Origin of the sequence: Kitasatospora sp. NPDC056731, from assembly GCF_040687675.1 — a bacterium.
Lineage (GTDB): Bacteria > Actinomycetota > Actinomycetes > Streptomycetales > Streptomycetaceae > Kitasatospora.
In genome coordinates, this window is the sequence record NZ_JBFBNR010000010.1 from 170,772 (window position 1) to 228,442 (window position 57,671).

46 protein-coding genes, 4 tRNA genes and 1 pseudogene (2 of these 51 cut by a window edge) are annotated in these 57,671 nt (G+C 72.5%); 27 read left to right on the forward strand and 24 right to left on the reverse strand.

The features are described from left to right. On the reverse strand, positions 1–826 hold the 5' portion of the coding sequence (locus AB0R04_RS13140) for a Shedu anti-phage system protein SduA domain-containing protein (protein WP_363370594.1). Its footprint begins 380 nt before the window's first position; 826 of the gene's 1,206 nt are visible here — the first part of the coding sequence; its start codon is at positions 824–826; its stop codon lies off the left edge, out of view. 338 nt (positions 827–1,164) lie between these two features. Here AB0R04_RS13140 and AB0R04_RS13145 point away from each other — a divergent pair, with 338 nt between their 5' ends. Continuing rightward, entirely contained in the window at positions 1,165–2,295 is a 1,131-nt protein-coding gene (locus tag AB0R04_RS13145) for a hypothetical protein (RefSeq protein ID WP_063348647.1), read from the forward strand. 257 nt (positions 2,296–2,552) lie between these two features. Continuing rightward, a complete protein-coding gene (locus AB0R04_RS13150) occupies positions 2,553–3,041 on the forward strand; it encodes a hypothetical protein (protein ID WP_363370596.1) in 489 nt (162 codons plus the stop codon). Positions 3,042–3,154: 113 nt separating this feature from the next. Here the strand turns inward: AB0R04_RS13150 and AB0R04_RS13155 are convergent, their stop codons facing one another. Beyond that, on the reverse strand, positions 3,155–4,114 hold the full coding sequence (locus AB0R04_RS13155; protein ID WP_363370598.1) for an aldo/keto reductase: 960 nt from the start codon (positions 4,112–4,114) through the stop codon (positions 3,155–3,157). A gap of 182 nt (positions 4,115–4,296) precedes the next feature. On the opposite strand from AB0R04_RS13155, the gene AB0R04_RS13160 reads away from it, so the two are divergent. Then, positions 4,297–4,713 (forward strand): VOC family protein, encoded by a 417-nt coding sequence (locus tag AB0R04_RS13160; RefSeq protein WP_063348644.1) that lies wholly within the window; start codon positions 4,297–4,299, stop codon positions 4,711–4,713. 1 nt (position 4,714) lies between these two features. On the opposite strand, the gene AB0R04_RS13165 is transcribed toward AB0R04_RS13160, so the two are convergent. Beyond that, positions 4,715–5,422: a helix-turn-helix domain-containing protein gene (locus AB0R04_RS13165; RefSeq protein ID WP_363370600.1), complete on the reverse strand. Its 708-nt coding sequence runs from the start codon at positions 5,420–5,422 to the stop codon at positions 4,715–4,717. 213 nt (positions 5,423–5,635) lie between these two features. Further along, a complete protein-coding gene (locus AB0R04_RS13170) occupies positions 5,636–7,174 on the reverse strand; it encodes an MFS transporter (RefSeq protein WP_363370602.1) in 1,539 nt (512 codons plus the stop codon). A gap of 233 nt (positions 7,175–7,407) precedes the next feature. On the opposite strand from AB0R04_RS13170, the gene AB0R04_RS13175 reads away from it, so the two are divergent. Further along, complete coding sequence (locus AB0R04_RS13175; RefSeq protein ID WP_363370604.1) at positions 7,408–8,160, forward strand: TetR/AcrR family transcriptional regulator C-terminal domain-containing protein; 753 nt, start codon at positions 7,408–7,410, stop codon at positions 8,158–8,160. A gap of 155 nt (positions 8,161–8,315) precedes the next feature. Here AB0R04_RS13175 and AB0R04_RS13180 read toward each other — a convergent pair whose 3' ends face one another. The 5 genes from AB0R04_RS13180 to AB0R04_RS13200 all read right to left on the reverse strand — a co-directional run bounded on the left by AB0R04_RS13180 (position 8,316) and on the right by AB0R04_RS13200 (position 16,285). Continuing rightward, the gene (locus AB0R04_RS13180) at positions 8,316–10,718 is read right to left on the reverse strand and encodes a terpene synthase family protein (protein WP_363370605.1); all 2,403 of its coding nucleotides are present in this window, start codon (positions 10,716–10,718) and stop codon (positions 8,316–8,318) included. Positions 10,719–10,928: 210 nt separating this feature from the next. Further along, positions 10,929–12,176 carry a hypothetical protein gene (locus AB0R04_RS13185; protein ID WP_363370607.1) on the reverse strand — a complete coding sequence of 416 codons (1,248 nt, stop codon included), beginning with the start codon at positions 12,174–12,176 and terminating at the stop codon, positions 10,929–10,931. Continuing rightward, positions 12,173–14,146: a hypothetical protein gene (locus AB0R04_RS13190; RefSeq protein WP_363370609.1), complete on the reverse strand. Its 1,974-nt coding sequence runs from the start codon at positions 14,144–14,146 to the stop codon at positions 12,173–12,175. The genes AB0R04_RS13185 and AB0R04_RS13190 overlap by 4 nt, the downstream gene beginning before the upstream one ends. Beyond that, positions 14,143–14,925, reverse strand: a complete 783-nt coding sequence (locus tag AB0R04_RS13195) for a toll/interleukin-1 receptor domain-containing protein (RefSeq protein WP_363370611.1) — start codon at positions 14,923–14,925, stop codon at positions 14,143–14,145. The genes AB0R04_RS13190 and AB0R04_RS13195 overlap by 4 nt, the downstream gene beginning before the upstream one ends. A gap of 67 nt (positions 14,926–14,992) precedes the next feature. After that, positions 14,993–16,285: a helix-turn-helix domain-containing protein gene (locus AB0R04_RS13200; RefSeq protein WP_363370613.1), complete on the reverse strand. Its 1,293-nt coding sequence runs from the start codon at positions 16,283–16,285 to the stop codon at positions 14,993–14,995. 486 nt (positions 16,286–16,771) lie between these two features. Here AB0R04_RS13200 and AB0R04_RS13205 point away from each other — a divergent pair, with 486 nt between their 5' ends. Further along, the gene (locus AB0R04_RS13205) at positions 16,772–17,407 is read left to right on the forward strand and encodes an HhH-GPD-type base excision DNA repair protein (protein WP_063348640.1); all 636 of its coding nucleotides are present in this window, start codon (positions 16,772–16,774) and stop codon (positions 17,405–17,407) included. A 137-nt stretch (positions 17,408–17,544) separates the two neighbouring features. Here the strand turns inward: AB0R04_RS13205 and AB0R04_RS13210 are convergent, their stop codons facing one another. Further along, on the reverse strand, positions 17,545–19,077 hold the full coding sequence (locus AB0R04_RS13210) for an MFS transporter (protein ID WP_363370615.1): 1,533 nt from the start codon (positions 19,075–19,077) through the stop codon (positions 17,545–17,547). Between the two features lie 123 nt (positions 19,078–19,200). Here AB0R04_RS13210 and AB0R04_RS13215 point away from each other — a divergent pair, with 123 nt between their 5' ends. Beyond that, entirely contained in the window at positions 19,201–20,166 is a 966-nt protein-coding gene (locus AB0R04_RS13215; protein ID WP_363370701.1) for a YafY family protein, read from the forward strand. 31 nt (positions 20,167–20,197) lie between these two features. Here AB0R04_RS13215 and AB0R04_RS13220 read toward each other — a convergent pair whose 3' ends face one another. Together AB0R04_RS13220 and AB0R04_RS13225 are read right to left on the reverse strand one after the other, a co-directional pair. Continuing rightward, complete coding sequence (locus AB0R04_RS13220) at positions 20,198–21,079, reverse strand: hypothetical protein (protein ID WP_363370617.1); 882 nt, start codon at positions 21,077–21,079, stop codon at positions 20,198–20,200. Between the two features lie 5 nt (positions 21,080–21,084). Further along, positions 21,085–21,603: a YbhB/YbcL family Raf kinase inhibitor-like protein gene (locus AB0R04_RS13225; RefSeq protein ID WP_363370619.1), complete on the reverse strand. Its 519-nt coding sequence runs from the start codon at positions 21,601–21,603 to the stop codon at positions 21,085–21,087. A 269-nt stretch (positions 21,604–21,872) separates the two neighbouring features. Between AB0R04_RS13225 and AB0R04_RS13230 the strand changes: the two genes are divergently transcribed. Then, complete coding sequence (locus tag AB0R04_RS13230; protein WP_363370621.1) at positions 21,873–23,039, forward strand: hypothetical protein; 1,167 nt, start codon at positions 21,873–21,875, stop codon at positions 23,037–23,039. A 26-nt stretch (positions 23,040–23,065) separates the two neighbouring features. Here the strand turns inward: AB0R04_RS13230 and AB0R04_RS13235 are convergent, their stop codons facing one another. Next, a complete protein-coding gene (locus AB0R04_RS13235; RefSeq protein WP_363370623.1) occupies positions 23,066–24,631 on the reverse strand; it encodes a helicase HerA-like domain-containing protein in 1,566 nt (521 codons plus the stop codon). A gap of 202 nt (positions 24,632–24,833) precedes the next feature. Between AB0R04_RS13235 and AB0R04_RS13240 the strand changes: the two genes are divergently transcribed. Then, a complete protein-coding gene (locus AB0R04_RS13240; protein ID WP_063348635.1) occupies positions 24,834–25,130 on the forward strand; it encodes a type II toxin-antitoxin system VapB family antitoxin in 297 nt (98 codons plus the stop codon). 253 nt (positions 25,131–25,383) lie between these two features. Next, on the forward strand, positions 25,384–26,064 hold the full coding sequence (locus tag AB0R04_RS13245; protein ID WP_363370703.1) for a LytR C-terminal domain-containing protein: 681 nt from the start codon (positions 25,384–25,386) through the stop codon (positions 26,062–26,064). Between the two features lie 74 nt (positions 26,065–26,138). Here the strand turns inward: AB0R04_RS13245 and upp are convergent, their stop codons facing one another. Further along, entirely contained in the window at positions 26,139–26,774 is a 636-nt protein-coding gene (gene upp, locus AB0R04_RS13250) for a uracil phosphoribosyltransferase (protein WP_063348633.1), read from the reverse strand. A gap of 164 nt (positions 26,775–26,938) precedes the next feature. Here upp and AB0R04_RS13255 point away from each other — a divergent pair, with 164 nt between their 5' ends. The 8 genes from AB0R04_RS13255 to AB0R04_RS13290 all read left to right on the forward strand — a co-directional run bounded on the left by AB0R04_RS13255 (position 26,939) and on the right by AB0R04_RS13290 (position 31,947). Beyond that, positions 26,939–27,175, forward strand: a complete 237-nt coding sequence (locus tag AB0R04_RS13255) for a hypothetical protein (protein ID WP_063348632.1) — start codon at positions 26,939–26,941, stop codon at positions 27,173–27,175. Positions 27,176–27,478: 303 nt separating this feature from the next. Beyond that, the gene (locus tag AB0R04_RS13260; protein WP_063351275.1) at positions 27,479–28,015 is read left to right on the forward strand and encodes a tRNA adenosine deaminase-associated protein; all 537 of its coding nucleotides are present in this window, start codon (positions 27,479–27,481) and stop codon (positions 28,013–28,015) included. A 63-nt stretch (positions 28,016–28,078) separates the two neighbouring features. Next, on the forward strand, positions 28,079–28,606 hold the full coding sequence (gene tadA, locus AB0R04_RS13265) for a tRNA adenosine(34) deaminase TadA (RefSeq protein WP_063348631.1): 528 nt from the start codon (positions 28,079–28,081) through the stop codon (positions 28,604–28,606). Between the two features lie 92 nt (positions 28,607–28,698). Next, positions 28,699–28,785, forward strand: a tRNA-Ser gene (locus AB0R04_RS13270). Between the two features lie 452 nt (positions 28,786–29,237). Continuing rightward, positions 29,238–29,402: a hypothetical protein gene (locus AB0R04_RS13275; protein ID WP_167745863.1), complete on the forward strand. Its 165-nt coding sequence runs from the start codon at positions 29,238–29,240 to the stop codon at positions 29,400–29,402. A gap of 92 nt (positions 29,403–29,494) precedes the next feature. Beyond that, complete coding sequence (locus AB0R04_RS13280; protein WP_063348630.1) at positions 29,495–29,788, forward strand: Dabb family protein; 294 nt, start codon at positions 29,495–29,497, stop codon at positions 29,786–29,788. A 338-nt stretch (positions 29,789–30,126) separates the two neighbouring features. Continuing rightward, on the forward strand, positions 30,127–30,909 hold the full coding sequence (locus AB0R04_RS13285; protein ID WP_244293642.1) for an RNA polymerase sigma factor SigF: 783 nt from the start codon (positions 30,127–30,129) through the stop codon (positions 30,907–30,909). Between the two features lie 144 nt (positions 30,910–31,053). Beyond that, positions 31,054–31,947 carry an RNA polymerase sigma factor SigF gene (locus tag AB0R04_RS13290; protein WP_363370626.1) on the forward strand — a complete coding sequence of 298 codons (894 nt, stop codon included), beginning with the start codon at positions 31,054–31,056 and terminating at the stop codon, positions 31,945–31,947. A gap of 45 nt (positions 31,948–31,992) precedes the next feature. Here AB0R04_RS13290 and AB0R04_RS13295 read toward each other — a convergent pair whose 3' ends face one another. Then, on the reverse strand, positions 31,993–32,175 hold the full coding sequence (locus AB0R04_RS13295) for a hypothetical protein (protein WP_363370628.1): 183 nt from the start codon (positions 32,173–32,175) through the stop codon (positions 31,993–31,995). A gap of 581 nt (positions 32,176–32,756) precedes the next feature. On the opposite strand from AB0R04_RS13295, the gene AB0R04_RS13300 reads away from it, so the two are divergent. The 8 genes and pseudogenes from AB0R04_RS13300 to AB0R04_RS13335 all read left to right on the forward strand — a co-directional run bounded on the left by AB0R04_RS13300 (position 32,757) and on the right by AB0R04_RS13335 (position 43,167). Continuing rightward, on the forward strand, positions 32,757–35,108 hold the full coding sequence (locus tag AB0R04_RS13300) for a hypothetical protein (RefSeq protein ID WP_363370630.1): 2,352 nt from the start codon (positions 32,757–32,759) through the stop codon (positions 35,106–35,108). 114 nt (positions 35,109–35,222) lie between these two features. Further along, positions 35,223–36,737 carry a GT4 family glycosyltransferase PelF gene (gene pelF / locus AB0R04_RS13305; RefSeq protein ID WP_079135759.1) on the forward strand — a complete coding sequence of 505 codons (1,515 nt, stop codon included), beginning with the start codon at positions 35,223–35,225 and terminating at the stop codon, positions 36,735–36,737. Positions 36,738–36,878: 141 nt separating this feature from the next. Then, positions 36,879–38,396: a hypothetical protein gene (locus AB0R04_RS13310; RefSeq protein WP_063348625.1), complete on the forward strand. Its 1,518-nt coding sequence runs from the start codon at positions 36,879–36,881 to the stop codon at positions 38,394–38,396. A 204-nt stretch (positions 38,397–38,600) separates the two neighbouring features. Then, positions 38,601–39,593, forward strand: a complete 993-nt coding sequence (locus AB0R04_RS13315; protein WP_063348624.1) for a GDP-mannose 4,6-dehydratase — start codon at positions 38,601–38,603, stop codon at positions 39,591–39,593. 74 nt (positions 39,594–39,667) lie between these two features. Further along, positions 39,668–40,369: pseudogene (locus AB0R04_RS13320) on the forward strand (sugar phosphate nucleotidyltransferase); the annotation flags it as partial. 125 nt (positions 40,370–40,494) lie between these two features. After that, complete coding sequence (locus AB0R04_RS13325) at positions 40,495–41,412, forward strand: NAD(P)-dependent oxidoreductase (protein WP_363370633.1); 918 nt, start codon at positions 40,495–40,497, stop codon at positions 41,410–41,412. Then, positions 41,409–42,104, forward strand: coding sequence for a spherulation-specific family 4 protein (locus tag AB0R04_RS13330; RefSeq protein ID WP_063348622.1), 696 nt, complete (start codon positions 41,409–41,411; stop codon positions 42,102–42,104). Before AB0R04_RS13325 ends, AB0R04_RS13330 begins: the two co-directional genes overlap by 4 nt. Positions 42,105–42,126: 22 nt before the next feature. After that, complete coding sequence (locus tag AB0R04_RS13335; protein ID WP_363370635.1) at positions 42,127–43,167, forward strand: endo alpha-1,4 polygalactosaminidase; 1,041 nt, start codon at positions 42,127–42,129, stop codon at positions 43,165–43,167. Between the two features lie 75 nt (positions 43,168–43,242). Here the strand turns inward: AB0R04_RS13335 and AB0R04_RS13340 are convergent, their stop codons facing one another. Next, on the reverse strand, positions 43,243–43,452 hold the full coding sequence (locus AB0R04_RS13340; RefSeq protein WP_063348621.1) for a hypothetical protein: 210 nt from the start codon (positions 43,450–43,452) through the stop codon (positions 43,243–43,245). A 154-nt stretch (positions 43,453–43,606) separates the two neighbouring features. On the opposite strand from AB0R04_RS13340, the gene AB0R04_RS13345 reads away from it, so the two are divergent. Next, the gene (locus tag AB0R04_RS13345) at positions 43,607–44,572 is read left to right on the forward strand and encodes an aldo/keto reductase (RefSeq protein ID WP_363370638.1); all 966 of its coding nucleotides are present in this window, start codon (positions 43,607–43,609) and stop codon (positions 44,570–44,572) included. Between the two features lie 530 nt (positions 44,573–45,102). Here the strand turns inward: AB0R04_RS13345 and AB0R04_RS13350 are convergent. The 6 genes from AB0R04_RS13350 to AB0R04_RS13375 form a co-directional block, all read right to left on the reverse strand. Next, positions 45,103–46,137 (reverse strand): C40 family peptidase, encoded by a 1,035-nt coding sequence (locus AB0R04_RS13350; RefSeq protein ID WP_363370640.1) that lies wholly within the window; start codon positions 46,135–46,137, stop codon positions 45,103–45,105. After that, positions 46,134–47,345, reverse strand: coding sequence for an SPFH domain-containing protein (locus AB0R04_RS13355; protein WP_363370642.1), 1,212 nt, complete (start codon positions 47,343–47,345; stop codon positions 46,134–46,136). The genes AB0R04_RS13350 and AB0R04_RS13355 overlap by 4 nt, the downstream gene beginning before the upstream one ends. Positions 47,346–47,602: 257 nt before the next feature. Next, positions 47,603–50,650: an Ig-like domain-containing protein gene (locus tag AB0R04_RS13360; RefSeq protein ID WP_363370644.1), complete on the reverse strand. Its 3,048-nt coding sequence runs from the start codon at positions 50,648–50,650 to the stop codon at positions 47,603–47,605. 278 nt (positions 50,651–50,928) lie between these two features. Then, a tRNA-Arg gene (locus tag AB0R04_RS13365) sits at positions 50,929–51,004 on the reverse strand. 31 nt (positions 51,005–51,035) lie between these two features. Beyond that, positions 51,036–51,111: transfer RNA gene (locus AB0R04_RS13370), tRNA-Arg, on the reverse strand. A gap of 223 nt (positions 51,112–51,334) precedes the next feature. Beyond that, positions 51,335–51,425, reverse strand: a tRNA-Ser gene (locus AB0R04_RS13375). A 178-nt stretch (positions 51,426–51,603) separates the two neighbouring features. Between AB0R04_RS13375 and AB0R04_RS13380 the strand changes: the two genes are divergently transcribed. Continuing rightward, on the forward strand, positions 51,604–55,083 hold the full coding sequence (locus AB0R04_RS13380) for a PAS domain-containing protein (RefSeq protein WP_363370645.1): 3,480 nt from the start codon (positions 51,604–51,606) through the stop codon (positions 55,081–55,083). 136 nt (positions 55,084–55,219) lie between these two features. Here AB0R04_RS13380 and AB0R04_RS13385 read toward each other — a convergent pair whose 3' ends face one another. After that, entirely contained in the window at positions 55,220–56,881 is a 1,662-nt protein-coding gene (locus AB0R04_RS13385; protein ID WP_363370647.1) for a long-chain fatty acid--CoA ligase, read from the reverse strand. A gap of 147 nt (positions 56,882–57,028) precedes the next feature. Beyond that, a protein-coding gene (locus tag AB0R04_RS13390; protein WP_363370649.1) for a glycoside hydrolase domain-containing protein crosses the window boundary here: on the reverse strand, positions 57,029–57,671 show its 3' portion. 215 nt of this gene lie beyond the right edge of the window; only the last 643 of its 858 coding nucleotides appear in the window; its start codon lies off the right edge, out of view; it ends in the stop codon at positions 57,029–57,031.

A 57,671-nucleotide genomic window follows, 5' to 3' on the forward strand; every position in this document is an offset into this window, starting at 1 on the left:
CGTGCAGAGAACCATCGGCACGCAGGAGCGGGATGTCCAGGATGGTATCCGGGGTGTACTGGCGGCGCGCCAGCTCACCCACATAAGCCCCGCCGAAGATCCACGCCTGATTCTTCAGGCAGGCATGAAGCGCGCTCTCGGAACTGGCCGGATCGTCCACCGCAGCCCTCAAGGCCGCGAGGCCGGCCCGCCTGGCCTTGAGCTCAAGGAACTGGGCCAACAGCCCCGCGTCAGCATCCGCCAGGACATCACCCAGCAACCGGGCGGACTCCGCAGAGACCGGACGCGGCAGACTTCGCAGGACCAACTCAAGGTGGCCGTACTGCTGGAGTCGCCGCACCTCCCGCGTGGACAGCCGGACCCCACCCTCGCCAGCCTCGACTCCCAGATGGTCAGCGGACTGGGCAATGCCCCGGAAGAAGTCACGGGCATCTGCGGCTGTCGCGTCCGGATTGTCACGGCAGAGCACGTCAAGCGCGGCAACCGCCCGGTCGGCACCAAGAGCAGCCATCCTCCGATGAAACTCCTCACCACGCTGCTGAGCGTCCTCGTCGTAGTACCCCTCCACAACTTCGAGGAACAGCTCTCCGTCGGCGTAGCCGGCGAATCGTTGGAAGCGCTGGGCAAGCCCGAAGTCACCACAGAGGATGGCCCCTTGGGCCACATCGTTCAGGGCGTCCACCAACGGCCGACCCTTGCCGTACGTGCGGTCCGTCCCCATGATGCGCAACACCGTGTCGATTCGCTGCTGGACGACCGCGTGCTCGGTGAGCCCCTTTGCTGCCTCGACCATGCGCAGGAGCGAGAAGCTGGATCTGAATCCCATCGGGCCAGCCTAAGGTCGGGTACTGACAGCACAGCCTTGCCAGCTGATTGGTCAGAGGTCGCCTACCAACAAACTGCCAGGTGCCGCTGAACCAGGGCGCGTCGCATTGAAGGACATTGCTCTGGCGGTGGAGGACGATGTTGCCGTCGGGCTGCATGACCGCGTGCGCACCCCAGTTGGCCCAGGCTCCGGAGCTCCAGAGTTCGAATCTCGTATCCTCCGCCGGCAGAAGGCCCGGACCGTTTCGACGGTCCGGGCCTTCGTCGTTTCGCGGTGCGGGCACACCGCTGGGTGAACTCCGCGTGCTGGGTGGTTCGGCTGCGGCATAACTTTGAGTCATGAGACTTCACTCTTCGCGCACGAGATTCTGGGGGCGGGTCGGCGTGGTCGCCGCCGCCGTGGTGGTGTTCGGCGCCACGGCGGTGGGTGGCGCCGTCGGCCGGGCGCCGTTCCTCGGGCCGCTGAACACCGTGTCACCGGTCGCCTCGACCGTGCCCGCGAACGGGGACCAGAACCCGTACGGCACGTTCGTGGTCCAGCACAGCGTGGGCAAGCTGCGCCGCGGCAACGTCCTCATCAGCAACTTCAACAACGGGCAGAACCTGCAGGGCACCGGGACCACCCTGGTCCAGGTCAGCCCGGACGGCACCGTCGGCGAGTTCGCCCGGATCGACCCGGCGAAGCTGCCCGGGCCCTGCCCCGGCGGGGTCGGGCTCTCGACCGCGCTGACCGTTCTGCCGGGCGGCTGGGTCGTGGTCGGCAGCACGCCCACCACCGACGGCACCTCCGCCACCGTCCAGGCCGGCTGCCTGCTCGTCCTGGACAGCAACGGGACGGTCCGCGAGACGATCGTCGGCGACGGCATCAACGGCCCGTGGGACATGACGGCCGCCAGCTTCGACGACCGCGACGAACTGTTCGTGACCAATGTGCTGAACGGCACGGTCGCGGGCGGCGGGGCCGAGGTCGACCAGGGCACCGTCCTGCGGATCACCCTGTGCCGGCAGGGCGACGCACCGCCGCAGCGGCTCGCGACCACCCGGATCGGCTCGGGCTTCGGCCAGCGGACCGACCAGGCCGCCCTGGTGATCGGCCCGACCGGCGTCGGGCTGGGCCACGACGACACGCTCTACGTGGCGGACACCCTCGCCAACCGGATCACCGCGATCCCCGACGCCGTCCACCGCACCACCGACGCGGGCACCGGCACCACCGTCAGCACCGGCGGCCACCTCAACGGGCCGCTCGGCCTGGCCGTCGCCCCGGGCGGCGACGTCCTCACGGTGAACTCCGGCGACGGCAACCTCGTCGAGACCACCCCCGCCGGCGACCAGGTCGCCGTCCGCACGCTCGACAGCAGTGGCACCCCGCCCGGCGCCGGCGCCCTGTTCGGGCTCGCGGTCGACCTCGACCACGACGCCGTGTACTTCGTCGACGACGCCGCCAACTTCCTGAACGTCCTCCACTGACCGCAACGCGCGGCGACAGCCGGAAGGCCCGGACCGCTAGAAACCACCTCACGCGGTCCGGGCCTTCGTCGGCTCCACGGCCCCGACCGGTCGGCCGGTACCGGAAGTGACTTCCGCCCTCCCGAGCTGCGCCGCGAGAGGAACTAATCGATCCTTAGTCTCGGAATTAGTCCAGGTTAGTACCTGGACACCTGGACACATGACGTGCAAGTATCTGTCCTGCCGCCAGACGGGCGACACGTCGGAGGGGAAGAAACATGACGCAGGACAGCCAGCAGTTCATCTCGGTGCCGGTGCCGGCTCAGTACGTCACGCAGGTGTACGCGTTCCTCGCGGAGCTCTCGGGGGCCGCTGCGGGGGCCGCGGTGGCGGCGGCCGAGGGGGGGCCGCAGGAGGACGGCGAGTGGCCGTTCGTCGAGTGGACCGTGCAGGATCTGCGCCGGCTGACGGCCGATCCGCTGGACTCGGTGCAGGCGGTGACCGGGGTGCTCGACATCCTGGCGAAGCAGCCCGGCGAGCGGGTGAGTTACACGTCCCTGGTCGAGCTGCTCGACGTGGACCGGAAGCGGCTGCGCGGCGTGCTGTCCGCGTTCACCCGGGTCGTGCACAAGCACTACGGCCGACGGAACTGGCCGATGAGCTGGGTGGAGGCGCTCAGTGACGGGGCCGAGTTCAAGTCGGAGTTCTTCTACACGGTGAGCGAGACCACCGCCAACCGGTGGCGGGCGGTCCGCGCGCAGGGCTGACCGCGCCCGGGGCTGACGGCGCACAGCCGGTTCGAGGCGGGCGGCGCGGGCGGCGCGGGCGGCCAAGGAGGGTTGGTTGCGGCCCGGCCGCCCGGCCGTGCGGGACGCCGCGGTCAGGCCGCGGTGTCCAGCCGCCGGCGCTGGTCCTCGTCGAGCACCAGGTCCAGGGCGGCCAGGCTCTCGCCCAGCTGGGCGACGGAGCTGGCGCCCACGACCGGGATCGTCGGCACCGGGTGGCCCAGCAGCCAGGCGAGCACCACCTGGTTGACGGTGGCCCCGGTCTCCTTCGCCACCTCGGCCAGGGCGGCCAACTGGGCCTGCACCACCGGCCACTGGTACTTCTCGGACAGCGGTCGGTCGGGCCGGCAGTACGCGCCGCCGAGCAGCGGGGAGTACGCCAGCAGCAGCAGCTCCGGCCGCTGCGCGACGTACGACAGCAGTTCCTCGTCGGCGTGCTTCTGGATACCGAAGTCCGCGTCCGGCCGTGGCCGGAGGTAGCTGTGGCGCTGCTGGACGCACCGGTAGCCGGGCCAACCCCGCTGCTCGGCAAGCTCGTTGGCGGCATCCAGGTCCGCGGCACTGTGGTTGCTGCAGCCGAGCCGGCCGACCTTTCCGTCGGCCACCAGCTCGGCAAAGGCGCCGAGGGTCTCCTCGACCGGGGTGGACGGGTCCGTCACGTGGGCGTAGTAGACGTCCATGCGGTCGGTGCCGAGCCGGCGCAGGCTGCCCTCGGCCGCGTTGCGCAGCGCAGCGGCGGACAGCCCCTCCATGTGTTCGGGGAAGGGGAGTTCGGGCACCGGGCGGGCTCCCGCCTTGGTGGCGAGGACCAGTTCGTCGCGGTTGCGCCGGCGGGCGATCCAGCGGCCGAGCAGTTCCTCGCTCTCGTACCCCGTCCCGCCGGGGGCCCAGAAGGCGTAGTTGTTCGAGGTGTCGACGAAGGTCCCGCCGGCCTCGGTGAACCGGTCCAGGATCGCCGTCGCGGTCTGCTCGTCCACGGTGGTGCCGAAGGTCATGGCGCCGAGGCACAGCGCGCTGGCCTTCGGTCCGTCAACTCCTAGGCTGCGGTACAGCATCAGTCATCCCTCCCAGGGGTCGGTAATGGTGGTGCGGGCCGCGATCGGGGCGTGGCGCGCCGCGATCCGGTCACCAGAATCATTACCCCGGCCGCGCCCGACTCGGCCAATGCGCGGACCAGCCGGGAGGCCGTCCGATTCGTTCAAGACGGGGCGTCCGGGCGCCGCCTACCGTGACGGGCATGAACAGCACACCAGCACCGCAGTTCGCCGTCGTGGGCCTCGCCGTCTCGGACCTGGCCGCCTCGATCGCCTTCTACCGGCGGCTCGGACTCGCGTTCCCCGACGGGGCCGAGCAGGAGCCGCACGTCGAGGCCGTGCTGCCGGGCGGGCTGCGCCTGGCCCTCGACCCCGAGTCCACCATCCGCTCGTTCCACCCGGACTGGCGTCCGCCGACGGGCGGCGGCCGGACGGCACTGGCGTTCCGGTGCGCCGACCCCGCCCAGGTGGACGCGGTCTACGAGGACCTGGTCGGCGCCGGGTACCACGGCGAGTTGAAGCCGTGGGACGCCTTCTGGGGCCAGCGGTACGCCGTGGTGCACGACCCGGACGGCAACGGCGTCGACCTGTTCGCGCCGCTGCCGGGCGCCGCGGACTGAGTCAACGGGGCAGCAGGGCGGTCGCCGGCATTCCCGCCAACTCCCGGACGTCGCGCGCCAGATGGGCCTGGTCGGCGTAGCCCGTCCGGGCCGCCGTCTCGGCGAGGGGCACGCCGGAGCGGGCCAGCGCGAGGGCGCGCTGCAAGCGGAGGATCCGGGCCAGGGTCTTGGGACCGTAGCCGAAGGCGGTCAGTGAGCGGCGGTGCAGTTGCCGCGCGCCGAGGCCGACCGCCTCGGCGGTCGCCGCGACCGAACGGCCGGCCGCCAGGGCATCGGCGACCGCCCGGACGAGCGGGTCCACCGGCCGCGCGTCGGCCGCCAGGCGCAACACCAACTCCTCCAGGGCCACGGCAGGGTCGGGCGCCGCGTCGATGCGCCCGGTGCGGCGGCGCACCTCGGTTCCGGGCCGGAGGTCGGCCAGGTCGACCCGCCGGTCGCGCAGTTCGTGTGCGGGCACGCCCAGCAGGGCGGGGGCGGCGCCGGGCGGGAGGCGGACGCCCGCCCACGGGCCGCGCAGCCCCGGTCCGAGCTGGAAGGCGCGGGTGTCCGGCCCGGCGACGAGGAGTCGGCCCTCGGTCCAGAGCAGGTCCATGCAGCCGTCGGGCAGGACGAGCCCGGCCGCGCCGCCGCCCGTGCTCCCGACGGCCCGGCGCCTCCACACGACCGCTCCCGGCAGCCTCGACGCCCGCTCCGCGTACTCGGGGGACATGGGGCCCAGGCTACGCGCCGCCGCCGGGCGCCGCCGGGGGCCGGCGACACGTCGGCGGCACGCCCACGGCCCCGGCCGCGCGAGGCGGACGGGGCCGAGACGGACAGGACAGGGCCGAACAGGACAGGGAGGGCAGGGCAGGGCCAGGCAGGGTAGGGCAGGGCAGGGCAGGGCAGGGCAGGGCAGGGCAGGGCAGGGCAGGGCAGGGCAGGCTCAGCCCACCCGCTGGACGACCTCCGCCTCCGCCTCCACCTCCGCCGCCGCGCCCTCCACCGGGCCCGCCGCCAGAGCGGTCTTCCGGCCGTCCCGCATCAGCACCAGGGTCAGCCCCGCGGCCGCCAGGACGGAGATCCCGCCCGCCGTGAAGGTGACGGAGGCCGCGGTGTTGAACGCGTCGCGCGCGGCGGCGGCCAGTCCGCCGTCCCCGGTGCTCGCGGCGAGGGCGAGCGCGTCCGTGATCGCGTGCTTCCCGGCGGCGGGCGTGTCGGTGGGCATCGAGCCGGTGAAGGTGCTGGACAGGACGGCGCCGAGGATGGCCACGCCCAGCGCGGAACCGGACTGCTGGATGGTGTCGTTGAGCGCGGAGCCGACGCCGGCGTGCTCGCCGGGGATCGCGCCCATCAGCGCGTTGGACGCGGCCGGCATCGCGAGGCCGGAGCCGGCGCCCAGCACCAGCATGGCCAGGGCGACCTTGGCGAAGCCGTCGCCGACCGAGAGCGTGGCCAGCAGCCCGAACCCGGCCGCGATGATCAGCATGCCGGCCGAGGTCGTCACCCGCGGGGCGACCTTCTTGCTGAGCACGGCGCCGACGGCGTTGAACACCAGCGAGGCGACGGCCAGCGGGAGGAACGCCAGGCCGGTGTCGGTGGCCGAGAACTTCAGCACGAACTGCAGGTACTGGGTGAGGACCAGCATCAGGCCGCCGGTGGCGAAGGTCAGCAGGACGAGCGAGAAGCTGGCCCCGGTGAACACCCGGTTGCGGAACAGCTTGAGCGGGACCATCGGCGAGTCGGTCCGGACCTGGCGGACGGCGAACCCGGTCAGCGCGAGCACCCCGACGACGAGCGTGCCGAGCGTGCCGGGGCTGGTGATGCCGTCCCGGGGCAGCACGGTGATCGACCAGACCAGCGCGGTCATCCCGGTCATCGAGAGCACCATGCCGGGCAGGTCGGGCCGACGCCACGGCCCCCTGGACTCCGGCATCAGCACGACCGCCGCGATGACGGCGACCACTGCGACCGGCACGTTGAGCAGGAAGACCGCGCCCCACCAGAAGTGCGCGATCAGCGCACCGCCGAGCACCGGCCCGCCGATCATGCCGATCATGGCCACCGCGCTCCACGCGGCGATCGCCTTGGGCCGTTCCTCGTCGTCGAAGACGGTGATCAGGATGGAGAGCGTGCTCGGCATGACCAGGGCTCCGCCCACGCCCATCAGCACGCGTCCGGCGATGAGCTGGCCGGGGCTGTCGGCGACGGCCGCGACCAGGGAGGCGGCGCCGAACACCACCAGCCCGATGATCATCATCTTCCGCCGGCCGAACCGGTCGGAGAGGCTGCCCGAGGTGAGCAGCAGCCCGGCGAAGACCAGGATGTACGAGTCGATGATCCACTGGATGTCCTCGGCCCCGGCCCCGAGGTCCGCCGCGATCTGCGGGATGGACACCGTGAGCACCATGTTGTCGACCACCAGCACCAGGCTGCTGAGACAGAGCACGACCAGGATGAGCCAGCGGCGCGGATGTCGGTCCACCGCGGTCCCCCTTCGAAGTGAGCGCGCCGGCCGTAGCCGGACGGAAGTCGTCGCGGGTGCACCGCGGCCCGTCCCCACGGCCGCGGTACACCCCGCTCCGCACACCGTGCGGACACCACACACTGTACGGAGACCGCACAGCGTTCGCAAAGCCGTACGGTGTGCGGCGCGGCTTATGCTGAACGGAGCAGCCGAGCCGAGCACAGGCGGGCGAAGACCGAGAGGAGGGCCGGATGCCGGCCAGGTCGAAGGACGCGCCCGGGACACCGTGGAGCCGCCCCGAGCGCCCCCGGCGCGAGCAGCCGGCGCTCAGCCGGGCCCAGATCGTCGCGGAGGCACTCGCCATCCTGGACAGCGACGGCATCGAAGCCCTGAGCATGCGCAAGCTCGGCGCCCGCCTCAACGCCGGCGCCACCTCGATGTACACCCACGTCGCCAACAAGGACGAACTGCTCGCCCTGGCCGTCGACGAGGTGTTCGGCAAGATCTGGATCCCGGCGGTCACCGACACGAACCCGGCGGTCTGGCGCGCCACCGTCGCCGAGTGCGCAGGCAGCGTGCGCCAGGTCATCCTGCGCCACCCGTGGATGGTGTCGGTGATCGGCGACCTGGGGCTCGTCTACTTCGGGCCGAACTGGATGCGCCTCTCCGAGGCCCTGCTCACCTTCCTGGAGGCGGCCGGCTTCACCCCGATGGAGGCCAGCGACGCGATGCGGGCCCTGCTCGGCTATGTCATCGGGACGGCCAGCGTGGAGGCCTCCTGGCTGAGCGCACTGGCCCGGCACGGCCGGGAGGAGCAGGGCTGGATGGACGAACTCCTGCCCGCCATCATCGAGGCCACCCGGGACTTCCCGCGCCTGCACCGCCTCTACACCACCGACGCCAACGGGGTGACCGACGGCTCCCGCGACAGCGGCTTCACCAACGGCGTCCGGCTGATCCTGGACGGCATCGAGGCCACTCGGCAGGCCCGGCCTGCCGGTTGACGGAGCGTCACTTCCGGCTTGGCGCCCGGGCCCCGACGTAGCCCGGCCCCGGACCGACCGCGCCGCCCGCACCACCGACCGGGCCGCCGGGGCGGGCGGCCAGTGGTGCGGGCGGCCAGTGGTGCGGGCGGCCGGTGGTGCGCAGCACCCTCCGGTCAGCCCAGGGCCGCCACCCCGGCGGCCGGAGCCGCGCCGGCCAGCGGCGGGCGCAGCGAGGCTGTGCCCAGGCCGGTCGGGCCGAGCGGCACGGCGGCGGGCGCGGGCAGTTCCTCGACCGCCGCCCCCGCCTTGAGCTCCCGCTCCGCGCCGAAGTGCCGCAGCAGGTCCTCCTCGCGGTACCGGCGGCAGTCCCGGTGCCAGACCAGGATGCCCGCGAGCCAGTGCTCCAGCTCCTTCACGTACCCGTCCAGCAGCTCCCGCGCTTCCGGCTCCAGCGCGAAGTCGTCGTACAGGACGGGGAGTTCCTTCGCCGCGACGTGCTGGAACTGGTCCAGCCGGGAGTGCATCAGGTCGTCGACGATCCGGACCGCCGACGGGTAGTCGCAGTTGAAGAAGTTCTGCACCACCAGGACGGCGTTGTGCACCTCGCCCTCGTACTCGACCTCCTTCTGGTACGAGAACAGGTCGTTCATCATGCACGCGTAGTCCGCGGCCGAGTTCTCCAGCGAACGCATCGAGCCGTGCTCGTGCACCCCAGGCGGCACGGCCTTCCCGTGGGCGAGCCGGCTCAGGCTCATGGTGAGGTCGGAGCCGAAGGTGGCGCGGCGCATCTCCAGGTAGTCCACCGGGTCCGGAATCCGGTTCTGCACCTGGTTGTTGAGCTCCCAGATCCAGCTCGCGGTCATGTCCTCGACGGTCTGGCGGAACATCCGCCGGGCGTCCGCCGTCATCGGGCCGGCGGTGCGCTCCCAGATGTCGGCGAGGCCGCGTTCCAGGGCATTGGCGGGCTCGGGCGCGGGGCTGCCGTCCACCGGCATGAACAGCGGGAGCCGCTCGTTGGCGAGCTTGGCGCCGGCCAGGTCGCGGGTGCGTCCGAAGACCGCCGGGTAGTAGTCGTCGGCCCAGGTTCCCCAGGCCAACCAGGCGGAGGAGACGTCGAGTTGGTCGGCGGTGGCGTTCGGGTGGATGCCGGCCGCGCAGAGCGGGAGGTCGTAGTCCCGCATGGACGCGGCGTCCCAGATGCCGGATCCGGGGATGCCGGGCTGCTCCGCCAGCAGGCCCATCCGCTCGGCCCACTCGATCACCCGCTCCCGCGCGCCGCCCAGGTGCGGGTTCAGGGTGGCCTCGAACGGCAGCTTGAACTCGGGCAGTTGGGACGGCCCGACGGGCTGGTACGGCAGGTGGCCGTGCGACCGGGCCCGCCGGACGGCCGGTCCGACACCGCCCGGGCCGGCCGGACTGACCGGACCGACCGCAGGTCCACCGCCGCCCATCGCCCCGCTGCGCAGGATGTCCAGCGCCGAGGTGCCCACCCCGCCGATCGCGAACGGGTCCCACCAGTTGCCGGCACCGGGCAGCGCGCCGCCCGTTCCCGCCGCGACGCGGCCGCCCGAACCGGCCGCCGCACCACCGCCGTTCATGTACCGGCTGGAACGCATGTGCCACTCGTGGCCGCCGGACTGCCAGTCCTGGAGGCCCTTGACGTACGCCAGCACCCGGGCGCGACCCTCGGGGGCGAGCCCGGTCTCGGCGAACAGCACGGGCAGTTCGGTGAACACGGTGTTCTCGAACTGCTGGAGCCGCGAGGTGAGCAGGTCGTTGACCGCCTCGGCGGCCTCCTGGGTGGAGCACTCCAGGAACTTCTCCAGCACCAGGATGCCGTTGCTCAGCTCGCCCTCGTCCTCCACCTCCCGTTGGTAGGAGAAGATGTCGTTGCGCAGGTGCACGCCGTCCGAGAAGGCGTCCATCAGCACCCGCAGCGCGCGCGAGCCGGAGACCTCCTTCGGGACCTCGGCGCCGGCCGCGTACTCGACCAGTTGGGCGGACCAGGGCGCACCGCCCACCTTGCGGCGCATCTCGATGTACTCGACCGGGTTGGAGATCCGGCCGGCGTTGATGTTGGCAAGCTCCCAGAGCGACTCGTTGAGCAGGTTGCGGGTGCTCTCGGCGAAGCGGATCCGCCAGTCCTCGCCCATCACCGGCACGGTGCGCCGCCACAGGTCGGCCAGGCCCGCCTCGACCGGGTTCTCCGGCTCCGGCATCGGGGTGGCCGGGTCGGCCGGCATGAACAGCGGCAGCCGGTCGAGGTGCGCCTTGCCGGCCTCGCGGTCGTTGCTGCGCTTGAACATGTCGAGGAAGTGGTCGTCGAAGAAGAAGACCCACACGTACCAGTCGGTGACCAGCGAGAGCGCCTCGGCGGAGGCGTCGGGGTGGGTGTAGGCGCAGAGCAGGCCGTAGTCGTGGGCGTCCAGGTCGGCCTGATCCCAGATGCCGGAGCCCTCCAGCATGCCCATCTCCCGTGCCCAGACGGAGGAATGGGCCCGTGCCTCGTCCAGATGGGGGTTGAGGCGTGCCGGGTGCGGCAGGTAGAAGGACGGCAGTTCGAACGGCTGGGTCACGGCGGGCGAGCCTTTCTGGACGCGTCGATTGCACCAAGAATGGCCCGCCGGCAGGGCGCCGCACCGGCGCAACGGAAACAGTCATACAAGATGACCTACTTGCTCGAACCCCCCGCCCGAACTTCCGCCCGAATACGCGGTCCCGACTGGATCGCACGCACGGGTCGCACGCTCGCCGACCTCCGGTCCCGCTGCGCCGCCCCCTCATCCTCAACCCTCGTCCCAGTCCTCGGATCCATGCCCGGTCCCGTGCGAAGTGCCGCTCGCAACGAATCCGTTCAACCCGCTGTCGACCTTGCCCCAGGAACCAAACGGGCCGTCACTACGGTCCTCCGCCGGGCGTTGCTGACCTGGAACCGCCCCTGCGCCTCCGTCACCGTCCCCACGCAGACTCTCCCGGATCAGCGACGCCTGATTCGGACGGCCCATCGCATCGGTGAACTCCGCCACTCGGTGCGCGTAGAGCCTCCGCTCGGGGGAGTCCTTCATCAGATCGACGTCATCCAGCAGCTGGTTCAGCGGCCCGACCACCCGCGGCCCCGTTCCGGACCCGTTCGGCCCCTCCGGCCCAGGAGTCCTCGGAGACCACGGCGCGGCCCAGTCTTCCCCCTCATCGCCCCCGCGAGGCCACCTGGGCGTCACATCGTCCTGGAAGGGACCCGCCTCATCGACCGGCCGCGGAACCAGGTGCTCGTACAACTCATCCACAGCCTCGTTGTTGGCCGCCGCCGACAGTTGCGCGAGCGGACCGATCATGTCGACGGCCTGTACGACCTCGTCGTCATGCCGCGCCAGCCACCACACCACCGCGCTGCCAGGCGATTTCAGGACGTCCTCGCCGAGGTAAGCCCGCTTGCTCTGCTCGTACCGTCGCTCGTGCTCCCAGACCTCCTCCGTCTTCCGCACCTCGGACAGCTTCCCCAGCCGGCTGCGGTCATCCTCCGGAAGGCTGAGCGAAACCCGTCCACCCATGACCTCCACCAGGGCCGAGGGGTCCTGGCCCTGAATCCCGAGCACACCGTTCAGCTGGTGCCGGACCAGGTCGAGCCGCCCCGGATCCTCGTTCTCAGTCACCTCCCGCGCGCGGGAGAGCACGGTCTCGATCGCCAGACTGGCGGGACTGGCGTGCACCAGGCCGGTCATGTTCGGGATCGGGCGCCACCAGACCGTCACCGAGAAGATGAAGTCGTAGTCTGGGACCCGGCTGGGCAGCGCCACCCGGTCCACCCGGGTCTCCTCATACGGGGGCTCGTCCGACTCCGAATCGGCATCCGTCCCCACCTCAGCCTCCGACTCCGGGGCTCGTGCCATGGCCAGCAGGGCCGCCAACACCGCAGCCACCACCGCTGGCACCGCCCAGAGCCAGACCGGCCACCGTGCCGACAGACCGAGAACCACGGTGACTGTCCCGGCCGCGAGGGCCAACCCGACGAGCGCCGCCTTCCCAGCGCCCTTCACCAGCCTCTCCCCTCGGTCGATTCGGCCGAGGACAGGTCCAGCGGCTCGATGCCCTGCGCGCGGTCGATCTTCCAATGGAAGCGCGCCGCCACGTCGGCTCGGCTTACAGGTGTCAGTGCCTCATCCGACGTGGCTGCCCAGTCGTACGCCAGAAGGTAGTAGCGGCTGAGCACGGCGATCCGCCGGTCAGCGGTGTGAAGACGGTCAGCGGCATCAATCAGGATCTCCATCAGCTGCTCACCCCCGTCCTCCGCCGGCCGGGCGGCCGAGAGCCATGCCTCGACCCCCGACGCCCACAACTCCGTTGGTGCCACCGCAAGGACCGCCGCCCAACCCCGCGCGAGCACTTCCTTCGACGCCTCGACGGGCGGTGGCTCCACCAACGCCAGAAAGATCTCGGCGTCCGGCTGCCAGGGCTCCGACCGCTCCAGGCCCTCGCACACCCGGCCCAGCAACCTCGGATACAACCGTCTGTCCGTGCGGGCCAGTTCGAGCAGGGCCTCCCGGGCATAGTGCGAGCTGTTCACCTCCTCCCTCCGGGCAAGATGGTGCAGCCGGACGAGTGCCTGATCGGGGTAGTGAGGAGCCATGACGTCGACACAGATCTGTGCGAGCCCCCGCACCAGGCCGGGATGGATTTCCGGGTCGATCGACCAGCCGTAAATTCTCATCCGGAAGTCCGAGCCCCAACGCTCGTCCATGAGCCCCTGCCTCAGCACCACCAGCGCCTCCGGAAGCAACCCGGTCCCCTCCATCCACGCTTCCACGAGGTCCGTCAGCGAACGGAAGTCACCGACGTTCAACACCTGTTCGGCGAAGCGGCCGACCAGACGCTGCCGCTCGGCCGGATCCAGCCACTCCGTCGCTCTGACCGCATCATCGACCCAGGTCCGGAACGTCTGGCGCAGGTCCGGGTAGTACAGCCAGAAATGCGCGCGAACGGCTGACCCGTACGCCAGTGCCTTGAAGCGAATCCGCCCCTCGCTCACCTCCACTCCCAGCTCACTCAGGCGTTGGTTCAGATCGGTGCGGTCGAGCCGGGGACGCTCGTCCTCCGGGTAGTCGACCCTCGACAACAGCCGTTCGGATAAGCGGAACACCGAATCGACCGGCGCCCCGTCCAGCATCGCTGCGGTGAACAGCAGCGCCCGCTGGCGCCCGTCGTTCAGGCTGGCGATCTGCACGGCCGCCTCCCTGCCGCGCTCCCGGAGGGCCACAAGAGCCAGGCTGGCCCACGTATCGAATTCACCGCCTTGCGAGCGGGCCTGGATCACCAGTTCGGACAGCTGCTGCAACTCCCGCATGGGAGAGCTCCCCAGAAGCTCTCCCAGAACCGACCTGTCCAGCATCGAGCGCGACACCTCGATATCCGCCCGGCGCAGGTGCCGTTGCAGTACCGCACCGCCGTTCGGACGACCGATCGACACCACCAGTTGGCGGAACTCCGACCGCAGGAGATGGTCGTGTTCCGGAGGCAGGACCACGGCTAGCCAGCCGCAGCAGCGCTCCACCCGGCCCCAGTACGTCTTCAACAGTGCCTGCGCGTCGAAGAACTTCTCCTCTGACACGTCCGACAGGTCGAAGAGAACGCGCTCGCCCATTGCCAGCTCGGTCGGCTCATCCCGCAGACCGTCCAGGGAGATCTCACGGAACGGGTCGCCAGCCTTACCCGCCCGGTGCAGCAGCACGACAGCGGCGGTCCGGCGTCCAGCTCCGGAGGGGCCGGACACGAGGACGGACGAGCCGGGCGTCTTCAGCTTCTCGATCGCGCTTCCGTAGCCGGACGGAGCGATGAATCGCTGGCCCAACCAGCGCCTGTGTTCGAGCGCCACCCGCAGCGGATCGCCGCCGCCGCGGATCAGTCGCTCCCCAGAGTCGTAGCGGTAGTAGAAGTTGTATTGGGCGCCACTCCCCGTGTGCGTCTGCCCCTGGACGTTGTGGATCCGTGTCCCGTCCTCGTGGTAGGTCACCACCGCCGCTCCCTGCGGTCACGGCGGTCGCCGAACTCCTGGTTGATGTTTCCGCGTTCGAGGTAGTTGCCGCCGTCACCGTGGAACTCGACGCTGCCGTGGCGGATGGTGTTGTGCTGGTCTCCGCCCCCGGTGTGCACCTGGCCGCTCGCGTTGTTGATGAACGTCCCCACGTCGCCGCCGACGTTCCCGACGCCTCCGCTCTGCTCGTGCCGGTAGTCCTGAGCCTGTACCACGCTTCCGTCAGTCCGGCCCACCTGGTTGCGGGTGCTTTCGGCACTACTGGCGTTCGCGATCCGCCGCTCGGCCGCCGCGAGTTCGGGGATCGCCTCGGAAAGGTCGTCACCGATCCGGTTGAGGCCGGTCTCCGCGTCACGGGTGTCAAGACGGCGATACTGGCATTCGGCCAGCTCGGCGATCTCCGGGGGGAGATCGTGCCGGTCGAGCCGTGTGGTGCGGCCGACGAGTACCGGTACGACGAGAGCTCCGCTCTCGAAGGCCTCGGCGATCTCCTTCCGGGTCCAGTCCTCAGGATCGTCCAGCGCGCGCCGTCCGTCCGCCGTGCGGGCCTCTCCCCAAAGCGGGCCGATGACCGCGATGAGCACGCTGCTGCGGCGGACGGCGGTGAGTAGTTCCTGGGGGAAGCGTCGACCGATCTTGATGGACTTGCTGGCGCGGAACACCCGGTCGCTGCCGAAGCGCCGGGAGAGCTCTCGCTCGATCAGGGTGGCGGCGGCTTCCTGGTCACTGGTGCGGTAGTTGACGAAGATGTCGGGCATAACGGGTCACCTCTCTGGTGGATGTCGGATGGGGACCGGCCGTGGACGGGCCGAGGCTTCACGTGGTCTACGGGTGTAGCGCCTGGGCTAGCAGGGGCTGGAGGTCCCGTACCGCCCGGCCGGTCCGGAACCGGTTCAGCTCACGGGCGAGCCGCTGCACGTCGGCCCGGATCGTGGCCGACCGCAACGCCGGGACCAGCGGCAGGAGGACTGAGGCGACCTCGCTGGCACGCTCCGGCTCCCCGGCGGCGGCGTGCGCAAGGGCGCGTCGAAGGCCGTAGCGGGCTCGGCTGCGGACAGCCTGCGCCGGAATCCTCGGGTACTCGCGGTCGAGCACCTCGGCCGCTGGTCCAGGGCGACCGAGGTCGTACAGACACCAGCCGGTGACCATGGAGGCCGGGTCGGCCAGGTTCGTGGTACCGAGGACGGGTGTGCCGCCACCGTCCTCGACCTCAGCCTTGGCCAGCAGGTCGCGGGCGCGATCGAGACTCCGCAGGCAGGCGGTGTGGTCCCCGGCGAGAGCGTGCCCCTGGGCTTCGCGCTGAGCAGCGAGGCCGCGGATTCTCGGTGGCAGGCCGCTGGTCTGCGCGGGCCCGACAAGCTGTACGGTCTGGGTCGCATCACCTGCGTAGAAGGCGACGAGGGCGCGCCGGACCAGGGCATACGAGGTGAGGTCGCGGTCGCCACCGGCCTCGGCAAGGTCGACGGCCCGGGCGGTCCATCGAAGCGCAGATGGATTGTCGCCTGCCTCCTGGGCCATCCAGCCGGCGTACTCCGCGAACCGAGCGGCCAGCACGAGTAACCGGCCGTGGTTCACGCCACCAGCCTGCATGGCGAGTTCGCGCAGGGCGTGTGTCTGGGCTGTGAGCAGGGGAAGCAACGTGCCGGGGTGGCTGGACTGGCCGAGGCGCCGCATCTGGTCGAACTGGGCGCGGAAGATCTCCACTGGGGCCGAGTCCGCCACCGCTTCCGCTGTGGCGACGAACGGTAGGGAAGCTGGGAGCCCGTATCCGAGCAGAGAAGTGGCCCCGGCGGCGAGCAATTGCCGCCGTCTGAGCTCTCCGGACCAGCGAACGCCGCCGCGTTCGATCTGGAACAGCGGCTCCTCGTCTTCGGTGACCACCTCCTTGTCGAGCCGTATCGGCTCAGCCGGGAGAAGTTTCTCCAGCTCACCACCAGCGGCGAGCTGGGCGTCGCAGCGGCGGGCAAGCTCGGGCGGTGGCGCCTTGTGGCCGCGTTCGATCTTGCTGAGGTGACCTTTGCTGTAGCTGAGCAGTTCGGCAAGCCGGGTGAGCGTCAGCCCGGCTGCGAGTCGGCGCCTGCGCAGCTCCGGGCCGAACCCATTCGAGTCATTAGACATGGCCATGCCAATCCTTCTTCTGGAATCCGACCGTCCACGGTTTCGCATCTTGGGCCGGAAGCGGCCTCCCCTCGCTTCCGCCTGAATCTTGGCATGCGATCGAGCCGGTGAAACGGGGAATGTCAGGGTTTCCCGTTTCCTCTTTCCTGCTCGAATGACCATGCGAACAAAAAGAGTTAGCGACATATCCATGCACGAGAGCCCGCAGCGCGAACAGGCAGTTCGCCGACCCGGCTTCGGGGGCCAACCGGACGGACGACAGCGCCGAGGTGCCCGTGGCCAGCGCGGGCAAAAAGTACTCCGACGGCTCTCCCGACCGCCGGATCGGGTGTCTCAGGCGGTCGCTCCGCCAACGAACAAGCCAGCTACGCCAAGGCCCTGGAACACCAAGACTTCCCCTGCTACGGGCGTGTTGACCGCCTCCGCCCCCGCCCCGTCCACCAGACTGGGCGCCGACCCGACGTCAACTCCGAGGAGGGCAAGCCCATGAACGTCACCGTCCGGCTCGCACAGCAGCCCGAGGCCGACGAACTGCTCGGACGGAGTGCGCTGGCCGCGCTCGTCGGCATGTTGCTTGACCAACAGGTGCCGATGGAATGGGCGTTCACCGGTCCGCTGACCATCGCCCAGCGGCTCGGACGCAACGACCTGGACGCCCGGGAGATCGCCGTGTACAACCCGGAGGAGTTCGTCGCCCTCCTGTCCGCGAAGCCCGCCGTGCACCGCTACCCGGCCGCGATGGCCAAACGGGTCCAGCAGCTCTGCCAGTTCCTGGTGGCGCAGTACGACGCCGACGCCGCCGCGCTCTGGAAGGACACCCGCACCGGCAAGGAACTGCTCAGCCGCCTCAACGCCCTGCCCGGTTTCGGCAAACAGAAGTCGCAGATCTTCCTGGCCCTGCTCGGCAAGCAGTACGGCGTGCGGCCGGAGGGCTGGCGCGAGGCGGCCGGCGCGTACGGCGAGGAGGGCGCGCACCGCTCGGTCGCCGACATCACCGGGCCCGAATCCCTCGACCTGGTCCGGGAGTTCAAGCAGGAGATGAAGCGCGCCGCAAAGGAGGCCAAGTCCGCGGCGAAGACCACGACCCGGACGACGGCGGTGAGCACGGCCGGGGCGCGCTGAAAACCGATCGCCCGGCCGGCCCCGCCGGGAGCCGTTGCCGAGCCGCCGAGGAGTCCACCGCCGTACGGTCCATGGCCTCCCAGAATGCGTCGAGGGCCCCGGTCGCGCCGCGCGACCGGGGCCCTCAGCAGTGCCTGTCAGGCCAGGACGGGCTCCCGCTCGTCCGTCGGGTCCGCCCCACCCGCCGTACCCGCCGCCGTCGCCGGCGCATCCACCGCACCCGCCGCATCCGCGCCGGCCGGCGCGACCGCCTTGCGCCGCGGCAGCGCGAACATCAGCAGGAACACCACCAGCAGCGCCCCCGCGACCCACCACATCGCGTGGACGAACGCCCCGCCGAACGCGGTGCCCATCGCCTCCGGCGCGACCACGTCGTCCATCGCCCCGAAGAAGGCCACCGACACCAGCGCGAGCCCCAGCGCGTTCCCCATCTGCTGGACGGTGTTGATCAGCCCCGACGCCGAACCGGCGTGCGCGCGCGGCACCTCCGCCAGGATCGCGTCGGTGATCGGCGCGACGATCAGGCCCATCCCCAGGCCCATCACCACCAGCGGCAGCGCCATCTGCCAGGGCGCGATCGCCGTCCCGTACCGGTCCGCCTCCCAGATGTACGTCAGCACGCCCGCCGCCATCACCAGCGCGCCGGTCTGGAGCACCCGGCGTCCGAACCGGGGCACCAGCTTCTGCACGGACAGCCCGGCCGCGGCCGAGACGGCGAGCGAGAACGGGATGCCGGTGGAGCCGGCCTTGAGCGGGCTCCAGCCGAGGCCCAGCTGCATGTACAGCGTCCAGACCAGGAAGAAGATCCCGCAGACCACGCCGAAGGCCAGCTGCACGCCGATGCCGGCCGCGAAGCTCTTCACCCGGAACAGCGACAGCTCGACCAGCGGCGAGCCGTCCCGCCGCGTCTTGGCCTTCTCGTACGCCACGAACAGCGCGAACACCACCAGGCTGCCGGCCATCGACAGGTAGCCCCAGAGCGGCCAGCCGGCCTCCCGCCCGTGCGTCAGCGGGTAGATCAGCATCAGCAGGCCGACACTCGCCAGTGCCACCCCGACCAGGTCCAGCTTGAGCGCCCGCTCGGCCTTCGACTCGTCGATGAAGCGGCGCCCGAGCAGCAGCCCGGCGATGCCGACCGGCAGGTTGATCAGGAAGATCGGGCGCCAGGCCAGGCCGAACAGGTCCCACTCGGTGAGCAGCGCGCCGATCAGCGGCCCGGAGACGGCGCCCAGACCGACCACCGCGCCGAACATGCCGAATACCTTGCCGCGCTCCTCCGCCGGGAAGGTCGCGTGGATGATCGACAGCACCTGCGGCACCATCATGGCCGCCGTGCCGCCCTGCAGCACCCGCATCCCGACCAGCATCTCGGGGCCGGAGGCCAGGCCGCACAGCGCGGACGCCACGGTGAACCCGCCGATGCCGATCAGGAACAGCCGCTTGCGACCGTAGATGTCGCCCAGCCGGCCGCCGGTGATCAGCCCGATCGCGAAGGCCAGCGCGTAGCCGCCGGTGACCCACTGGATGGCGCTGAAGGAGGCGCCGGTGTCCTCCTGGATGCTGGGGATGGCGATGTTGACGATGGTGACGTCTACCAGGTCCATGAAGGAGGCGACCATCACGATCGCCAGCGCGATCCACCTCCGTCGGTCCGCGTCCGCGGTCTTCATTCGGTACTCCTCATTCGTCCTGCTCGTCCTGCTCGTCCTGCTCGCACTGCTCGTCGGCACGTCCACGAGGGTACGGGGCATGTAGGTCAGATCCTGTCCCAGTTGTCCGGCATCCTGGACGGCATGACGGACACCCCCGCACGGCTGCTGAACCTGCTGTCCCTGCTGCAGACCCCGCGCGAGTGGCCCGGCAGCGAACTCGCCGAACGGCTCGGTGTCAGCCCCCGGACGATCCGGCGCGACATCGACCGGCTGCGCGACCTCGGCTACCCGGTGCAGGCCACCATGGGCGCGGTCGGCGGCTACCGGCTGGTCGCGGGGACGGCGATGCCGCCGCTGCTGCTGGACGACGAGGAGGCCGTCGCCATCGCGGTCGGCCTGCGGGCGGCCGCCGGGCACGCGGTGGTCGGCATAGAGGAGGCCTCGGTCCGCGCCCTCGCCAAGCTCCTCCAGGTGCTGCCGGGCCGCCTGCGACACCGGGTGGGCGCGCTCAACACCGCCACCATGCCACTGCTCACCGGCGACGGCCCGACCGTCGACCCGGACGACCTCACCGTGCTCGCCGGCGCCGTCACCAACCGGGAGCGGCTGCGCTTCGCCTACCGGGCCGGCGACGGCGCCGAGACCAGGCGCAACGTCGAACCCGAGCGGCTGGTCTCGGCCGGCCGCCGCTGGTACCTGGTCGGCTACGACCTGGACCGGGACGACTGGCGGCTCTTCCGCGTCGACCGCCTCAGCGAACCCCGCGCCACCGGCGCCCACTTCACCCCGCGCCCACTCCCGGCCGAGGACGCCGCCGCATACGTGGCGGGCAAGCTGCGCCGCCAGTCACCGGCCCGCGCCGTGGTCGCCACCGTGCACGCCCCGGCCGCGAACGTCCGGCGGCACTTCGACCGGGGCGACTCCGAGATCGAGCCGATCGACGAGCACCGCTGCCGGCTGCGCTCCCGCACGGACTCCCTGGAGTGGACGGCGGTGCGGCTGCTGACGCTGGACTGCGAGTTCGAGGTGCACGAGCCGCCGGAGCTGATCACCCACCTGCGCACCCTGGCCGCCCGCGCCGACCGCGCCACCCGCGCAGGCGGTTAGGGCCTGCCCGGCAGGATCCGCCGGGCAGGCCCTAAGCCTCGATCCGGTACCAGCAGTCCCCCGCGCGGAACCACAGCGCGCCGTCCCGGCCGTGCGCCCGCACCCGGTCGAGCGCGCCGGGCACGCTCAGCTGCCGGCGCCGGGTCCGCTTCCACTCCTTGCCGATCAGCTGGTACCAGGTCAACTCGCCGCCGCTGGACAGGAAGACGCCCTGCCCGCCGCGGATCGCGAAGCCGACCGGCAGCCGGACCGGGCACGGCAGGGTGGTCGACGGCCGGTCGACCGCGTCGATCCGGGTGAGGTGGCTGACCGACGGGCTCGGGTACCAGGCCAGCCAGGCGCTCCGGCCGTCGGTCGCGCCGGCCAGGCCCTCCAGCGGGAAGGACGGCAGCTTGTCCGGGCTCCACACCACCCGGCCGTGGGTGTCGGCGGCCCGCAGCCCGGCGGCCGCCATCGGGTGGTCGCCGTAGATGCCCTCGTCCCCGTAGGCCATCCAGATCCGGCCGTCCAGGTCAGTCACCAGAACCCGGACGTCGTCACCGAGGGCGAGCTCCCGTTCGAGCGCCCCGTCCGCGCCGTACACGGCCGCGTTGGGCAGCCACTCCTCCCCGTCCTGCTCGGCCCGGTACCCGGCCAGCAGCACCCGGCCGCCCGGCAGCAGCCCGAGGTGGTCGGGCGAGCAGGAGACGCCGGACAGCGGCACCCGCCACTCCCCCTGCGGCGCGGCCACGACCACCTCGCCGTCGAACGGCAGCCGGACCGGCGGCCAGGATCCGGCCGGCGCCAGGTGCTGCTCCGGCACCACCAGGAGGGCCAGCTCCCCGGCCGGCCCGACCGTCCAGGCCACGGCCCTACGACCGGCCGACCGGTCCTCCTCGGGCAGCCGCCAGACCTCGACCGGATCGTGGCCCACCGCGCTCAGACCCCGTACTCGGCGGTGATCAGCGCCCGCCCCAGCGTGTGGAAGGTCAGGTGGAAGCCGATCTGGGCCGCCGGGGTGTCGGCGGAGACGTCCAGCTTCTCGACGTCCAGGGCGTGCACCGCGAAGACGTACCGGTGCGGGGCACCGGGCGGCGGGGCGGCGCCGTCGTACTGGTGGCCGGGGAAGTCGTTGCGGCCGTGGAAGGAGGCCGCGCCGGGCAGGTCGTCGTCCGAGGAGCCGGCGCCGCGCGGCAGTTCGACCGTGTCGGCGGGCAGGTTGAGGGCGAGCCAGTGCCACCAGCCGGAGCCGGTGGGCGCGTCCGGGTCGTAGCAGGTGACGGCGATGCTCCGGGTGCCCTCGGGCAGCCCCGACCAGGCCAGCTGCGGCGACCGGTTGCCGCCGGCGTGGCTGAACTCCCCGGCCAGTGTGCCGCCGTCGGCGATGTCCTGGCTGGTCAGCGGGAAGGACGGCACCTGCGGCAGGAAGTCGTACGGCAGCGGCGGGCGAACGCTCATGGGGTGGTCACCTCTCAACGGGCCGTGGACGGCCTCGGGCTGAAGGACGCTGAAGAACACGGTCCGACGGGCACGGCCTGTCGGGCACGGTCTGTCGGACACGGTCTGTCGGACACGGCTCACTGTAGTGGGGTGCCCGTCCGGTCCGGCCGCCCCGATCCGGCCGCCCCTCGTTCGGGCCCGGCCCGCTCAAATCACCAGGTATAGACCAATCCGGCCCCTGCGGCTAGCGTGGACAGCGCACCCGCCCCCAGCTCCGGAGCCGCACCGTGGAGTCGTCCGTCCTCGCCTTCGCCACCGACCTGCTCGACGAGGGCGCCGACACCTTCTTCGGCAACCTCACCGACCGCGCCGGGGTCGGCGGCGTCACCCTCGCCTCGGTCTACCACGAGGCCCGGGACGTCTTCCCGCACAACCCCCGCCGGGTGATCCGCTACCTGGAGCCGGGCGCGGCGTACTTCCGCCCCGATCCGGCCCGCTGGCGGGGCCGCCGGCTCGCGCCCGCCCCGTCCACCGCGATCGGCGACCGCGACCCCTTCGCCGAGGCCGCCGCCGAGACCCGCCGCCGGGGGCTGAAGCTGCACGCCTGGACGGTGTTCTGCCACAACGACCGGCTCGGCTTCGCGCACCCGGACTGCGCCCCGGCCAACGCCTTCGGCGACCGCCACCTCACCGAGCTCTGCCCGGCCGCCCCGGAGGTCCGGGAGTACGCGCGGACCCTGGTCACCGAGCTGGCCCGGTACGGCGTGGACGCGATCCGGGCCGAGTCCCTGCACTTCCACGGACTGCGCCACGGATACCACCACGAGCGCTACTTCGAGGAACTGGGCGCGGGCGCCGAGGCGCTGCTCGGCATCTGCTTCTGCCCGCACTGCCGCGCCGCCGCCACCCGCGCGGGCGTCCCGGCGGAGGAGGTCGCGGAGGCCGTCCGCACCGAGCTGCGCCGCCGGCTGGCCGACGAGGCGGCCGCCGCCGAGCCCGCCGACCTGAGCGCGCTCGCGGACGGCGCCCTGGCCGCCTACCTGGACGCCGCCACCACCACCGTCACCACGCTGGCCGCCGAACTGACCGAGGAGGCCCGGCGCCACGGCATGCGGCTGAGCTTCATGGACGGCGCCGGCCCGGGCAAGGGCTGGCTGTCCGGCATCGACCTGCCCGCGCTCGCCAAGGCGACCGACCAGATCGAGACGCTCGGCTACGCGAAGACCCCGGAGGCCGTCCGGGAGAAGATCGCCGCGTTCGCCCTGCACGGCGTCCGCCCGCAGGACATGGCGGTGATCCTGCGGCCGATGGCCTCGGACTGCGACGGCCCGGCGAACCTCGCCGCCAAGATCGCGACCCTGCGCGAACTGGGCGTCCCCGAGGTCGAGTTCTACAACTACGGCCTGATGCGGCTGTCCTCGCTCGACCGGATCGGCGCCGCCCTGGCCGGGTAAGGCTCCAGTCCTGCGGGGCCCGGCCGCTACCGCCGCCGCTTGGACGTCCCGAACAGGCTGCGCGAGATCTCCTGCCCGAGCTGCTTCCCGGCCGAACGCGCCAGGGACTTCACCGTCGGGTTGCTGAGCAGCGAATCGAGCAGCCCGCCCGCCCCCTTCGGCTCCTCCCGCCGCGGGGCGGGCTCCCGCTCCTTCGGCACCCTGGCCGGTGCGGCGGCCTCCGGCCTGGGCGCCCGCGCCGCCCGCGCGGCCAGCTTCTCGTACGCCGACTCCCGGTCGATCGCGTCCCGGTAGCGCGCCGTCAGCGGCGAGGCGTCGACGACGGCCCGCAGCGCGCCCGCCTCGATCGGCCCCATCAGGGACTGCGGCGCCCGCAGCCGGGTGGCCGCGACCGGCGTCGGCGCGCCCTTCTCGGAGAGCACCGTCACCACGGCCTCGCCGGTGCCGAGCGAGGTGAGCACCGCGCCGAGGTCGTAGGAGGAGCGCGGGAAGGTCGAGACGGTGGCCTTGAGCGCCTTGGCGTCGTCCGGGGTGAAGGCGCGCAGCGCGTGCTGCACCCGGTTGCCCAGCTGCGCGAGCACGTCGGAGGGGACGTCGCGTGGGGATTGGGTGACGAAGAAGATGCCCACGGCCTTCGAGCGGATCAGCCGGACGGTCTGGGTGATGGCCTCCAGGAAGGCCTTGGAGGCGCCCTTGAACAGCAGGTGCGCCTCGTCGAAGAAGAACACCAGCTTGGGCTTGTCCAGGTCGCCGACCTCGGGCAGTTCCTGGTAGAGGTCGGCGAGCAGCCACATCAGGAAGGTGGAGAACAGCCGCGGCCGGTCCTGGACGGCGGGCAGTTCCAGCACCGAGACGACGCCCCGGCCGTCCGGGGCGGTCCGCAGCAGTTCGGCGGTGTCGAACTCGCGCTCGCCGAAGAACGCCCCGGCGCCCTCGTTCTCCAGCAGGGTGAGCGCGCGCAGGATCACCCCGGCGGTGGCCGACGAGAGGCCGCCGATGGTCCTCAGCTCCTCCTTGCCCTCGGGCGAGGCGAGGAAGGCGATGACGGCGGTGAGGTCCTTGAGGTCGTACAGCTCCAGGCCCTTGGTGTCGGCGTAGTGGAACACCAGGCTGAGCGAGGACTCCTGGGTCTCGTTCAGGTCGAGCACCTTGGCGAGCAGCAGCGGCCCGAAGCTGGTGACGGTGGCGCGGATCGGGATCCCGGCGCCCTGGCCGCCGAGCGAGTAGAACTCGACCGGGCAGCCCTGCGGGGTCCACTGCTGTCCGACCTCGGCCGCGCGGGCGGCGGTGCGCTCGCTCGGCGCGCCGGGCGCGGCGACGCCGGAGACGTCCCCCTTGACATCGGCGAGGAACACCGGCACGCCCTGGGCGGAGAGCTGTTCGGCGATCAGCTGGAGGGTCTTGGTCTTGCCGGTGCCGGTGGCGCCGGCGACCAGCCCGTGCCGGTTGAGCACCCCGAGCGGGATGCGCACCTGGGCGTCCGGGTAGGCGGTGCCGTCCAGCAGCACCGCGCCGAGGTCGAGGGCGGGCCCGGTGAAGGCGTACCCGTCGGCGATCTCCCGGACGGCCGACGGGGTGAGGGCGGAGGACATCGGGGCACTCTCCTGGGCGGTGCGGGGAGGCGGGGCGGGCCCGGAACCCGGTCCCGGGCGGGCCGTGTCCCGATCGGAACCCGGCGATGTTCGCGACATTTCCCATCAAACAGCCGCAATCGCCCTCCCGCAGCTCACACCCGAGCGCGTGGCGGCGTCGCGGCGGCTGCGCCATCCGCCGCCCAAACGGTAGGCTTTCCGTGTGATCTTCAAGCGCATCGGCAATGGGCGGCCGTACCCGGATCACGGCCGGACGAGCACCCGACAGTGGGCTGACGTCGCCCCACGCCCGGTGCGGCTCGACCAGCTGGTGACCACCAAGGGGCAACTCGACCTCGAAACCCTGCTCGCCGAGGACTCGACCTTCTACGGGGACCTCTTCGCGCACGTGGTGAAGTGGCGCGGCGACCTGTACCTGGAGGACGGACTGCACCGGGCGGTGCGGGCCGCACTGCAGCAGCGCCAGGTGCTGCACGCCCGGGTCCTCGAAATGGAATGACGGACCCTCTGCACGGGCTCCTGGACCGCCCCCTCGCCACCCGGCGGAGGGCGGTCCGCGCGTACCCGGGTACCTCCTTTCGGGTACCGGCGTACTCCAGATGATGATCATTTAGTACCTTCGCGGCCGGACGGCACTACGCTGCTGACTACGGCCGCGACCAGGGGATCCGCCCGCACCACGGGATCCACTCGCACCAGCCGATCCGTCATCCCGACCCCGCCCTGGCACGAGGGGGAGACAAACCGTGAGCATGTTGACTCCCCAAGGCCTCAAGGGGAAGCAGTACCGCGTCACCGGCAACGCCTATCCACGACTCGGCCGGCCCCCGAGGAAGAGCCGCAAGGTGATCTCCGGGCTCGCGAGCCTGCTCGCCCTGGCCCTGATCGGCCTCGGTGGCGTCCAGCTCTACGACATCTTCAGCGGGAAGAACAAGAACTCCTCCGCCCAGGCCTGCGTGACCCCGTCGGGCAAGCCGCTGGCCGCCCCCTCCCCGGGCGCCACGCCCGGTGCGCCCACCGGCTCCGGCGCGCCCGCCGCCCCGGGTGACCCGCACGCGATCCCGCAGCCGGCCGGCGTCACGGTGAACGTCTACAACGCCACCGCCAAGGGCGGCCTGGCCGGCCGGACCGCCGAGGAGCTCAAGAAGCGCGGCTTCACCATCGGCAAGGTCGGCAACGCCCCGGCCGAACTGGACAAGAAGGTGCCCGGCACCGCCCAGGTGATCGCCGGCCCGGCCGGCGCCGGCGCCGCCACCCTGCTCGGCTCGCAGATCGCCGGGGCCACCACCACCGCCGACGCCCGCACCGACGGCACCGTGGACTTCGTGGTCGGCGACAGCTACAACGCCCTGCTGGACGAGACCCAGGCGGCCGCCGCCCTCGCCCTCGCGACCAAGCCGTCCCCCACCCCGACCGCCACCGGCAGCTGCTGAGGCCGGTCGTCCCGCGCAACAGGAGAGCCCCCCGGCACCGCGCCGGGGGGCTCTCGTCCGTTCGGGGGATGCGCTCAGCCGGCGGTGCCGTACAGGCGGTCGCCCGCGTCGCCGAGGCCGGGCACGATGTAGCCGTTCTCGTTGAGCCGCTCGTCCAGGGCGGCGGTGACCACGGTGACCGGCAGGCCGGCCAGCTCGCGCTTCATCACCTCGACGCCCTCGGGCGCGGCCAGCAGCACCACGGCGGTGACGTCGGTGGCGCCGCGCTCGATCAGCATCTTGATCGCCACGACGAGGGTGCCGCCGGTGGCCAGCATCGGGTCGAGCACGTAGACCTGGCGGCCGGAGAGATCGTCCGGCATCCGGGTGGCGTAGGTGGAGGCCTCCAGGGTCTCCTCGTTGCGCACCATGCCGAGGAAGCCGACCTCGGCGGTCGGCAGCAGTCGGGTCATCCCGTCCAGCATGCCGAGACCGGCGCGCAGGATCGGCACGACCAGCGGGCGGGGGTAGCTGAGGCGGGTGCCGAGCGTGACCGCCACGGGGGTGGTGATCTCCACCTCGTCGGTGCGGACGTCCCGGGTGGCCTCGTAGGCGAGGAGGGTCACCAGCTCGTCGGTCAGGCGACGGAAAGTCGGCGAGTCGGTGCGCTCGTCGCGCAGGGTGGAGAGCTTGTGGGCCACCAGGGGGTGGTCGACGACGTGGAGACGCATGTATCGAGGTTAGCCCGGGTCTGCACGCCTGTACGACTCGCCGCGTGCCGACCGCCCCGTCGCCGGGGTGCACCCGGCCGTATCGCGCCGTGACGCCCCGCGAATGTCCGGACGGAAGCGCCTCCTGTGGTATCAACCGGGCTGATCTGGGAATGTCACGTCTTATGACGAGCAACCCGAACGCCGGGGACGGCTCGGCGGACGAGCCCGCAGGCCGGTCGGGCAATCGCCCCGGCCCGCCACAGGACCCCCCGGAGACCGAGGCGGACCGCCGCAGGCGGCGGGCCGTCTTCCTGCGCGAGCTCACCGAGGCCCGCGAACTCCGGGAGCGGGTCCAGCCCCGGCGGACCAAGGAACGGCGGATGCGCGAAGCCATGCGGATGCGAACCTTCCGGATCTGACGAGGATCCGAAGCGGTTCCGGCGCGGCTCCCCCCGCAGCTCCCCCTGCGGCTCCGCCGACCGGCCGGTCCGGATCCGGCGGACCCCGGGCGGTGGCGCCGGCGCCACACCGGCCGCCGGCCGGCCCTTCCGACACGACCTGCAAAGACGCGCTGCCGAACACCCCCCGCAAGGGCGGGCTTTCTGTCACGATTCCGATGGGACGGTCCGAACGAGCGGACCGCCTCTGGCGCGGGGGCGGCCAGATTTTCGCGTTGCCCGAGCGCGCCGACAGCCGAGACCGAGATCTTGGGAGTGTCCCTGGTGGCGTACTTCGCTGCAGTGCTTGCTCGCACCGAGGACGGGTGGGATGTGAGCGAGACGGAGCTCGACGACGTCGAAACCCTCGCCGACCTGACCGAACTGGCCCGCGACTCCACGCAGGACGACGACAGCGTCCTGATCTTCATCGAACAGGAGGACGCCTGGTTCGCCATCGTCCGGGTGGACGGCGAGGAGGACCCGCGGATCTTCGTGTCCGACGGCGCCGCCGCCGCCCGCAGCTCCTACGGCTCCGTCCTCACCGACGAGCTGGTCGACCAGGCCGGTGAGAGCGAGTTCGGCGACCTGGACCACCTGGTCGTCGAGCTGGAGGAGGACGAGGAGGCGCAGGAGCAGGACGAGGACGCCCGCAGCGGCGTCCCGGTCGGCCCGCTCGGCGACGCCCACCTGCTCACCGAGTTCGGCCTGGCCGCCGAGGAGCTGCTCGCCCTCAGCGGCGAGGGTGCCGTCCCGGGCGACGCCCTGGAGGAGATCGCCGAGGCCCTCGGCTGCGGCGAGGTCCTGGAGGCGGTCCGGTAGCGGGCGGTGACCAGGCCGGTGACCAGGCCAGTGCCCACCGCCGGATACCCGACACTGGATGCCATGCAGTCCGCATCCGCCCCGCAGGCCGTCCCCCGCATCGCCCCCCTGCCCGCCCCCGTCCGCCCCGACCCGGTCCGCGACCGCTGGGCGGCGCCGATGCGCCTCGCCATCGCCGAGGCCGCCCTGGCGCCGGCCACCGGCGACGTCCCGGTCGGGGCGCTCGTCCTGGGCCCGGACGGCGAGGTGATCGGGCGCGGCCACAACGAGCGCGAGGCGGTCGGCGACCCGACCGCGCACGCCGAGGTGGTCGCGATCCGGCAGGCGGCCGAACGGATCGGGGAGTGGCGGCTCAGCGGCTGCACCCTGGTCGTCACCCTGGAGCCCTGCACGATGTGCGCCGGCGCCATCGTGCTGTCCCGGATCGACCGGGTGGTCTACGGCGCCCTCGACGAGAAGGCCGGCGCGGCCGGCTCGCTCTTCGACGTGATGCGCGACCGCCGGCTCAACCACCGCCCCGAGGTGGTCTGGGGCGTCCTCGCCGACGAGTGCGGCGAGCAGCTGCGCGAGTTCTTCGAGTCCCACCGCTGACGTCCGGCGCCGACTTCCGCCGCCGGGTCCCCCGCCGGCCGCCCCGCCCTATGGATTTCGTGACCGCGCACCCGTCCGGTAGAGTTCCCCTCGGTAGCGTGTCCGAGCGGCCAAAGGAGCACGCCTCGAAAGCGTGTGTGGGGGCAACTTCACCGTGGGTTCGAATCCCACCGCTACCGCTGGAAAGCCCGAAGGCCCGTCCGATCCGGACGGGCCTTCGGCGTTTCCGCGCACCCTCGAACGCGAAAAGGGCTCCGCACTCCGGGCTGATGACCACCAACGCCCGGAGAGTACGGAGCCTGGAAAGGGGGAGCGGCTCGGGGGGACGACCGCTCCCCCGGCGGAGTCCCACAACCGGCGCCGCGTCGGGGGGAAGCCGCGGCGCCCGGTCCCACAGCGGGGAGCTCCGGATCCACGCACCGGGGATTCCTGCCAGATCCTCGGCACGTCTTCCATCCTGCCGCCCGGGCCGCTTCCGGGCATCCGGAGAAAGGCCCCACCCACGGGGACCTTCGTCCCGCCGGGCGAACGCGTCGCACACTTGATAGCCCGTCCGATGGATAAGCTGCTTCCGCAGGGCCGCTCGGGGACCCGGATGGCGGCGGCCCACAGCAGGAGAGGACGACACCCGATGGCGCAGGCGAAGAAGATCGGCATGGCCCTCCTGCTCATCTTCGTCCTCTACTCGATCATCAGCTCGCCGGCCCGCTCCGCCCAGCTCGTCCAACTGGGCTTCGAGGGCATCTCGAACGCGGCCAAGGCGGTCGGCACCTTCATGACCGGACTGATCAAGTGAGCGCTCCGCTCGCGTAGGGCCCGTCGTCCCGCCCCGGCGCACCGGCTACGGTGTGCGGGACCCTCTGTCCCCGTCCGCGAGGAGCGGCAATCGTGATCCGGCATCTGGTCCTGTTCAAGCTCAACGAAGGCGTCCGCAAGGACGACGAGCGCGCGCTCGCCGGCGCCAAGGCGTTCGCCGAGCTGGGTTCGCTGATCCCCGAGCTGCGCGAGTGGGAGTGCGGCTGGAACACCACCGAGCGGGACATCGCCCACGACTACGCGATCAACAGCCTGGTCGAGGACCGCGACGCCCTGCACGCGTACCTGACCCACCCGGCCCATCAGGCCGCGGCCGGTCAGTGGCGCGAATTCGCCACCTGGGTGATCGCCGACATCGAGGTCTGACACCCGAGGCACCCGGGTCCGTCCCTCGGACGGCCCGCCGCGCCCCGTCCGGCCACCGGACGGGGCGCCTTGCTCCGCCCCGGAACGATCCGTGCGGCGCCTGGGCGGGAAGCCCGGTGAAGCCCCGATGCCGCACCAACACACCTCCGCCGGGTACTTGCCCGACCTGCGCCCGCCTTGTGATGCTATGACCGGTTTTGCCGGACATGGCGAGGTGGTGAAGCAGCCGCGACACCCGATCCGCAGGGCCCTTCGTTATCGACTGAGGGAGGGGTGACGTGTCCGACGAGGTACTGGCGTCGATCATCAGCCCGGCCGGCGAGCTCCGCCCGGACGGTCTGCGCGGCCCCGGCGGCCGCCCCGCGGTGGACGTCCGGACGCTGACCCGGGTGCTGTTCGAACGGCTCGCGGAGCTGCCCCCGGGCACCCCCGAGCGGGAGCGGGTCCGGGCCGCCCTGATCGAGGTGAACATCCCCCTGGTCCGCTACGCGGCCACCCGCTTCCGCAGCCGCAGCGAGCCGATGGAGGACGTCGTCCAGGTCGGCACCATCGGCCTGATCAACGCGATCGACCGGTTCGACCCCACCCGCGGCGTCCAGTTCCCCACCTACGCACTGCCCACCATCCTCGGCGAGATCAAGCGCTACTTCCGGGACAACGTCCGCACCATGCACGTCCCGCGCCGGCTCCAGGAGCTGTGGGTCCAGGTCAGCGGCGCGATGGAGGAGCTGACGGTGCTGCACGGCCGGGCCCCCAAGGTGCCGGAGATCGCCGCCAGCCTGCGGATCCCCGAGGAGGACGTCCGGGCCTGCCTGGACGCCGGGCGGGCCTACAACGCGGCCTCGCTGGAGGCGGCGCAGGAGCACGAGGGCGGGCTCGCCCTGCTGGACCGGCTCGGCTACGAGGACTCCGCGCTGGCCGAGGTCGAACACCGGGACATGGTCCGCCACCTGCTGGTCCAGTTGCCCGAGCGGGAGCGGCGGATCGTGATGCTGCGGTTCTTCGCCAACCTGACCCAGTCGCAGATCAGCACCGAGCTGGGGATGTCCCAGATGCACGTCTCGCGGCTGCTCTCCCGCATCCTGACGAGGCTTCGGACCGGCAACTCCTGGGAAGACTGAGATTGCAGCGCGTTACCCTCGCGTGACATCTTGCGACGTTCGGGTTTGCCGTGCACCGTGTTCCGGTATGGAGGGGGAGGGCCCCCGCCGGGAACCTCCGTGCGACGGCCCCCGTTCAACTGTCAGTCACAAGGGGGTGGGCGCATGTCCGGAGAGCTGGGCACTGCGGAGATCCACGCTGGTCAGGCCAACGGTACGGCTGTCGCCGAGGACCGGATCCCGCTCCAGCGGGTCCCGGCCGCCGCGCCGCCCGGGCCCGAGACGCCGCCCGGCTCCGGGCTGGACACCCGGACGCTGTCGCGCTCGCTGTTCCTGCGGCTGGCCGCCCTGGAACCGGGCAGCGCGGAGCACACGTACGTCCGCGACACCCTGATCGAGCTCAACCTGCCGCTGGTCCGGTACGCCTCGGCGCGCTTCCGCAGCCGCAACGAGCCGATGGAGGACATCGTCCAGGTCGGCACCATCGGCCTGATCAAGGCGATCGACCGGTTCGACCCCGAGCGCGGGGTGGAGTTCCCCACCTTCGCGATGCCCACCGTGGTGGGCGAGATCAAACGCTTCTTCCGGGACACCAGCTGGTCGGTCCGGGTGCCCCGGCGGCTCCAGGAGCTGCGGCTGGCGCTCACCAAGGCCGGTGACGACCTGTCCCAGCGGCTGGACCGCTCCCCCACCGTCGCCGAACTGGCCACCTGCCTGGGGGTCAGCGAGGAGGACGTGGTCGAGGGCCTCGCGGTGGGCAACGCGTACACCGCCAGCTCGCTCGACTCCAGCCCCAGCGAGGAGGACGGCGACGGACCGCTGGCCGAGCGGCTCGGCTACGAGGACCTCGCGTTGGAAGGCGTCGAGTACCGGGAGTCGCTGAAGCCGCTGCTGGCCAAGCTGCCGCCGCGCGAGCGCCGGATCATCATGCTGCGGTTCTTCGGCAACCTCACCCAGTCGCAGATCGGCGACGAGATCGGCATCTCCCAGATGCACGTCTCCCGGCTGCTCACCAGGACGCTGACCCAGCTTCGCGAGGGCCTGATCAGCGAGGGCTGATCCTGCCCCGGGAGGCCGCCCGTCGCCGTCCTGGCAGGCTGCGCGTCAGCCTGCCGGGGCGGCGTCGTCCATCGCCCGGCCGACCACTGCGGCGGCGCGTTCGACGGCGCGTTCGACGGCGCGCGGGTAGTCGGCGAGGACGGGTCCGCGGTCGGCGCCGACGGCGTACGCGCGGGGGCCGAAGTCGTCGGCAACGACATGGTTCAGGCCATCACCGCACAGGGCCACAGCGCCCCGCGGCGCCCGCCCGCCCGGCCGTCCAATAGCCGCCGAGATCACGGGCGTTGGCCTTACCGCGGCAGCCCGGGACTGCGCCCGACCAGCGCCGTTCGACCGGCTCCGGCGCCGCTTTCCGCCCGGCCCCGATTGCACCGGACTCGGTCCGCCGATCGGCCGCGCGAGCACCTCCATTGCATATTCGGACTGTCACATGGCACAGCGGTGCCCGATATTGCATGAACCTGCCCAAGGCGTCGGCAAGATGTGCAAGAGTGTCATGCGCGACGACGACAGTGTAGGTGTCCGGTGGTCCGCCCAAGCCGCACGGGCGGTAACCAGGTGTAGCTCTCAGCTTCCGCTTTTTCATTCTCAATTCATTATTTGCATGGCCGGTCCGGTTCCGGTCACAATCGGCGCCTTCATGGCTTCGCCATGAACGTTGGTAACAGGTTCGCTGCACTCTCGCCCAATTGGTCCCTCGCAGAGGCCCCCCTCGACCAGGATGGGCGCCGGGCAGCCTGCTGCCCGCGAACAGCTACAGGGCAGGCGAGCGCTGAGCAGCGAGGCGCCTACCCAAGGGGAGGATCACCATGGGTCGAGCGACCCGAAGAGTTGCCGCGTGCGCGGCGGCAGTTCTGCTGGCCAGCGGCCTGCAGACCACCCTGGCCCACGGCGACACGCCGCCCAGGATCGACCTCACCATCCTGGTCATCGACGACGGAGGCCCGTCGGTCGCGGCGATCACCGCCGAACTCAAGAACCAGGGCACCCCGTACAAGGTCGTCAACCTCAACGACACCAACCGTCCCATCATCAACTCCGCTTTCCTCAGCGACACGGTGAACGGCCAGCCCCGCGGGAAGTACCAGGGCATCGTCCTTCCCAACGAAAACCCCTTCCCCAACAGTGCGGCCGAGATGACGGCCATCGCGGGCTACGAAGCTGCATTCGGAATCCGGCAGATCGACGCGTACACGTTCGCCAGTCCTGCGGTGGGGCTGAACTACGCGGTGAATCCCGGTTACTACGGCACGCTGGACGGATTCCAGGGCGCCACCACCACGGCCGGCACTTCGGGCCCGTTCGGGTACCTCAAGGGCAGCGTGCCGTTCGAGGACAACGATCCGACCGTCAGCGAGAGTTACGGCTACCTGGCCACGCCACTGGCCAACCTGCCGGCCGGCGCCTCGTTCGTCCCGCTGGTCGACGCCGCGATCCCGAGCACCACCTCGCGCGGTTCGCTGGTCGGCGAGTACACCCACGACGGCCGCAAGGAACTGGTCGTCACGTTCGTCTACAACCAGTACCAGCAGCAGTACCGCCTGCTGGCCCGCGGCATGGTCGACTGGATCACCCAGGGCGTCCACCTCGGCTACGACCGCAACTACTTCGCGGCCCACGTGGACGACGTCTTCCTGGCCGACGACCGCTGGGACACCGTGCTCAAGTGCACCCCCGGCGACGTCACCTGCCCGCCCGGCACCCCGGACACGGCCAACCCGATCCGGATGACGCCGGACGACGCCCAGCACCTCAAGCAGTGGCAGACCGCCAACAACTTCACCCTGGACATGGTGTTCAACGGTGGCGGCAGCGAGGACTGGAAGGCGGACCACCAGACCACGGTGGACCCCACGGCCAACCAGATGATCGCCGACCAGAACAGCTACCGCTGGGTCAACCACACCTACAGCCACCCGTACCTGGGCTGCGTCCAGGACGTCACCGTGGTGCCGTGGCGCTGCACCAAGGACTCCGCGGGCAAGACCGTCTGGACCGACCAGAACACCATCTCGGGCCAGATCAAGGACAACTTCGACTGGGCCGCCAAGAACGGCCTGAAGGTCGACCCGCAGGCCCTGGTCACCGGCGAGCACTCCGGTCTGCTGACCGCCCCGCAGGAGACCAGCGACAACCCGAACCTGGCGCCGGCGCTGGCCGCCAACGGCATCAAGTTCACCGGCAGCGACGCCTCCCGCGAGCCCGCCCAGCGGGCCGTCAGCTCGTCCACGCTGACCGTGCCGCGCTACCCGATGAACGTCTTCTACAACGCCGGCACGGCGAAGGAGGAGGCCGACGAGTACAACTGGATCTACACCAGCAAGGCCAACGGCGGCAGCGGCGTCTGTGAGAACAACGCCAACTCCACCTGCCTGACGCAGCCGCTGGACGTGAACACCGGCTTCCAGTCGTACATCGTGCCGCTGGAGGCCCGGATCGACCTCGGACACGTGCTGAGCAACGACCCGCGGCCGCACTTCATCCACCAGTCGAACCTGTCCGAGGACCGGGTCCTCTACCCGGTGCTGGAGAAGATCCTCGGCACCTACCGGTCGCTGCACGCCGACAACACCCCGATCGTGAACCTCGGCGAGCGCGAGATCGGCCAGGAGTTTCAGCGCCGCGCCGCCTGGAACTCGGCCGTCTCGGCCGGCCAGGTCACCGGCTACCGGGTCGGCAACACCGTCACGGTCAACGCTCCGGCCGGTGTTCAGGTCCAGGCCACCATGCCGACCGGAACTTCTCAGAAGCTGGTCATCGGATCGACCGCCTTCGGTTCGTCCTACGCCGGTACGCTCTCCGGTTGGGTGTCCCCGGGCACCCTGCAGAGCAGTGTCTCCCTGCAGCTCCCCTCGGCCGGCACCCCGGCCGCCCCGGCCGCCGTCGCCCCCGGCGTCGCGGCCAAGTCCGTCCCGGCCCCGGCCCCGGCGGACAAGAAGGTCGTCCCGCAGGGCGTCGCCACTCCCGTCCCGGTGGGCCCGAGCGACACCGGTCGTACCAGCGCCCCGACCCTGGTCCCCGGTAGCGGAACCCCGGTGCCCGGCAAGGACGTCGCCACCAACGGCAACGGCGGCACCGCCGCCGCCGCCAAGAGCGGTAAGGCCACCGGGGGGGCGGCCTCGCTCGGCACCAGTACCACCGGACGCTCCGGCAACCGGTAGCCCGCAGCACCCGATGGCAGGGCCGGGCCGGTCGCCCGGTCCGGCCCTGCCTCGGGTCCCGTTCCGGCCACCCAGACCGGACACCGAAGCAAGGAACAGGAGGGGGGACAGGAGATGCGCGTCACCCTGCTCACCGAGGGGACGTATCCGCACCAGCACGGCGGTGTGAGTGTCTGGTGCGACCAGCTCGTTCAAGGCATGCCGGACGTCGACTTCGACGTCATCGCCGTCACTGGTACCGGCCAGGAGCCGCTGGCCTGGGAGCTGCCCGCCAACGTGCGGTCGGTCACGACCGCACCGCTGTGGGGCCCGGCCTCCGAGGCCGGACCGCCCCGCGGCAAGGAGATGCGGCGCTTCCTCAACGCGTACGAGCGCTTCCTCCACTCCATCCTCGATCCGGTCTACACCACCCACTTCGGCACCGAGCTGTACGGCTTCGCCGACCTCGCCCGGCGCGGGCTGCTCAGCCCGGCGCTGCGCAGCGAGCGCGCCCTGCGCACCCTCCAGCACGTCTGGACCCGGGACTACCTGCCCACGGCCGTCTCCCGGCCCACCATGCACGACGCCCTGAACGCCACCGACCTGCTGGAGCACGCCCTGCGGCCGCTCTCGGTCGAACCGCCCACCGGCGGCGTCGCGCACGCCGCCAGCGGCGGGCTGGCCACCCTGCCCGGGCTGATCGCCGCCCAGCAGTACGGCGTACCGTTTCTGCTCACCGAGCACGGCATCTACCTGCGCGAGCGCTACCTCGGCTACCGCACCGGCCCGTACCGCTGGCCGGTCAAGGCGCTGCTGCTCGGCTTCTACCGGATGCTCGCCGAGGAGAGCTACCGGCAGGCCGCTCTGGTCACCCCCGGCAACCGGTACAACCGGCGCTGGGAGGAGCGCGGCGGCACGCCGTCCGCCCACATCCGCACCGTCTACAACGGCGTGGACCCAGCGGCCTTCCCGCCCGCCGGGCCCGAACCCGAGACGCCGACCCTCAGCTGGGCCGGCCGGGTCGACCCGATCAAGGACCTGGAGACGCTGATCCGGGCCTTCGCCATCGTCCACCGTGAGATCCCCGAGGCGCGGCTGCGGCTCTTCGGCGGAACCCCCAAGGGCGGCGAGGCCTACCGGGACGGCTGCATAGCCCTGGCCGCCGAACTCGGCATCGCCGACTCGGTGGCCTTCGAGGGCCGCGTCGCCGACATCACCGACGCGTACGCGGCGGGCAACGTGGTCATGCTCTCCAGCATCAGCGAGGGCTTCCCGTTCACCCTGATCGAGGCGATGTCCTGCGGCCGCGCGACCGTCTCGACCGACGTCGGCGGCGTCCGCGAAGCCGTCGGCGACACCGGACTCGTCGTCCCGCCCCGCGAACCCGAACCCATGGCGGCCGCCTCGATCGAGCTGCTGCGCGACGCCGAACGGCGCGCCCGCCTGGGCGAACAGGCCCGGCTGCGGGTCATCGAACAGTTCACGCTCCGCCAGAACATCGACGGCTTCCGGGGCATCTACACCGAACTCCTCGGCACCGCCCGCTGGATGCCGGACGGCGTGGTGGCCGTCACCGACCAGACCCCCACCACCGACTGGGACCAGCAGCTCGCCGCCGCCCAGCCCCAGCACAGCGAGGTGGGCGCGTGAACGAGCGGACGAACGACAGGTGCGCGTACCGCGAAGCGGCCGCCGAGCGCGGCGAGGTGGAAGCGTGAACGAGCGGAGCGAGAGAACCATCGACAGGTGCGTGTACCGCGAAGCGGCCGCCGAGCGCAGCGAGGTGGGAGCATGAGTGGCCCCCTGCGGCTCGTGGAGGACGAGGGCGGCTCCGAGCGGACGATGCAGCTGCGCACCCTGCCGCTCAAGCGCCGCCGCCCCACCCCGTCGGCCCAGCCCGAGCCCGAGGAGCAGCTCGACCTCTCCGCGGACCCGCTGGACGAGCTCGCCGAGCGGCTGCACGACATCTGCGCCGATGCCGTCCACCCGTACGAGATCGCCGCGTTCCTGGAGTCCGACGGCCTCTCCGACGAGCAGGCCGCCCTGCTGTACGGCCGCCCCGACTCGTTCACCCTCGCCGAGGAGCTGTTCGAGAAGGTCGAGCGCCGCTACCCCGGCCCGAGCTCCGAGTTCGCCAACCCGTGGCGGGCCGACCCCTGGCGCTGCGTCGTGCGCGGCCTGGTGTTCGCCCTGCCCGGGCTCGGCTACCTGCTCGGCGCCAACCTGTTCGCGGCCACCCGGATGCGGTTCGGCCTGCCCTCCGGCATGCTCGCGCTGTCCGTCGCGACGCTGGTCAGCTGGGGCTTCAACCAGGCGCTGGCACACCGCTCGTACCGCTGGCTCGGCCGGCTGCGGCGCCGCGAGGCCGCGATCTGTCTGGCCCTCGGGGCGCCGCTGGGCGCACTGGTCGCGTCCGCCGCGGCGTACGTGGTCGGCGGGCCGCTGGGCGCGCTCTTCTTCGCCGCCGGGCAGTCGCTGTACCTGGGCGCGGCCACCGTCCTGCTGGTGCTGGGGCGGGAGAAGTTCCTGCTGCTGGCGCTGGTTCCGGCCTCGGTGGGCGCGGGCGTGGTGCTGGCCGCGGACGTCCCGCAGGTCGTGCGGACGGTCGTGCTGCTCGTCTCGCTGGTGCTGGCGGTCGGCCTGGCCGCCCGGGAGCTGCTGTTCTGCATCCGGGGCGGCGAGAAGGAGTCCGTCGAGCTGAAACTGCCGATCCGCCAGGAGGTCCCGCACCTGCTGTTCGGCCTGGCCTGCGGCACCCTCACGCTGATCGCCGGTCTCGGCGAGACCATCCACCAGGCGGTGCAGACGGGTGCCGCGCACGGCGCGAAGGCCACCCCGACCGGACCGGCCATGATCGCGCTGACGCTCAGTCTCGGCCTCGCCGAGTGGCTGCTCTTCCGCTACCGGGCGATGGCCGTGGCCGCGCTGCGCACCAGTCACACCAGCGGGCAGTTCACCCGCCGCACCGGCGGGATCCTGCTCGGCTGCCTGTTCATCTACCTCACCACCGTGGCCGCGCTGGACGCCGCCACGACCGTGCTGTGGCCCGGCGCCCCCGCGCTCGGTGTGCCGCAGCTCGGCGCGATGCTGCTCCTCGGCGGCTCGCTCTGGCTGGCGCTGCTGCTGAACGCCTTCGGGTTCAGCTGGAGCACCGCCCTCATCTGTCTGGCCGCCGCGGGTGCCGAGAGCGCCGGGCTGCTGACCGGTGCGGATCCGATCGTCCTGCAGCTGATCGGCTGCGGGGCGGCCGCCTTGCTCCTCACCGCCATCGCCGGGCCTGCGCTCGGCCGCACCACCCAGCACCGCTGAACACCGAACACCGAAATCACGCACGCCCAATTCGCGTGCACCGCTGGACCCGCTTCACCGAACACGCTCCACAACGCGCTTCACCCGAACGCGCTTCACCCGAACGCGCTTCACCTCAACACGCTTCACGGCACAGCTGAACCACCACCGGCCGGTCGCCACCGGGAGTCCGGCCGTTCCCAAAATCGAGAGAGCGAATCACGCATGAGCAGCGTCGCGGTCACCGGAGCCGAGGGCTTCATCGGCTCCCACCTCGTCGAGTCCCTGGTCGCCGACGGGCACCAGGTCCGGGCGATGGTCCAGTACAACTCCTTCTCGTCCTTCGGCTGGCTGGAGACCCTGTCCAAGGAGGTGCTGGACTCGGTCGAGATCGTCCTCGGCGACGTCCGGGACCCGGGCTCGGTCAACGGCCTGGTCAAGGGCACCGAGGCGGTCTACCACCTGGCCGCCCTGATAGCGATCCCGTACTCCTACCTGGCCCCGCACTCGTACGTCGACACCAACGTCACCGGCACCCTGAACGTGCTGGAGGCGGTGCGCCACCAGGAGATCCCGCGCCTGGTGCACACCTCCACCAGCGAGACGTACGGCACCGCGCAGACCGTGCCGATCACCGAGGACCACCCGATCAACACCCAGTCCCCGTACGCCGCCTCCAAGGCCGGCGGGGACCGGCTGGCCGACAGCTACCACGCCAGCTTCGAGACCCCGGTCGTCACCCTGCGCCCGTTCAACACCTTCGGCCCGCGCCAGTCGATGCGCGCCGTCATCCCGACCGTGATCGCCCAGGTCGCCGCCGGCGAGACCGAGATCACCCTCGGCGACCTGCGCCCGACCCGCGACTTCATGTTCGTCAAGGACACCGCGCACGCGTTCCGCACAGTCGGCACCGCTCCCGCCGAGACCGTGGTCGGCAGGACCTTCAACGCCGGCACCGGTGGCGAGATCTCGGTCGGCGACCTGGTCTCCCTGGTCGGCAAGCTGATGGGCGTCGACCTCCTGGTGAAGGAGGACGAGCAGCGCATCCGCCCGGCCAACTCCGAGGTCATGCGCCTGGTCGCGGACGCCACCCGGCTGCGCGAGGCCACCGGCTGGGCCCCCCAGTTCACCCTGGAGCAGGGCCTGGAGCAGACCATCGAGTTCTTCCGCGACCCGGCCAACCTGGCCCGCTACAAGACCGACATCTACAACGTCTGACCGCCGTACCGATCAATGCCCGTCCTGGTAACCAAGGTTCGTGTCCTGCACATCCTTTCCGTGGGGGAAACACCATGCATGCAGTGATCCTGGCCGGCGGTAAGGGCGTTCGCCTCCGCCCGTACACCACCGCCCTTCCCAAGCCGCTCGTCCCGATCGGCGACCAGCACGCGATCCTGGAGATCGTGATGCGCCAGCTCGCCGCCGCGGGCTTCAAGACCGTCACCCTGGCCATCGGCCACCTCGGCCACATCATCCGCGCGTACGTCGGCAACGGCTCCCAGTGGGGGCTGCGGGTCGGCTACGCCGTCGAGGACAGCCCGCTCGGCACCATGGGCCCGCTGCTCACCATGCAGGACCGCCTGCCGGAGCACTTCCTGGTGATGAACGGCGACATCCTCACCGACCTGGACTTCGCCGGGGTGCTCACGCACCACGAGGCGTCCGGGGCGCCGCTCACCATCGCCACCTACGCCCGGCAGGTGAAGATCGACTTCGGCGTGCTGACCGCCGAGTCCGGCAGCATCACCGGCTTCCAGGAGAAGCCGAGCATCGACTACCGCGTCTCGATGGGCGTGTACGGCGTGTCCCGTTCGGCACTCGCCAAGTACACCCCCGGCCTGCCACTGGGCTTCGACGAGCTGGTGCTGGACCTGCTCGCCGCCAAGACCCCGCCCGCCGCGTACGACTTCGGCGGCTACTGGCTGGACATCGGCCGCCCGGACGACTACGACCGGGCGAACGCCGAGTTCTCGTCCATCCGACCGGTGCTGATGCCCTTCGAGTCGGCCGACGCCGGCCAGGGCGTGGCGGAGCTGCCGATCCCGGCCGCCCGCACCGCCCCGGACGACACGGCCGAGGCTCCCGCCACCGCGGGCGCCCAGAGTGACGGACGGGCCGCGTGAGAATCCTGCTCCTCGGCGGCGACGGCTTCCTCGGCCGTCACGCCACCGCCGTCCTGCGGTCACTGCCCGGTGCCACCGTGCTGACCGCGGGCCGGCGGCCCGCCCACGACCTCCGGCTGGACCTGGCCACCGCCCAGGCCGGCCCGCTCGGCGAGGAACTGGCCGCGCTGGCACCCGACGTGGTGGTCAACTTCGCCGGCGCGGTGGCTGGCAGCGCGGTCAAGCTCGCCGAGGTGAACGCGCGCGGCCCGGCCGTGCTCTGCGAGGCGCTGCAGCTCGGCGCCCCGAAGACCCGGCTGGTGCACATCGGTTCGGCCGGCGAGTACGGCGTCTGTCCGGCGGGCAGCTCGCTGTCCGAGGACTCCGACGCCCGCCCGGTCGGCGTGTACGGCGCGACCAAGCTGGCCGGCTCCCTCGCGGTGGCCGGCTCGGCGCTGGACGCCGTGGTCCTGCGGGTGTTCAACCCGGTCGGCCCGGGGGCACCGGCGGGCTCGCTGCCCGGCCGGCTGGCCGCCGAGCTGCTCCGGGTGGCGCCCGAGGGCGCCGACGGCGTGATCACGGTCGGCGACCTCTCCGCCTACCGCGACTTCGTCGACGCCCGGGACATCGCCCGCGCGGTCGGCCTGGCCGCCGCCGCGGACCGTCCGCTCCCCCGGGTGCTCAACCTCGCCTCCGGGCAGGCCCGGCAGGTCCGGGCGATCGCGGACGGGCTGGTCGCCGCGGCCGGCTTCGCCGGCCGGATCGACGAGAGCGGGGCGGGATCCGAGCGCTCGGCCGCGGTCTCCTGGCAGCAGGCCGACGTGTCGGCCGCCGCCCGGGAGCTCGGCTGGCACCCGGAGACGGACCTCGCCGACACCCTGCGCGACCTGTGGCTCAGCACCGCCGAGCCCGCCTGCCCCCCGGTCGTCGCATGACCGGCGGGATCATCCCCGACGGCCGCCTGCTGGTGCCGCTGTACGTCCACCCCGCGGTGGACCCGGCGGCCTGGCAGGCGGTCGCCGCCGCCGACCCGGGCCGGATCGCCGCCGTCGTGCTCAACCTCGCCGACGGGCCGGGCGAGAACCCGGACAACGTCTTCGCCGAGGCCGCCGACCAACTCCGCGCGGCCGGAGTGCCGTTGGTCGGCTACACCGACACCGACTACGGCCGCCGACCGCACGCGGCGGTGGTCGCCGACATCCTGACCTACCGTCAACGCCACGACATCACCGGCGTCTACCTCGACCAGGTGGCCACCCACCCGGGCGCTCTCGCGCACTACCGGCGGCTGGCCACGGCCGCGCGCGCGGCCGGCTGCGGCACCGTGGTCTTCGGCCACGGCGAGCACCCCGACCCGGGGTACGCCGAAGTCGGCCTGGCCGACCTGCTGGTCACCTTCGAGGGCGACTGGGACACGTACCGCGCGATGACGCTCCCGCTGTGGACCGGCCGCCACGCGGCCTCCCGCTTCTGCCACCTGGTGTACGACGTCCCCGCCGAACACGCCGAGGACGCCACCGCGCTGATCGCCGCCCGCCGGGCCGGCGTCGGCTGCGCCGTACCGGGCGCCGGGGAGAACCCCTGGCGCACCCTGCCCTACGGCCTGACCGCTGCTGAACTGACCTGACCTGATCCGGAGTTCGACTACCGTGAACCGCCGTACCCGGCTCCTGCCGGTCGCCATCACCATCGCCGCCGCCCTGCTGGCGACCTCGTGCAGCAGCTCAGGCTCGGACGACGACAACTCCTCGGCCGACGGCTCCCCGAGCAGCCCGCCCGCGGCCACCGCCCCGACCACCCCGGACGGCAGCACCGCCCCGGGCACCCCGTCGGACGCCGCCAGCACGCCCCCGGCCCCCGGCACGCCCAGCGCCCCCGGCTCTCCCACCGCGCCCGGCGCCACCACTCCCCCGGGCGCCACCACCACCCCGGGCACCCCCAGCGCCCCCGGCGGAACTCCCGGCGGCACCACCCCCCCGCCGCCGGCCGGCGCCCGCTGGCAGCCCACCCCGGGCCTCGCCTGGCAGTGGCAGCTCGGCGGCACCGTCGACCAGTCCGTGGACGTCCCGGTCTACGACATCGACGGCTTCGAGAACGACGCCTCGGTGGTGGCCGCGCTGCACGCCAAGGGCCGCAAGGTGATCTGCTACATCAACGCCGGCTCCTGGGAGAACTTCCGCCCCGACTCCGCCGCCTTCGCCAAGTCCTTGCAGGGCTCCGACACCGGCTGGAAGGGCGAGAAGTGGTTCGACATTCGCAAGCTCGACCAGCTCAAGCCGCTGATGGCGGCCCGCTTCGACATGTGCAAGAGCAAGGGCTTCGACGCCATCGAGCCGGACACCATCGAGGCCTACAACCAGAACAGCGGTTTCCCGCTCTCCCCTGACGACCAGATCAAGTACAACCGCATGCTGGCCCAGCTCGCCCACGAACGCGGCCTGGCCATCGGCCTGAAGAACGACCTCGACCAGATCCCGGCGCTGCTGCCGGACTTCGACTTCGCAGTCAACGAGGAGTGCTCGCAGTTCGACGAGTGCGACCGGGTCGCGCCGTTCGTCAAGGCGGGCAAGGCGGTGTTCCACGTCGAGTACAAGCTCGGCACGGACCAGTTCTGTGCCAAGGCCAAGTCGCTCGGCTTCAGTTCGATGCAGAAGAAGCTCGACCTGAACGCCTGGCGCAAGCCCTGCTGAGCGCCGGCGCGCCGGTCCTCGGTGCACCGGTTTCCGTCGCGCGGGTGACCCTCGTCCGGGTCACCCGCGCGAGGATCACTTGACCGCCAGCCAGATGACGCCGCCCAACACGGCCAGCACGATGACGGCGACCAGCGCGATCACGCCGGTACGGCCACCACCACCGCTGCTGCTGCGGCCGTAGGTGGAGACGGTGCCCGGCGCCTGCGGGGCCGCCGGGGTCTCGTCGACGAACGCCCGGAACATCTGGGTGCTGCCGGCGGGGTCGTAGTCGTTGTCAGCCATGGCACGGACTCTAACGAATCCGCCCACCTCACGGACACCCCGGACCCCTCCTGCGCGACCCCCACCACCCGGTCGTGCGACGGTGGTACGACATCCTCGTGAAGTCCGCCCGACACCCGGAATGCCGCCCGGTGCGATCCGGTTGAATCCGACCATGACCGGAAACCACAGCGACGCCCCGGGCCGGGTCCGCCTCGGCGCCTCCGACCTGTCCGTCTTCCCGCTCTCCCTCGGCGGCAACGTCTTCGGCTGGACGGCCGACGAGCAGCAGTCCTTCGCCGTCCTGGACGCCTACGCGGCGGCCGGCGGCAACTTCGTCGACACCGCCGACGTCTACTCGGCCTGGGCCCCGGGCAACACCGGCGGCGAGTCCGAGACCGTCCTCGGCAACTGGCTGCGCAGCCGCGGCAACCGCGACGACGTCGTGATCGCCACCAAGGTCGGCATGCACCCCGAGGCCGGCGGTCTGGGCGCGGCCAACATCAAGGCCGCGGCCGAGGGTTCGCTGCGCCGCCTGGGCGTCGAGCGGATCGACCTGTACTACACCCACCGGGACGACGACACCCCGGTCGAGGAGTTCGTCACCGCGCTGGACGAGCTGGTCCGCGAGGGCAAGGTCGCCGCGGTCGGCGCCTCCAACATCGGCGCCGAGCGGCTGTCCGAGGCGCTGGCCTTCGCCGACCGCGAGGGCCTGGCCAAGTACGTCGCCGTCCAGCCGCACTACAACCTGGTCTCGCGCGGTACCTTCGAGGGCCCGCTGGCCGACGTGGCCGCCGAGCACGGCCTTGCCACCGTCCCGTACTACGCGCTCGCCTCCGGCTTCCTCACCGGCAAGTACCGCCCCGGCGGCCCCGGCGTCGACAGCGCCCGCTCCGAGGGCGCCGCCCGCTACCTGGACGACCCGCGCGGCCCGAAGGTGCTGGCGGCCCTGGACACCGTCGCCGGGGAGCACGGCGTCGCACTCGCCACGGTCGCCCTCGCCTGGCTGGCCGGGCGGCCGACGGTCGCCGCCCCCATCGCCAGCGCCCGCACCGTCGAGCAGCTCCCGCCCCTGCTGGCAGCCACCACGCTCCGCCTCACCCCCGAACAGACCGCCCTCCTCGACACCGCCTCCGCCTGACCCCGCCCCACCCCGCAGGCTGCGAACCCGCCCCCACCCGGGCCCGTTCGCAGCCTGCACCCGTGCCCGGCGAACCCCACCCGGCTGAGAACACCGGCCGCAGTGATCAGCCTTGGCCCACGAACGACCGGGCACGGAACAGGACTTCGACGCCGAAGCCGTCACGGGGGCAGCCTCGCCGGAAATCCCGCCCGGGACGGGCTCTTCGACGACGAGGACCGGAAGAAGTACGCGCGCCCGGCCCTCGATTCCGCAAACAATCCGGGCCCGCGCGGTAACACCGGCAGAGTGACCGTCGGCCCCGCCGATCCGAGGGCCCGCGCCGGCACCGTCGACGAAATCCAGGAGACTTTCCGGGCGGTCGGCGAATCCGCCCCGGAAAAGACGGCCAACGCGCACGGCGCACCAGCCGATTGGCAGATCGGGCCCGAACTGCGCACCCGTTCCCTCCGGACAGGACCTAGCTGGCCGCGGTCGCGCTTCGGGCCCCCGACAGCGGCGTGCTGTCGGGGGCCCGGTGCGCCCCGGCGCTACGGCCGCCCGAAGTGGGTCGGGTAGTAGCCCGAGTTGAGGGTGGACACCCGGACCGTCTTGCCGGGCCGGGGCGCCTCGACGAACTTGCCGCCGCCCAGGTAGATCCCCACGTGGTGGATCCCGGAGGCCCGGCCGCTGTCCGACCAGAACACCAGGTCACCGCGGCGCAGCTGCCCCGCGCTGATCGGCGTGGTGGCCGCGTACTGGTCGTCGGCCACCCGCGGCAGGCTGATCCCGCTGCGCCGGTAGGCCTGCTGGACGAGCCCCGAGCAGTCGTAGCCGGACGGGCCGTTGCCGCCCCAGACGTACGGCTTGCCCAGCTGAGCGAGCGCGTAGTCGATGGCCGACTCCACGCTGCCGGCGGCCGGTGCCTGGTCCGCCGACGGCGTGGCCGCGGGCCGGGCGGGAGCGGGAGCGGGAGCGGGATCAGCGCCGCCGCCGGACTGGCCGGTGCGGCTCGCGTAGACGTCGTAGTGGCTGGTCCACCGCCACTCGCCGCCGCTGTTCTTGAACCAGTACTTCGACCCGTCCCAGCCCTGGCGCAGTCCGGAGGAGGAAGCGGACGAGGCCGAACCGTTGGACACGGCGGCCGCCTTGCCACTGGCACCGCCGGAGCCGCCCGAGCCGCCGGACTGGCCGGTGCGGCTCGCGTAGACGTCGTAGTGGCTGGTCCACCGCCACTCGCCGGCGCCGTTCTTGAACCAGTACTTCGACCCGTCCCAGCCCTGCTTCCCGGCCGCCGCGTGCGCGGACCCGGCACCGGCCGTCAGGCCGACCACGCCGGCGCCCGCCAGCACGGTGGTGGCCAGGCAGGTACTCCGCACGGCGCGGTGTATTCGGCTGCCGCCGGTCGCCGTCGCGGGGCGGGCGGTGTGCGGCCGGGCCGCGCAGTTCGGGCAGCCGCAGCCCGCGATCGCGGGGATGCTGCCGGTGCTCTCCTCGAAGCCGATCAGGCCCCGGTCGAGGGCGGCGTCGAAATCGGCGTCGAGGTCGAGGCCGGGATCGGCGTACGCGCCGGTGGCTATCCTCATGCGGGTCGTCCTTCCTTCCGCCCGGCCCGTGCGGCCGGGGGCGGTACCGAGGCGGCCACTCCGGCCGGGGCGACGAAGGCGACCAGCAGCTGCTCCATCAGCGCGCTGCGGGCGGCCTCGTCCAGTTCGTGGGCGGTGGCGCGCTCCAGTCGCCGGACGGCGAGCGCCGCCGCCTCGACCGCGTCGTCCACCAGCACCGTCCGCAGGCCCGCGTCCAGGTCGGCCAGCCGGCGGCGGCGCATCGACTCGGCGACCTCGGGCGCGTAGTCCAGCGCCAGCGGCTGCGCCGAGTAGACCTCCAGGCCCGCCGGGGAGACCTCGGCGGCCAGTGCTCTGGTCAGCTCGTCGGCGAACCACTGCCCGTCCCGCAGCGCGGGCCCGGGCGCCGCGTTGCTGTCGCACGGCAGGATGGACGCGGTGCGGGTGAGCACCGCCTGGACCTGCTCGCGCAGGTAGCTCTCGTGGTCCTCGATCGCCAGCAGCGCCCGCGCGGTGTCCTTGACCCGCCAGACGATCAGCAGCCGGACGACGATCGGCGTGCCGGTCCGGTCGACCGCCTTGACCGGCTCGCTGCGCCAGTGCCGCAGCCGCACGTCCACCCGGCGTCGGCGCAGCAGCGGGTTGACCCAGACCAGGCCGGTGCGGCGGACGGTGCCCCGGTAGCGGCCCCAGCGGGTCAGCACCCGGGTCTCGCCGCCCGCGTTGGCCAGCAGCCCGGCGAGCGCGAACACCACGAGCAGGCCGACCGCACTGACCGCCGCGACCGACTTGGCGTCCACCTCGGCCTGGCCGCTCGCCTGCACGGCGGCGCTGCGCAGGTCGGGCAGCGCGTCCCAGTACGGGATGACGCCGTCGCGCAGCAGCATCAGCAGCACGCCTGCCACGCCGACCAGCACCACCAGCAGGGCGATCCAGCCGGGCAGGGCGGTGGCGCCGTGCTCGCGGACCGCCTGGTCGGCGCGCGGGGGGCGGCGGGAGGTGGCCGCCGTGGGGGCGCCGACCTGGGTGGTTTCCGGGATCTCGACGGTCGCCGGGGCGGCCGCCTCCAGCGGATCGCGCAGGTCGGCGGAGGCGCCGGTGGCCGGGCCGGGGACGACGACCAGCGGAGTGGTCGCGGGGCCGCCGTCGACCGGGCCGAGCGGCTTGGCCGTCTTGACGGCCGTGGCCTTGGCCAGCGGGCTGGCGCCGGAGGCGGAACGTTCCGGCAAGGCCGGTGGGAGTACCTGGGGCAGGTGGTCGGGTCGCTGCGAAGAATCGCGGGTGACGTCCATGCACGGATCCTCGGGGTCGGTGTGTCGCGCAACGGGCGGCCCGGATCTGACGGGCAGTGCCAAGATCAGGCTAAGTTCATACGTCATCAAATGCGACATTTATGATGAGGTGTGTCGACATTTGCTGACGAATCGTCCGAAGCCGACCTGACGCGCAGGCACATGAACGGGTAGTCGGGATGGTTCAGCGCAGGTCAGTGCCGCCGGACACCGTCACCACGGGCGAACACCCGGCGGGTGATCAGCCCGATTCCGGCAAGCACCAGCAGGCCACCGGCGACCCCACCGCGCCAGCCGCTCGCGGTGGACCGCGCGGCCGCCGCCTGCGAGGCCTCCGCGGCCGCCCCCACGGGCGACGCGCTCGGCGGCGCCGGCAGCGGCCCGGCATCCTCCCCGGCGGACCCGAGCGGTTCAGCCGCCACCGGCGTCGATGACGGTGACGGAGGCGGTGTCAGAGGTGGTGTCAGTGACGGTGACGGTGACGACGCCATGACGCCGACGGCCGCCCGGGTCGGGCTGGCGCCCAGGGACGGAACGGTACGGAGCGTCGGAGGGACGGAACCGGCGGAGGTGGTGGTGGGGGCGATCCGGACGGTCGGGACGGTCGGGGTGACTGAAGCAGCGGACGGCCCGGCCACCGCCGCGGGCGGCCGGGCGACCGCCGGAACGGCGATCGGCAGCAGCCCCGCCGGCGCCGGCACGAGCACGGATGCAACGGGCGTCGCCCCCACAACCGGGCTCGGCGACGAGGTGACCGGGCTCGAAGGCGTGGACGTGGGCGCGGGCGACGTCGCGGGACGGGACGATACGGAGGAGGCCACCGGCGCGGAAGCACCGGCCGAGGGCAACACCGGCACCGCCACGCTCGGGCTCGGCCCGACCGGCACCGGCACCGACGCCGACGGGCTCGGCACGGTCGGCACCGAGACTGCGGGGCTGGGCCGCACGGGAACCGACGCCCCCGAGCTCGGCACCGCAGGAGTCGACGCCACCGCACTCGGCACCGCAGGAGTCGACGCCGAAGCCGACGGGCTCGGCGCCGCCGCGACGCGCACCGGCACCGCATCCGCCGCCGCCCCGTTCCCCGCCAGGTCGGTCGCCGTGACGACCAGCCACTGCTGCCCGTCCGTCAGGTCCCGGTTGGCGGTGCAGGTCCAGCTGCCGTCGAGCGCCGCCGTCACCCCGCACAGCACCGTCCGCTCGCCCGAACCCGCACCCGCACCCGCACCCGGACCCGAACCCGAGACCGAACCCGAGACCGAAGCCGGCCCCGAGGCCGCCGAGCCGCCCGCCCGCGCCGTGACCAGCACCTTCGAGCCCGGCTCGGCCCGCCCGGTGAACGTCGGCCGGCTGACCCGCAGGGTCTCCCCGGCGGCCGGCGAGCCGAGCACCGGCTTGTCCGGCGGGACGGTGTCGACGACCAGCGCGACCGCCTGCCCGGCCGTCCGGTTCCCTGCCGCGTCGACCGCGACGGGGGTGAGCAGGTGGCGCCCGTCCACCAGGTTCTCGACCGGCAGGCAGGACCACTGGCCGTCCGCCCGGACGGAGCTGCGGCAGAGTTCGGCGGCCTGGTCGGTGACCGCGACGGTGCTGCCCGCCTCACCGGTGCCGGTGAGCTGGATCCCCGGGTCGTTGGTGTACTCCGGGAGGGTGAGGACGGGCGGTGCGGGCGGCGCCGTCTTCACGGTGACCCGGACGGCGTCGCCGCGCAGCACCACACCACCGCTGGTGATCTCGACCGGGGTGAGGGCGTGCGGGCCCGCGGTGAGCGCTCCATCGGGCCGGCAGGACCAGTCGCCGCCGCGCTCGACCCGGGCCCGGCAGGCCGTGGCGTCGCCGTCCCGGATCTCCACCGAGGCGCCGGCGACCGCTCCGTCGCCGTGGATCCGTGGGCGGGCCTCGGCGAGGACGGCGCCGTCGACGGGTTCGGCGATCTCGGGCCGGGCGGCGCCGACGGTCAGTTTGATCCGCTGGTCGACGACCTGCCCGGAGTCGGCGAAGCCGCCGGAGGGGACGAGTTGGCTGGCGTCGCGGGCGATCCGCAGCCGGGCCCAGGTGTCGCCGGAGGCGGCGCCGGTCGGGACGGTCCATTCCAGGGTCGCGGTGTCGGCGCCGGCCGGGATCTCGGCCTGCACCCGCTCGGCGGGGTCGAAGCGCCCGCTGTGGTCGAAGTCGATCCAGCCGGCCAGGGTCGCGGGCTGGTCGCCGACCGCCACCGGGACGCTGAGCCGGTAGTAGCGGCCGATCGCGGCCTCGGTGGGGAAGCTGATCGACGGGTCGGCGCCCTGGTACTCGGCGCGGCCGGGCTGGAGCTTGGGCGGCGGCGGGCTGGTGAAGACGCTGCGCCGGCCGGCCCCGTGGTCGAGCTGGACCAGCGGCTCGCCGCTCGACCGGTCGACCGTGCCGGGGTCGTCGGCGGACCGGGGTCGGGTGCGGTGCGCCGGGTTGGCGGCGTCCGCGCCGAGGAACAGGTCGGAGAGCACGTGCGAGGCGTTGCCGTAGTTCTGCGGGGCGGTGCCGAGGTCCTCGTCGACGGTGACGGTGTACGCCTGGCGCAGGACGGGCGGGGCGGTGGTGCTGCCGGCTCGGGCGGTGGAGCGCTGCTCGACCCGGAAGACCGCGGTGCGCAGGGTGCCGGCGAGTTCCAGGGTGCCCTCGGAGGCGGAGCCGGCCGCGCCGTCGGAGCTGCCGTCGGCGCCGACGGGCGCGAGGGCGTTGGCGTCGACCGTCCAGCCGGGCCAGTCGGTGCGGTTGACCAGGGTGGGGGCGGAGGGTGAGCCGCCGGTGAGGGTCAGCCGGGCCGCGGTGCTGGTGGTGCCGGACTTCCCGGTGGCGAGCGCGACCAGTCCGCTGAGGTGCAGTCGGGGATTGCGGACCGGTCGGGAGAAGGCGAGCCGGAGCGTTCCGACGGTGCGCCAGGATCCGTCCGCCTGCGGGCGGTTCTCGGTGACGCTGAAGGTCTGCGCGGGGTTTCCGGGGTGCATTCCGTCCGTGTACGGCCCGGCCGCACGCCCCCCGCCGGGGCGGTCGGCCAGTTCGCCGGCCGCGGCGGCCACCTCGGTGCCCGGGGTGGCGGCGAATTCGAGTTGGACGGAGAGGCCGGAGGGCAGGACCGCCCGGCGTTCCCCCGACCAGGCGTCAGGGGACTGCTGGGCCACCGAGAGTGGGGCGTTCCAGCCGGTCAGCAGCCCGGCCACGAGGACGGTCAGGGCGGCGGCCGTGCGGGGAAACTGTCGGCCCATCCGGCTCTCCTTCACGGTCGGCTGCCGGGGTGCCGGGCAGTCTGGGCACAAGATCTGACAAAAAGGAATCACGATCCTGAGCCGGTCATACTGCGACACCTGCGCTTATGGCCGGGTCCCACCCGTTTGGCGGCCATCCGAGCGGCAGGACGGGATATACCCGAAACAGATGCATTTCATCCATTAGGCCCGCAATCCAGAACGGACGCGGCACCCGGCGCCCTCGTCCGGGCCCGGAAACGGGAGAAGCCCCCGGCCGGTGGCCGGGGGCTTCTCGCTGGTGCGCTCAGCAGGATTCGAACCTGCAACCTCTTGATCCGTAGTCAAGTGCTCTATCCGTTGAGCTATGAGCGCAAGGAACGGGCGAACCCGATCTTGCGGAGATTGGTGCGCTCAGCAGGATTCGAACCTGCAACCTCTTGATCCGTAGTCAAGTGCTCTATCCGTTGAGCTATGAGCGCTCGCCCTGATGAACAGTGCCAGCGGGGCGTTGCGGGGACAACATTACATGACCTGCGACGCGGGACGAAATCGATTGCTCCCTGCCCCCGGGCCGACCCCCTGGAGGCCGCTCGGATCCCCGGCGGCCCCGGCCTGCGGAGCAGGTCGGCGGGGCGGGTCCGGAACCACCCCGGAGATGCCGAAAGCCCCGCCGACAAGATCGTCGACGGGGCTTTCCGGCTGCGGAGGCTGAGGGATTTGAACCCTCGATCAGGAATAACCCCGAAACCGCATTAGCAGTGCGGCGCCATAGACCGGACTAGGCGAAGCCTCCTCCACAGGGACCACGTCCGCGTGAGCGGACCCGTTCCGTGTGCCTGAGATGATGCCACAACCGTGGGGTTCGGCACCAACCACCGCCCACGTTACTAGGCGGGTCGACCCCGCCGCAAAGAAGAATGAGATACTGCCGTCTCCGGAGGAGCTGCCCTGAGCCGAGGAGACCTGTCGACGTGAGCAGCAGGCCGATCCGAGGCGCTGCTCGCCTCGCCGCCATACTCGACGCCCTGCCCGACGCGTTGTTGCTGGTGAACAGCAACGGCACCGTCGTGGACGCCAACAGCGCGGCAGTCCACGCGCTCCAGACGCCCGGCACCTCGCTGGTCGGCATGGGCGTGCTGGACCTCCTGCCCGAGTTCGACCCCAGTCGGATCCCCGGCTCGATGCGCCCGGCCGCCCGCGACGGCGACGAGCCCGACCGCCCGGTCCGGATGACCGCCCGGCGCACCGACGGCACCAGCTTCCCGGTCGAGGTCTCCGGCAACGACTTCCCCGACGACGGCACCGGCGAGGGCCGCGGCTACGGGCTCACCTCGTACGACCCGTACCGCGAGCGGTCCCGCCCGTCCTCCGCGAGCGACCTGCTCCTGCTGCTGGTCCGTGACCTCTCCAGCCGGCTCGGCGTCGAGGCCGAGCTGCGCCGCCAGCACAAGCAGACCGAGATGATCCTGCGCGCCGCCGCCGAGGGCGTGCTCGGCGTCGACCTCGAAGGCCGCTGCGTGCTGGTCAACCCGGCCGCCGCGCACATCCTGGAGTACCGGGCGAGCGAGCTGGGCGGGCGCGAACTGCACCCGCTGATCCAGCACTCCCGGGCCGACGGCACCCCGCTGGCGCTGGAGGAGTCCGCGCTGCTGGACACCCTGACCTCCGGGCGCAAGCACCGGGTGCGCGGCACCGTGCTGTGGCGCAAGGACGGCCGCCCGGTCACCGTCGACCTCACCACCGCGCCGGTGCGGGACGGCGACCAGCTGGTCGGCGCGGTGATGACCTTCACCGACCGCAGCCGCGAACTCGCCCTGGTCGCCCGCAACGAACACCTCACCGCCGTCCTGGAGAGCGAACTCGGCGGCGCGCTGTCCGCGCTGAACGAGCGGCTGGACGCGCTCGCCGCCGACCCGGCCGGGCAGCTGTGGCCGGAGGCCAACTGGACGCTGCGCCGGCTCGCCGACGAGTGCCGCCGGTTCAGCCGGCTGATCGACGGCGTGCTCGCGCACCAGCGCTCCGAGGCCAGCGAGAGCGCCCCGGCGGACGGCCCGGACGCGAAGGACGGCAAGGACAACAAGGACGGCAAGGACGGCCGCAAGCCGACCGAGCGGCGGGTGCCCGTCGCCCTGGACAAGGTGGTCCGCCGGGCCGTCGAGGCGGCCGGCGAGCTGGTCGGCCCGGGCCGGGTGCGGTTCTCGGTGCACGCCGCCGCCGTCGAGGTGATCGCCGACGAACGCCGGCTCGCCCAGGCGCTGGCCCACCTGGTCGCCGACGTCAGCGGCATCGGCCTCGCCCTGGACGCCCCGACCGCCCCCTCCCCCGGCCTGGCCGCCCCCGGCACGCCCGCCGCGCTGCCCTCCGGCGGCGAGCCGCCGACCGTCGTCCTGGCCGCCGCCCAGCGCGGCGAGGTCGCCCGGGTCGAGATCCGCGGGCCCGGCCTCGGCGGCAGCCCCGTCCACCTGCCGATAGCCCGCGCGGTGGTCGAGCGCCACGGTGGCGTGCTCCAGCCGCACGAGCTGCCCGGCAAGGCCGGCACCACGTACGTCGTCGAGCTGCCGTTGGACCCGGCCGCCGCGAAGGCCGCCGCCGAGCGCGCGGCCGCCGAGGGCCGCTCCGACCGGCCCAAGGAGGGCGACAGCGCCGTCCTGCCCGACCTGCCGGGCATCCCGCAGCTGCCCAGCAGCGGCGAGGACGCCGAGCCGGTCACCGACGGCGGCGAGCAGCCCGACCGCGAGACCCCGGCCGCGGCGGCGGAGCAGCCCGCCGAGGAACCCGCCGCCGAGCGGCGCGGCCGCCGTGGCCGCCCCGCCGCCGAGGAACCCGCGCCCCCGGCCCGGACCGCCCCCGACGCCCCCGCCGACCAGTGGCCGAACGCCCCCGCCCGGATCGAGCGGGCCGTCCCCGAACAGTGGAACGGCACCGGCAACGACCCCGCGTACGGCCGCCAGGGCCTGGCCGGTCCGGACGGCGCGCAGCGCGACCCCTGGGGCAAGGACGACGGCCGCTCCGGCCCGGCCTACGCCGTCCCCGTCGAGGGCGAGCGTCCGCAGCAGCACCGGACCGGCGGGCGTGAACCGCTCGCGCTCGGCCCCGGCACCGGTGCCGCCCCCGCCGACGGCACCCCGGCGGGCGGTACGCCCACCGCGGAAGGCGCCCCGGCCGCCGACGGCGCCGAGACCAAGCCCCGTCGGCGCCGCGCCCTGCCCCCCACCGAGGACTCCTCCGGCGGCTTCGCCCTCCCCGGCGCCCCCGACACCCCGGTGTACCCCGGCCTGGAGCACGCCCTGCCGGCTGGCCCGGCACCCGCGCAGCCCGAGCCCGCCGCCGCACCGACCGGCCGCCGTCGCCGGCTGGCCGTGCCGCCCGGCCCCGGCCAGGAGGCCCCGGCCGCGCCGTCCGACCAGACCCCGCAGGAGGACCGGCCCGCGCCCGGCGGCCCCGCCGCGCTGCCGCCCGCCCGCCCGGCGCTGCCCGCCGCCGAGGACCCGTCCGGCCCGCGCCCGGTCGGCACCGGCCTCGCCGAACTCGCGCCGCCGCGCCCGCTCGGCGGTTCGCCGACGCCCGCCGCCGGACCGCAGCCGCCCGTCCCGGCCGAGGCCAGGACCGCCCCGCGCCCGATGGCCGAACTGCCCGCCGCCGCCGGCGACCGGACCGACGAGCAGCCGCCGACCATGGCCAGCCCGAACGGCTCGAACGGCTCGAACGGCGAGGGCGGCAGCACCCGTCGGCTGCTGGTCTGGCCCGAGCCCGACCCGGCCACCCGGCAGGCCCTTCAGGAACGCGGCTACCGCCCGGTGATCGTCCGCTCCCGCGAGGAGGTGGACGCCCAGGTCGCCGGCTTCCCCGCGGCGCTCTTCGTCGACCCGCTGACCAGCCCGATCACCCGCACCGCGCTGCAGTCGCTGCGCACCGCCGCGCTCAACAGCCGCGTCCCCGTGCTGGTCACCGCCGGTCTCGGCCAGGCCACCCGGGACGCCGCGTACGGCGCCGACCCGGCCGTGCTGCTGCGCGCCCTCGCGCCGCGCGACGGCGAGCACCACGCCCCGCGCGTCCTGCTGGTCGAGGGCGACCCGGACATCGCCGCCGCCATGATCAGCAGCCTGGAGCGGCGCGGCATGCACGTCGAGCACGCGGTGGACGAGAACGACGCCGTCGCCCGGGCCAGCAGCGTGCAGCCCAACCTGGTGGTGATGGACCTGCTCCAGATCCGCCGCCGCCGGGTCGGCCTGCTGGACTGGCTGCGCGCCAACGACCGGCTGCACCGCACCCCGCTGGTGGTCTACACCTCGGTGGACCTCGACCCGCGCGAACTGCCCCGGCTGCGCACCGGCGAGACGGTGCTGTTCCTCGCCGAGCGCTCGACCAGCGCCGACGTCCAGTCCCGGATCGTCGACCTGCTCGGGCGGATCGGCGCGATGGGCGAGGCGGGCGTCGCCGCGGCGGGCTGACCGCGCCCTGACGCCGAGGGTCCGGCGAGATCCACCAGGCACGCGCCGAAGGTCCGGCGAGATCCACCAGGCACGAGCCGAGGGCCGGCCACCCCACGAGAACGGGGTGGCCGGCCCTCGCCGGTCGGGCGGGCGGCTACTCCTTGCCGAGCACCGTCACGTCCAGTTCGTCCGCCGCGTAGCTGGCGCGGATCACCTTCTTGTCGAACTTGCCGACCGAGGTCTTCGGCACCGACTCGACGATCGACCAGCGCTCCGGCAGCTGCCAGGAGGCGATCCGCCCGGCCAGGAAGGCCCGCAGCTCGCTCAGCCCGGCCGTGGCACCCGGGCGCAGCACGACCGTGGCCAGCGGGCGCTCGCCCCACTTCTCGTCCGGGACGGCGACCACGGCGGCCTCGGCCACCTCGGGGTGGGCCATCAACTGGTTCTCCAGTTCGACCGAGGAGATCCACTCGCCGCCGGACTTGATCACGTCCTTGGCCCGGTCGGTGAGGGTCAGGTAGCCGTCGGCGGTGATGGTGCCGACGTCGCCGGTGCGCAGCCAGCCGTCCTCGGAGAACTTGTCGTCCGGGCGGACCGGGTCCTGCCCGGCACCGCCGTAGTAGGCCCCGGCGATCCACGGGCCGCGCACCTCCAGCTCGCCCGCCGCGACGCCGTCGTGCGGCATCCGCTCACCGGACGGGCCGACCAGCCGGGCCTCGACGGAGGCCGGGAAGATGCCCTGGGTGACCCGGTAGGGCCACTCCTCCTCCGGGGTGAGGCCGCCGGGCGGCTGGGCGAAGGAGCCGAGCGGCGAGGTCTCGGTCATGCCCCAGGCGTGCAGCACGCGGATGCCGTGGCGCTCCTCGAAGCCCTTCATCAGCGAGGGCGGGCAGGCGCTGCCGCCGATGACCACCATGCGCAGGCTGGAGGTGTCGTAGTCGCCCGCGTCGAGCTCGTCCAGCAGGCCGCTCCAGATGGTCGGGACGGCGGCGCCGACGGTGGGCCGGACGGCGGCGATCATCTCGGCCATCGGCTTGGGCTGGAGGAAACGATCCGGCATGAGCAGGTTGGCGCCGGACATGAAGGCGGCGTGCGGGATGCCCCAGGCGTTCACGTGGAACATCGGGACCACCGGCAGCGCGGTGTCGCGCGGGGTGAAGGCGAAGTTGTCGCCGGTGTTGACCTGGAGGCAGTGCAGGTACACCGAGCGGTGGCTGTAGAGCACGCCCTTCGGGTCCCCGGTGGTGCCGGAGGTGTAGCAGAGCACGGCGGCCTCGCGCTCGTCGAGGTCGCTGCACCACGGGTAGGCGGTGGGCCGGCCGGCGATCAGCTCCTCGTAGTCGTGCACGGTGCCCGGGAAGCCGGCCAGCAGCGAGCGGTCGGCGGGGCCGTTCACCACGATGTGCCGGAGCGTCGGGGCGAGGTCCGGCAGGACGGCGGCGAGCAGCGGGAGCACGCTGCCGTCCACGATCACCGTGTGGTCGGCGGCGTGGTTGACGATGAACGACAGCTGGTGGGCGGGCAGCCGCAGGTTGAGCGTGTGCAGCACGGACCCCATCGCGGGGACGGCGAGGTACGCCTCCAGGTGGACCGAGTTGTTCCACATCAGGGTCGCGACCCGGTCGTCCCCGGTCACCCCCAGTTCGTCGCGGAGCGCGTGGGCGAGCTGCGCGGCCCGCGCCCCCACCTCGGCGTACGTCCGCACGACCGGCCCGGTGCCGTCCCAGGTGGTGACGGTGGACCGGCCGTGGATGGTGGACCCGTGCTCCAGAATCCGGGCGACGGTGAGCGGGACGTCCTGCATCGTGCTGAACACGGGTCCTCCTTGACCTGGCGGCACTGGCGGCTGCGCCTGCGGCACCTACCGGGCGGTAATGCGCGCGGACGTGCCCGATTGTGCCGCCCCGCCCCACCCGCTGTCAGTATCCCGGCCCCGTTGCCCGGATCACGGATCGGCGACGCGTCAGCCGGCGGTCGGCCCGTCGACGTGGTTGCGGTCGATCGTGAGGGCGGCGCCGCCGTAGGTCTCCTCGACGTTGCCGCGGTACTGGTGGACGCGCTGGTGGTCGCCCCAGAGGTCGGAGCCGAGGGCGCCGGAATCGGCGGTGTCGGCCCGGTCGTCCCAGCGGGCGTACCAGAGGGCGTCGGGCAGCGGGAAGCTGCCGGCCCGGGCTGCGGCGGCCAGGTCGGCGATGCCGGAGTCGAGGCTGGAGTAGAAGCCGGAGCGGTAGCCGGCGGCGTGCAGGGCCTGGGTCCAGCCGACGGCGAAGTCGACCACGGCCTGGCCGCAGGCGGGGTCGTGCATCGGGTAGGCCTCGATGTCGAGGTAGACCGGGCCGCCCTTGCCGAATCCGAGCGAGCCCATCGCGTGGACGGCTTCGGTGGCCTCGTCCCGGCCCTGCTCGACCGCGTGGGCGGGGTCGATCCGGCGCGGCTTGCGGGCGAGTTCGCTGCACGGCGCCTGGAGCCCGACGTGGGCCGGCAGGAAGCGCCAGCCCAGTGCGCGGGCCTGGCGCACCCACTCGGCGGTGAGCCGGGGCTGGCCGCAGCCGCGCTGGGCGCCGCTGACGTAGATGCCGAGCGCGCCGTACGGGGAGACCCCGTGC

Bases quoted from the DNA above. Each gene is read 5' to 3' on its own strand.
- AB0R04_RS13145 (WP_063348647.1), top strand. From the start codon at position 1,165: ATGAGACTTCACTCTTCGCGCACGAGATTCTGGGGGCGGGTCGGCGTG.
- AB0R04_RS13150 (WP_363370596.1), top strand. From the start codon at position 2,553: ATGACGCAGGACAGCCAGCAGTTCATCTCGGTGCCGGTGCCGGCTCAG.
- AB0R04_RS13155 (WP_363370598.1), bottom strand. From the start codon at position 4,114: ATGCTGTACCGCAGCCTAGGAGTTGACGGACCGAAGGCCAGCGCGCTG.
- AB0R04_RS13160 (WP_063348644.1), top strand. From the start codon at position 4,297: ATGAACAGCACACCAGCACCGCAGTTCGCCGTCGTGGGCCTCGCCGTC.
- AB0R04_RS13165 (WP_363370600.1), bottom strand. From the start codon at position 5,422: ATGTCCCCCGAGTACGCGGAGCGGGCGTCGAGGCTGCCGGGAGCGGTC.
- AB0R04_RS13175 (WP_363370604.1), top strand. From the start codon at position 7,408: ATGCCGGCCAGGTCGAAGGACGCGCCCGGGACACCGTGGAGCCGCCCC.
- AB0R04_RS13195 (WP_363370611.1), bottom strand. From the start codon at position 14,925: ATGCCCGACATCTTCGTCAACTACCGCACCAGTGACCAGGAAGCCGCC.
- AB0R04_RS13200 (WP_363370613.1), bottom strand. From the start codon at position 16,285: ATGTCTAATGACTCGAATGGGTTCGGCCCGGAGCTGCGCAGGCGCCGA.
- AB0R04_RS13205 (WP_063348640.1), top strand. From the start codon at position 16,772: ATGAACGTCACCGTCCGGCTCGCACAGCAGCCCGAGGCCGACGAACTG.
- AB0R04_RS13210 (WP_363370615.1), bottom strand. From the start codon at position 19,077: ATGAAGACCGCGGACGCGGACCGACGGAGGTGGATCGCGCTGGCGATC.
- AB0R04_RS13215 (WP_363370701.1), top strand. From the start codon at position 19,201: ATGACGGACACCCCCGCACGGCTGCTGAACCTGCTGTCCCTGCTGCAG.
- AB0R04_RS13225 (WP_363370619.1), bottom strand. From the start codon at position 21,603: ATGAGCGTTCGCCCGCCGCTGCCGTACGACTTCCTGCCGCAGGTGCCG.
- AB0R04_RS13235 (WP_363370623.1), bottom strand. From the start codon at position 24,631: ATGTCCTCCGCCCTCACCCCGTCGGCCGTCCGGGAGATCGCCGACGGG.
- AB0R04_RS13245 (WP_363370703.1), top strand. From the start codon at position 25,384: ATGTTGACTCCCCAAGGCCTCAAGGGGAAGCAGTACCGCGTCACCGGC.
- upp (WP_063348633.1), bottom strand. From the start codon at position 26,774: ATGCGTCTCCACGTCGTCGACCACCCCCTGGTGGCCCACAAGCTCTCC.
- AB0R04_RS13255 (WP_063348632.1), top strand. From the start codon at position 26,939: ATGACGAGCAACCCGAACGCCGGGGACGGCTCGGCGGACGAGCCCGCA.
- tadA (WP_063348631.1), top strand. From the start codon at position 28,079: ATGCAGTCCGCATCCGCCCCGCAGGCCGTCCCCCGCATCGCCCCCCTG.
- AB0R04_RS13275 (WP_167745863.1), top strand. From the start codon at position 29,238: ATGGCGCAGGCGAAGAAGATCGGCATGGCCCTCCTGCTCATCTTCGTC.
- AB0R04_RS13290 (WP_363370626.1), top strand. From the start codon at position 31,054: ATGTCCGGAGAGCTGGGCACTGCGGAGATCCACGCTGGTCAGGCCAAC.
- AB0R04_RS13300 (WP_363370630.1), top strand. From the start codon at position 32,757: ATGGGTCGAGCGACCCGAAGAGTTGCCGCGTGCGCGGCGGCAGTTCTG.
- pelF (WP_079135759.1), top strand. From the start codon at position 35,223: ATGCGCGTCACCCTGCTCACCGAGGGGACGTATCCGCACCAGCACGGC.
- AB0R04_RS13310 (WP_063348625.1), top strand. From the start codon at position 36,879: ATGAGTGGCCCCCTGCGGCTCGTGGAGGACGAGGGCGGCTCCGAGCGG.
- AB0R04_RS13315 (WP_063348624.1), top strand. From the start codon at position 38,601: ATGAGCAGCGTCGCGGTCACCGGAGCCGAGGGCTTCATCGGCTCCCAC.
- AB0R04_RS13330 (WP_063348622.1), top strand. From the start codon at position 41,409: ATGACCGGCGGGATCATCCCCGACGGCCGCCTGCTGGTGCCGCTGTAC.
- AB0R04_RS13340 (WP_063348621.1), bottom strand. From the start codon at position 43,452: ATGGCTGACAACGACTACGACCCCGCCGGCAGCACCCAGATGTTCCGG.
- AB0R04_RS13345 (WP_363370638.1), top strand. From the start codon at position 43,607: ATGACCGGAAACCACAGCGACGCCCCGGGCCGGGTCCGCCTCGGCGCC.
- AB0R04_RS13350 (WP_363370640.1), bottom strand. From the start codon at position 46,137: ATGAGGATAGCCACCGGCGCGTACGCCGATCCCGGCCTCGACCTCGAC.
- AB0R04_RS13360 (WP_363370644.1), bottom strand. From the start codon at position 50,650: ATGGGCCGACAGTTTCCCCGCACGGCCGCCGCCCTGACCGTCCTCGTG.